General features: G+C 62.0%; 46 protein-coding genes and 2 pseudogenes (1 of these 48 running past the window's edge). 32 read left to right on the top strand and 16 right to left on the bottom strand.

Features of this window, described 5'->3' with window-relative positions; genetic code table 11:
• Positions 1–688, bottom strand: the start of a protein-coding gene (locus FHX14_RS28575) for a HAMP domain-containing methyl-accepting chemotaxis protein (protein WP_184380254.1). The gene continues 1,190 nt to the left of window position 1, outside the view; only the first 688 of its 1,878 coding nucleotides appear in the window; the start codon lies at positions 686–688; its stop codon lies off the left edge, out of view.
• A 279-nt stretch (positions 689–967) separates the two neighbouring features.
• On the opposite strand from FHX14_RS28575, the gene FHX14_RS28570 reads away from it, so the two are divergent.
• Positions 968–1,684, top strand: coding sequence for a 4'-phosphopantetheinyl transferase superfamily protein (locus FHX14_RS28570; RefSeq protein ID WP_184380252.1), 717 nt, complete (start codon positions 968–970; stop codon positions 1,682–1,684).
• On the opposite strand, the gene FHX14_RS28565 is transcribed toward FHX14_RS28570, so the two are convergent.
• From FHX14_RS28565 to FHX14_RS28555, 3 genes are read right to left on the bottom strand one after another with little or no spacing between them, the layout of a single operon-like run.
• Positions 1,657–3,015: a SidA/IucD/PvdA family monooxygenase gene (locus FHX14_RS28565; RefSeq protein ID WP_184380250.1), complete on the bottom strand. Its 1,359-nt coding sequence runs from the start codon at positions 3,013–3,015 to the stop codon at positions 1,657–1,659. The genes FHX14_RS28570 and FHX14_RS28565 overlap by 28 nt on opposite strands.
• Positions 3,012–7,001, bottom strand: a complete 3,990-nt coding sequence (locus tag FHX14_RS28560; protein WP_184380248.1) for a non-ribosomal peptide synthetase — start codon at positions 6,999–7,001, stop codon at positions 3,012–3,014. The genes FHX14_RS28565 and FHX14_RS28560 overlap by 4 nt, the downstream gene beginning before the upstream one ends.
• A 20-nt stretch (positions 7,002–7,021) precedes the next feature.
• Positions 7,022–7,240 carry an MbtH family NRPS accessory protein gene (locus FHX14_RS28555; protein ID WP_184380246.1) on the bottom strand — a complete coding sequence of 73 codons (219 nt, stop codon included), beginning with the start codon at positions 7,238–7,240 and terminating at the stop codon, positions 7,022–7,024.
• 194 nt (positions 7,241–7,434) lie between these two features.
• Between FHX14_RS28555 and FHX14_RS28550 the strand changes: the two genes are divergently transcribed.
• The 3 genes from FHX14_RS28550 to FHX14_RS28540 are packed head-to-tail and all read left to right on the top strand — an operon-like array spanning position 7,435 to position 11,037.
• Positions 7,435–8,424 carry a GNAT family N-acetyltransferase gene (locus FHX14_RS28550; RefSeq protein WP_184380470.1) on the top strand — a complete coding sequence of 330 codons (990 nt, stop codon included), beginning with the start codon at positions 7,435–7,437 and terminating at the stop codon, positions 8,422–8,424.
• Positions 8,421–9,839 (top strand): MATE family efflux transporter, encoded by a 1,419-nt coding sequence (locus FHX14_RS28545; RefSeq protein WP_184380244.1) that lies wholly within the window; start codon positions 8,421–8,423, stop codon positions 9,837–9,839. The genes FHX14_RS28550 and FHX14_RS28545 overlap by 4 nt, the downstream gene beginning before the upstream one ends.
• 10 nt (positions 9,840–9,849) lie before the next feature.
• Complete coding sequence (locus FHX14_RS28540) at positions 9,850–11,037, top strand: PLP-dependent transferase (protein WP_184380242.1); 1,188 nt, start codon at positions 9,850–9,852, stop codon at positions 11,035–11,037.
• Here the strand turns inward: FHX14_RS28540 and FHX14_RS28535 are convergent.
• Positions 10,928–11,587 carry a sigma-70 family RNA polymerase sigma factor gene (locus FHX14_RS28535; protein WP_184380240.1) on the bottom strand — a complete coding sequence of 220 codons (660 nt, stop codon included), beginning with the start codon at positions 11,585–11,587 and terminating at the stop codon, positions 10,928–10,930. The genes FHX14_RS28540 and FHX14_RS28535 overlap by 110 nt on opposite strands.
• A gap of 162 nt (positions 11,588–11,749) precedes the next feature.
• Here FHX14_RS28535 and FHX14_RS28530 point away from each other — a divergent pair, with 162 nt between their 5' ends.
• From FHX14_RS28530 to fhuB, 3 genes are read left to right on the top strand one after another with little or no spacing between them, the layout of a single operon-like run.
• Entirely contained in the window at positions 11,750–12,241 is a 492-nt protein-coding gene (locus FHX14_RS28530) for a GNAT family N-acetyltransferase (protein WP_184380238.1), read from the top strand.
• A gap of 32 nt (positions 12,242–12,273) precedes the next feature.
• The gene (locus tag FHX14_RS28525; protein WP_184380236.1) at positions 12,274–13,107 is read left to right on the top strand and encodes an iron-siderophore ABC transporter substrate-binding protein; all 834 of its coding nucleotides are present in this window, start codon (positions 12,274–12,276) and stop codon (positions 13,105–13,107) included.
• Positions 13,104–15,071 carry a Fe(3+)-hydroxamate ABC transporter permease FhuB gene (gene fhuB / locus FHX14_RS28520; RefSeq protein ID WP_184380234.1) on the top strand — a complete coding sequence of 656 codons (1,968 nt, stop codon included), beginning with the start codon at positions 13,104–13,106 and terminating at the stop codon, positions 15,069–15,071. The genes FHX14_RS28525 and fhuB overlap by 4 nt, the downstream gene beginning before the upstream one ends.
• A 258-nt stretch (positions 15,072–15,329) precedes the next feature.
• On the opposite strand, the pseudogene FHX14_RS33215 reads toward fhuB, so the two are convergent.
• Together FHX14_RS33215 and FHX14_RS28515 are read right to left on the bottom strand one after the other, a co-directional pair.
• Positions 15,330–15,660: pseudogene (locus tag FHX14_RS33215) on the bottom strand (hypothetical protein).
• Positions 15,661–15,705: 45 nt separating this feature from the next.
• On the bottom strand, positions 15,706–17,886 hold the full coding sequence (locus tag FHX14_RS28515; protein WP_184380232.1) for a TonB-dependent siderophore receptor: 2,181 nt from the start codon (positions 17,884–17,886) through the stop codon (positions 15,706–15,708).
• 352 nt (positions 17,887–18,238) lie between these two features.
• On the opposite strand from FHX14_RS28515, the gene FHX14_RS28510 reads away from it, so the two are divergent.
• The 10 genes from FHX14_RS28510 to FHX14_RS28465 all read left to right on the top strand — a co-directional run bounded on the left by FHX14_RS28510 (position 18,239) and on the right by FHX14_RS28465 (position 27,755).
• A complete protein-coding gene (locus tag FHX14_RS28510) occupies positions 18,239–18,982 on the top strand; it encodes a FadR/GntR family transcriptional regulator (RefSeq protein WP_184380229.1) in 744 nt (247 codons plus the stop codon).
• A complete protein-coding gene (locus FHX14_RS28505; protein ID WP_184380227.1) occupies positions 18,966–20,564 on the top strand; it encodes an ABC transporter substrate-binding protein in 1,599 nt (532 codons plus the stop codon). Before FHX14_RS28510 ends, FHX14_RS28505 begins: the two co-directional genes overlap by 17 nt.
• Before the next feature lie 82 nt (positions 20,565–20,646).
• Positions 20,647–21,606, top strand: coding sequence for an ABC transporter permease (locus FHX14_RS28500; RefSeq protein ID WP_184380225.1), 960 nt, complete (start codon positions 20,647–20,649; stop codon positions 21,604–21,606).
• Positions 21,607–21,608: 2 nt separating this feature from the next.
• A complete protein-coding gene (locus FHX14_RS28495) occupies positions 21,609–22,487 on the top strand; it encodes an ABC transporter permease (protein ID WP_184380223.1) in 879 nt (292 codons plus the stop codon).
• Between the two features lie 18 nt (positions 22,488–22,505).
• A complete protein-coding gene (locus FHX14_RS28490) occupies positions 22,506–23,423 on the top strand; it encodes a dihydrodipicolinate synthase family protein (RefSeq protein WP_184380221.1) in 918 nt (305 codons plus the stop codon).
• 8 nt (positions 23,424–23,431) lie between these two features.
• The gene (locus FHX14_RS28485) at positions 23,432–24,448 is read left to right on the top strand and encodes an ABC transporter ATP-binding protein (RefSeq protein ID WP_184380219.1); all 1,017 of its coding nucleotides are present in this window, start codon (positions 23,432–23,434) and stop codon (positions 24,446–24,448) included.
• Positions 24,449–25,402: an oligopeptide/dipeptide ABC transporter ATP-binding protein gene (locus FHX14_RS28480; RefSeq protein WP_184380218.1), complete on the top strand. Its 954-nt coding sequence runs from the start codon at positions 24,449–24,451 to the stop codon at positions 25,400–25,402.
• 24 nt (positions 25,403–25,426) lie between these two features.
• Complete coding sequence (locus tag FHX14_RS28475) at positions 25,427–26,362, top strand: dihydrodipicolinate synthase family protein (RefSeq protein WP_184380216.1); 936 nt, start codon at positions 25,427–25,429, stop codon at positions 26,360–26,362.
• 167 nt (positions 26,363–26,529) lie between these two features.
• On the top strand, positions 26,530–27,204 hold the full coding sequence (locus FHX14_RS28470; protein ID WP_003592183.1) for a L,D-transpeptidase: 675 nt from the start codon (positions 26,530–26,532) through the stop codon (positions 27,202–27,204).
• Positions 27,205–27,218: 14 nt separating this feature from the next.
• Positions 27,219–27,755: an OmpA family protein gene (locus FHX14_RS28465; RefSeq protein WP_003592182.1), complete on the top strand. Its 537-nt coding sequence runs from the start codon at positions 27,219–27,221 to the stop codon at positions 27,753–27,755.
• Between the two features lie 34 nt (positions 27,756–27,789).
• Here FHX14_RS28465 and FHX14_RS28460 read toward each other — a convergent pair whose 3' ends face one another.
• Positions 27,790–30,252 (bottom strand): beta-glucosidase, encoded by a 2,463-nt coding sequence (locus FHX14_RS28460; protein ID WP_184380214.1) that lies wholly within the window; start codon positions 30,250–30,252, stop codon positions 27,790–27,792.
• A gap of 147 nt (positions 30,253–30,399) precedes the next feature.
• On the opposite strand from FHX14_RS28460, the gene FHX14_RS28455 reads away from it, so the two are divergent.
• A complete protein-coding gene (locus tag FHX14_RS28455) occupies positions 30,400–31,035 on the top strand; it encodes a TetR/AcrR family transcriptional regulator (RefSeq protein WP_179612509.1) in 636 nt (211 codons plus the stop codon).
• Here the strand turns inward: FHX14_RS28455 and FHX14_RS33210 are convergent.
• Positions 30,993–31,181, bottom strand: a pseudogene (locus FHX14_RS33210) (alpha/beta hydrolase); the annotation flags it as partial. The gene FHX14_RS28455 and the pseudogene FHX14_RS33210 overlap by 43 nt on opposite strands.
• 52 nt (positions 31,182–31,233) lie before the next feature.
• Positions 31,234–34,260 (bottom strand): glycoside hydrolase family 38 C-terminal domain-containing protein, encoded by a 3,027-nt coding sequence (locus FHX14_RS28450; RefSeq protein WP_184380209.1) that lies wholly within the window; start codon positions 34,258–34,260, stop codon positions 31,234–31,236.
• Between the two features lie 329 nt (positions 34,261–34,589).
• On the opposite strand from FHX14_RS28450, the gene FHX14_RS33205 reads away from it, so the two are divergent.
• On the top strand, positions 34,590–34,775 hold the full coding sequence (locus FHX14_RS33205) for a hypothetical protein (protein WP_246713484.1): 186 nt from the start codon (positions 34,590–34,592) through the stop codon (positions 34,773–34,775).
• 62 nt (positions 34,776–34,837) lie between these two features.
• Here FHX14_RS33205 and FHX14_RS28445 read toward each other — a convergent pair whose 3' ends face one another.
• Complete coding sequence (locus tag FHX14_RS28445) at positions 34,838–35,380, bottom strand: hypothetical protein (RefSeq protein ID WP_184380207.1); 543 nt, start codon at positions 35,378–35,380, stop codon at positions 34,838–34,840.
• 149 nt (positions 35,381–35,529) lie between these two features.
• Between FHX14_RS28445 and FHX14_RS28440 the strand changes: the two genes are divergently transcribed.
• A complete protein-coding gene (locus FHX14_RS28440; RefSeq protein ID WP_184380205.1) occupies positions 35,530–36,669 on the top strand; it encodes an ROK family transcriptional regulator in 1,140 nt (379 codons plus the stop codon).
• A 3-nt stretch (positions 36,670–36,672) separates the two neighbouring features.
• On the opposite strand, the gene FHX14_RS28435 is transcribed toward FHX14_RS28440, so the two are convergent.
• Positions 36,673–37,719, bottom strand: coding sequence for a Gfo/Idh/MocA family oxidoreductase (locus tag FHX14_RS28435; RefSeq protein ID WP_184380203.1), 1,047 nt, complete (start codon positions 37,717–37,719; stop codon positions 36,673–36,675).
• Between the two features lie 364 nt (positions 37,720–38,083).
• On the opposite strand from FHX14_RS28435, the gene FHX14_RS28430 reads away from it, so the two are divergent.
• From FHX14_RS28430 to repC, 9 genes are all read left to right on the top strand, one after another.
• A complete protein-coding gene (locus FHX14_RS28430) occupies positions 38,084–39,382 on the top strand; it encodes an ABC transporter substrate-binding protein (protein WP_184380201.1) in 1,299 nt (432 codons plus the stop codon).
• Positions 39,383–39,627: 245 nt separating this feature from the next.
• Positions 39,628–40,557, top strand: coding sequence for a sugar ABC transporter permease (locus FHX14_RS28425; protein WP_012555709.1), 930 nt, complete (start codon positions 39,628–39,630; stop codon positions 40,555–40,557).
• Complete coding sequence (locus FHX14_RS28420) at positions 40,554–41,396, top strand: carbohydrate ABC transporter permease (protein WP_003592064.1); 843 nt, start codon at positions 40,554–40,556, stop codon at positions 41,394–41,396. Before FHX14_RS28425 ends, FHX14_RS28420 begins: the two co-directional genes overlap by 4 nt.
• Before the next feature lie 41 nt (positions 41,397–41,437).
• On the top strand, positions 41,438–42,676 hold the full coding sequence (locus FHX14_RS28415) for an ROK family transcriptional regulator (RefSeq protein ID WP_184380199.1): 1,239 nt from the start codon (positions 41,438–41,440) through the stop codon (positions 42,674–42,676).
• A gap of 47 nt (positions 42,677–42,723) precedes the next feature.
• On the top strand, positions 42,724–43,578 hold the full coding sequence (locus FHX14_RS28410) for a sugar phosphate isomerase/epimerase (RefSeq protein ID WP_184380197.1): 855 nt from the start codon (positions 42,724–42,726) through the stop codon (positions 43,576–43,578).
• 22 nt (positions 43,579–43,600) lie between these two features.
• Positions 43,601–44,662: a sn-glycerol-3-phosphate ABC transporter ATP-binding protein UgpC gene (gene ugpC / locus FHX14_RS28405; RefSeq protein WP_184380195.1), complete on the top strand. Its 1,062-nt coding sequence runs from the start codon at positions 43,601–43,603 to the stop codon at positions 44,660–44,662.
• 243 nt (positions 44,663–44,905) lie between these two features.
• Positions 44,906–46,114, top strand: coding sequence for a plasmid partitioning protein RepA (repA, locus tag FHX14_RS28400; RefSeq protein WP_184380193.1), 1,209 nt, complete (start codon positions 44,906–44,908; stop codon positions 46,112–46,114).
• A gap of 69 nt (positions 46,115–46,183) precedes the next feature.
• Positions 46,184–47,152: a plasmid partitioning protein RepB gene (gene repB, locus FHX14_RS28395; protein WP_184380191.1), complete on the top strand. Its 969-nt coding sequence runs from the start codon at positions 46,184–46,186 to the stop codon at positions 47,150–47,152.
• Positions 47,153–47,373: 221 nt separating this feature from the next.
• On the top strand, positions 47,374–48,702 hold the full coding sequence (repC, locus tag FHX14_RS28390) for a plasmid replication protein RepC (RefSeq protein ID WP_184380189.1): 1,329 nt from the start codon (positions 47,374–47,376) through the stop codon (positions 48,700–48,702).
• Here the strand turns inward: repC and FHX14_RS28385 are convergent.
• The 3 genes from FHX14_RS28385 to FHX14_RS28375 all read right to left on the bottom strand — a co-directional run bounded on the left by FHX14_RS28385 (position 48,684) and on the right by FHX14_RS28375 (position 52,154).
• Positions 48,684–50,489 carry a methyl-accepting chemotaxis protein gene (locus FHX14_RS28385; protein ID WP_184380187.1) on the bottom strand — a complete coding sequence of 602 codons (1,806 nt, stop codon included), beginning with the start codon at positions 50,487–50,489 and terminating at the stop codon, positions 48,684–48,686. The genes repC and FHX14_RS28385 overlap by 19 nt on opposite strands.
• Before the next feature lie 10 nt (positions 50,490–50,499).
• Positions 50,500–51,486, bottom strand: a complete 987-nt coding sequence (locus tag FHX14_RS28380; RefSeq protein ID WP_184380185.1) for a cytochrome c peroxidase — start codon at positions 51,484–51,486, stop codon at positions 50,500–50,502.
• Positions 51,487–51,674: 188 nt separating this feature from the next.
• Positions 51,675–52,154: a ProQ/FINO family protein gene (locus FHX14_RS28375; protein WP_184380183.1), complete on the bottom strand. Its 480-nt coding sequence runs from the start codon at positions 52,152–52,154 to the stop codon at positions 51,675–51,677.
• A gap of 233 nt (positions 52,155–52,387) precedes the next feature.
• On the opposite strand from FHX14_RS28375, the gene panC reads away from it, so the two are divergent.
• On the top strand, positions 52,388–53,290 hold the full coding sequence (panC, locus tag FHX14_RS28370; RefSeq protein WP_184380181.1) for a pantoate--beta-alanine ligase: 903 nt from the start codon (positions 52,388–52,390) through the stop codon (positions 53,288–53,290).
• Positions 53,287–54,108 (top strand): 3-methyl-2-oxobutanoate hydroxymethyltransferase, encoded by an 822-nt coding sequence (gene panB / locus FHX14_RS28365; protein ID WP_184380179.1) that lies wholly within the window; start codon positions 53,287–53,289, stop codon positions 54,106–54,108. Before panC ends, panB begins: the two co-directional genes overlap by 4 nt.
• 21 nt (positions 54,109–54,129) lie before the next feature.
• On the opposite strand, the gene FHX14_RS28360 is transcribed toward panB, so the two are convergent.
• Positions 54,130–55,044, bottom strand: a complete 915-nt coding sequence (locus FHX14_RS28360; protein WP_184380177.1) for a hydrogen peroxide-inducible genes activator — start codon at positions 55,042–55,044, stop codon at positions 54,130–54,132.
• 141 nt (positions 55,045–55,185) lie between these two features.
• Here FHX14_RS28360 and katG point away from each other — a divergent pair, with 141 nt between their 5' ends.
• Positions 55,186–57,372 carry a catalase/peroxidase HPI gene (katG, locus tag FHX14_RS28355; RefSeq protein WP_184380175.1) on the top strand — a complete coding sequence of 729 codons (2,187 nt, stop codon included), beginning with the start codon at positions 55,186–55,188 and terminating at the stop codon, positions 57,370–57,372.
• Positions 57,373–57,671 lie beyond the last annotated feature (299 nt).

The following is a 57,671-nucleotide window of genomic DNA, read 5'->3' as shown; positions in this document are numbered from 1 at the left end:
CACCGTCCGACAAACGCCTCATGGCCGATGCGATGCTTCGGATCGGGTTGGCGATGCCGAATACTGCAAATGCGATGCCGGCCATCGCGATGAGCACGGCCAGCGCTGCGATTGCGGCCGTCAATATGAAAGCGGACGTCGCGGAACCGTCGCTCGCGGCAACAAAGCCTTCGGCCTGACCGAGAATGAAGGCAACCAGATCGCCGACGCCCTTATCCACCAGCGCGGATTGCGGTTCCATATTTTCCTTGAAGAGGCGAGCCGCGTCGGATGCTTTGTCACTATTTTGTAGCGCAATCATCTGCTCTGCCAACGCGCGATACTTGTCCAGTTCAGGCTTGATCTGATTGATCAGTTCGCGCCCGCGTTCGGTGCGGATACCTTTTTCGTATTCTGCAACAACTTTCTCAACCGCGGCCCGAGCCGTATCGATTTTCTGTTGTCCGGCCTTCCGTTCCTCCGCCGTATCCTCCAGGAGATACTGAGCGTAGACCAGTTTCAGATCGAGGAAGTTATCCTTGATCTCGCGCGCGGTCACAAGCCGGTGCATCCAGAAGGTCCCGATCTGCTCGGTATTGGCACGAAGCGTAGAAATCGTGCTCAGTGAGATATAGGAGAGACAAACCATGAAAAGGCTGATGATCGACAGCTTCACGATCAGGGCTTGCTTGATGCTCGGGCGTTTCATGCGGGTCTCCTCGAAGATAGCTGGGACGACCGGCTTGCCGGTTGATGCAAAATCTCGCACCAGATTCAATAATTTAGTATTAACTAAACAATGGACCCTGTTCGGTTTGCGGAAATCTTTTGCGCAGACATTTACTTCCGCGTTCAATTCACGACGTCACGACCTCAAGTTACTGGAATCCTGCGGAAAAACAGCCATCGCGAGCGAAAATAATCCATGCTGAACCTCTCGATACGATCGGGTGCTTGCGACGCGGTGTTGAGGATAGATAATGGACCTATGCAGCAATCGGACAATCACCCTGCCGGAATTGAAATCGCGCTCTGGCAATATTCCAGCAACAAACGCCGCTGGAATCGCTGGATGGAGTCGCTTTCACAGGAGGAACGGGATCGGGCGGCGACCTACCGGTTTGAAGGCGATCGAGCCTCGTTCATGGCCGGCCGCTACCTCCTGCGGCGGCTTTTGAGCTTGTCTATCGGGACAGCGCCAGACAAGCTGGCCTTGTCTCCGGACAAGGACGGAAAGCTGCGGCTCGAGGGGCGTGATGTGCCGCAATTCAGCCTCGCCAATGCTGACGGGCTGGTGACGGTCGCTGTCGCTTCAGGATGTGATCACGTCGGAATAGACTGCGAACGCATCGACGTCGAGATCGAAGAGGCGGCAGTGGCGAGCTATTGCAGCAGAGACGAACAGCGCTGGCTCGCGGAATTGCCTGCCGGCGAACGCGCGCAAGCGGCTGTCGCGCTCTGGACGCTCAAGGAGAGCCATCTGAAGGCGCTGGGCGTCGGGCTGCGTGAGGATCCTCGCAACATCGCTTTTGCCTGGAAGGATGGCGTCCCCGTTATGGTCGGCGGCGATCGCGATCGGCGATGGCACCACCGTCTCATCGAAAGCGGCGGCCAGCACGTCGTCGCGCTGGCTGCCTGCTGCCAATCCGGGCTCCCCCCCATTTCGACACGGCTATTTCAGGACGACAGCATGCCGTCCGAATAGCTGGCCCGGAGCTGATGCGGCATTGCCGACGCCGTCTCCGTCGCCCAGGCCAGTTGCGCGTTGTCCGGTTCTGCGTCGAAATGCTGCCGGCCGAGAAGCGTATTGACGATCGTCGCGCTGCGCCAGGCCATCAGGCTGAGCTGAGAGTCGGCGATACCATGCGAGTATCGACCGGCATTCTGCGCCAGCAGCCGGTTTGCCCTCGGGCCTGTCCATTGCATGGTGTAATCGTCATTGAGCATCGGATAGCCGTTTCTGTCGAGCACTATCCGTTCACCCAGCGAGGCGAGCGCATCCGGCAATTGGAATCGGTAGCCGGTTGCGAGCACCACCGCATCCGCGTGAAGCACCTCGATCCCGCCATCGAATTGGTTCCGAACGATCAGCCGGTAGGCATGGCCGTTCCGCTCCATCTGGATCACGTCGCGATTTGGCGCCAGAGCTGCATTGAGTATGCCCGGCTCGAGGTAGCGCAACGCATAGAGACGGCGGTAGATCGCGTGAATCGTCGAAATCGACAGGCCGTCGCTGGTCAGGATCGAGTTCTTCAAGGCGGCCTGCTTCTGCTCGCCGCCGAGCTTTAGATAGGCCTGCACATATTCCGGCGAAAAGACCTGGTTTGAAAACGGCGTGTCGTTGATCGGCTCGAAATTGTGCCGCCGGCTGATCCAAGTCAGCTCTTTCATCGAGCCGGGATCGGCAAGCAAGGCTTCGACGACCTCGCCGCCGCTTTGACCGCCGCCGACCACGACGATGCGGCCGGCGCCGAGATCGCGCAGACGCGATTTGGCCTCGCTGTTATGAAAGCAATCGGCGCCCAGAAACGGTTTTGCCCAGTCGGGTACGAAGGGCGAGGAACCCGTGCCGATCACCAGGTTGCGCGCTTCCTCCTGGCCGTTGTCGAAGCGCAGGACGAAGCGGTCGTCGCGGTGCTCGACGTCGCGGATCTCCGTCGCGAAGCGCAAACCTGCCACACCCTCGGCGACCCAGGCGAGGTAACGTGCGAATTCCTGCCGGGGAACGGCGTCGTAATTGGCATTCAGGAAGGCATACAGTCTCTTATGCGCCACCAGATAGGAGACGAAGGACCAGCGGCTGGTCGGCAGGACCGGGGTGACGAGGTCTTTCAGAAAAGACGACTGCAGCTCGACGCCGGGCATCATCATGCCGGGATGCCAGTCGAACGAGTCTCGCCGCTCGAAGAAGCGGCTGCGGACCTCCGGCACCGATTCCAGCAGGCAGGCGAGGCTCAGATTGGAGGGGCCGATGCCGATGCCGGCAACATCCAGCGGCTCGTTGAGGGCGTCCCTGCGGGCAAAAGCGACGGTCATGCGAAATCCTTCTCTGTTTCCTTGAGACGCAGGGCAAGCCTTGAATGGAAGGCGGGAGACCCGATCATGTGCAGATGGTTGGTGCCGGTGATGATTTCGGCCGCATGCGCCCGCGGCGACAGCCGGCGCCAATCGATCAGGTTGAGGCCGCGGTTAAGGCTGTCGTCGGCTGCCCAGGGATAGATCGGCACATCGTGAGGGACGAGCCGGTGCTTGCGGAAGATCAGGGCATTGTCGATCAGCACCCAGAACGTATGCTCGCGGCTGCTGATATCCGGCCCGTCGGTCGGAAGCGGGTCTTTCTCGTCGCCGACGAAGCGCAGGAACTGATCGTAGGTATCGGCATCCATCGTCGACAGCAGCCGATCCCATTCGGGACGCATCTCCGTCTTTTGCAGCCATCCCTCGACGTCCCGGTGAAGCGCATCGCGCTCGCCCGGCCGAAACCGCGGCTTGGCGCCGATCGCAAATTCCGAGCCGAGATCGCAAACGTCGACCATCGCCATCATCCTGACGTCGACCTCGTTGCCGAGCGTGCGGGCCGCTTCATAGGCCAAAAGCCCGCCCCAGGACCAGCCGAGGAAGGTGCAGGGTGCGCCCTTGCTATGGGTCCTGATATGATCGACATAGCTCTCGATGATCTCTTCGATCGGGGCGCCCACTTCCTTCTTCTCGGACAGCGAATGGCAAATGAAGCCGGTCGCCGGCTGGTCGGCGCCGAGATAATCGACGAGCTTCACATATTCGCGGGTGCTGACGAGAAGCCCCGGGAAACAATAGAGCCGCGGCTTAGCGCCGGACGCGCGCAGCACGATCACCTCCGACAGATCCCGTTCGGCGCCCTGCTCCATCACGCCGGCGAAGGCGCGGATAGTCGGGTTGTTGAAGATATCGGCAACAATGAGCGGCGTTTTCGGCCGGCGCTGCCGGAGCTGCGAAAGGATGCGGATCGCGCCCAGCGAATTGCCGCCGATCGCGAAGAAATTATCCTCGACGCTGATCGCTTCCAGTTTGAGAACCTGGCGCCAGACATCCAGCACCTCCTCTTCGAGCGTGGTCGCCGGCTCGACGATTTCGCGCCGGACCGGCTTTGGTGCGGGCAGCGCGAAGCGGTCGAGCTTGCTGTTCGGATTGGTCGGCATCTTTTCCAGTTCGACCACCGCCGCCGGCACCATATAGGAGGGCAGGCTGCGTTCGAGGCCGGCGCGGACGGTCTCGACGTTCAACGTCTCGTCCTTCTTCGGAACGACATAGGCGACCAGCGCCTTCTCGCCGGCATCGTCATCGCGCAACACGACCAGCGCTTCACCGACACCGGGCTGCTGGAGAAGGGCTGCTTCGATCTCGCCGAGCTCGATACGGTATCCGCGCAGCTTCACCTGGTGGTCGACGCGGCCAACGAATTCGACGGTTCCGTCCTCACGCCAACGCGTCAGGTCGCCGGAGCGATAAAGCCGGCCGCCCTCCTTGGAGAACGGGTCGGGAATAAAGCGATCGGCCGTCGTATCCGGCTTGCCGAGATAGCCGCGCGCGATGCCCTCGCCGCCGATGTAGAGTTCGCCGGTGACGCCGATCGGGCAAAGATTGAGATCGGGATCGAGCACATAGACGCGCCGCAGCCCGACGGCACGGCCGAGCGGGGCATAGACGCCCTGGAACTTCGTGCCGGCCCTCACCTTCCAGACCATCGGCGTCATGATGGTTTCCGTCGGTCCGTAACCGTTGATCAGCCATTCCGATTTCAGCGCCCGCGACAGAAGATCGAAGGTCGGTTGTGCAAGCCCTTCGCCGCCGAAGGAGTAAAGCCGCATCGGCGGCGCACCGTCGGTAATGTCAGCCCATTCCGCCAGTTGCTGCAGATAGGTTGTGGGAATGCTGGCATTGTTGGCGCCATGCTTGCGCATCGCCGTCAATGTCTCTTCCGGCGTCCAGAGCGGCTGATCGGGAAGGATGATGCTGCCGCCTTCCATCAGCGGGTTCATCCACCGCTCATGGCCGCCATCCGAGCTGAAGGGCAGGAACGGCAGCTCGCGGGATTCCGAGCTCATGCCATAGACACGCGAGGTGTTTTGCAGATGGTGGGTCAGCGGCCCGTGTTCGACGGCGACGCCCTTCGGCAATCCGGTCGAGCCCGACGTGTACATGACATAGGCGAGCTGATCCTTGTGCGTGGGAATATAGAGCGGCATATCCGGCTCTCCGTCGAGGTCGATCTTGTCGAGTTCGAGGATAATGGCGTCGAGTTCTTCCGGCAGGCGATGACGCAGCCAGCTGTGGGTCAGGACGATTTTGACGCCGCCGTCGCGCAGGATGTGGTGGTTGCGCACCGGCGGATGGTCGGGCTCGACGGGAATATAGGCGCCGCCGGCTTTCAGCGTCGCGAGAATGCCGACGATCGCCTCCGGCGAGCGCTTGATGAAGATGGCGACCGTCACTTCGGCGCGGACGCCAAGCTGCCGCAGCCGATGTCCGAGGCGGTTGGTGCTCGCCTCCAGCCAGCCATGGCTCCATTCCTCGTTACCGTAGACGATCGCGGTCTTCTCAGGCGTGCGGCGCGAATGGGCTGCGATCAGCTCATGCACCGGCCTGTCGTCGTTGACGACATCATCCTCGTAAGGCGCCGACAACCAGTCGAGCTCTTCGCTGCCCACCAGCTCGATATCCTTGATCCGCACATTCGGCTGTGCGGCCATCTGTTCGAGCACGAGGCCGAAATGCCTGGCGATGCGCGCAACCAAGGCGCCGTCATAGAGGTCCTGCGCGTAGTCGATCAGCGCGAATACACCAGCCGAATGCGCCTCGACCACCAGCGAAAGCTCGCTGTCGGCCCGGGCACCCGGCGGCTCCAGATTTGTGGACTGGCTGGGTAGCGCATAGGGTCTGCGGAATTCGAACAGCGCCTTGACCACGGCTTCCTGGGCGGCGGCCTCGTCGACGACCAGTTCCTGGGTGATGCGTTCCAGCGGCAGGAGCCGGCGCTGCCCCTCTTCGCTCGCCGACGAGATCGCCGCGATGACATCGTCGAGGGCATGTTTCGAGGTCAGCGACAAAATAAGCGGGAGCACCTGCTCGGCACGGCCGCGGCTGGCGAAATGCTCCTTATAGGGCCGCGCGACGAGAAGGCCGGTCAGCAAAACGTAGTTGCCGCTGTAGCGTGCCAACAGCGCGCAGAAGGCAGCGTGAAGCACGCGCTCGACCGGTACGCCCTTCCCCCCCGCATGCCGTTCGAGTTTGCTCCAGAGGTCAGGCTCGAGCGAAAATCGATGCTGCGCGCGCGCCACGCCTGCCAGCCCGCCGCTGTTGAACCGGGTGGGAAAGGTCGAGGCCGCATAGTCGAGACCGATGGTGTCGCGCCAATAGGCAAGCGCTTCCCGCGCCTCGTCCGTCTCCAGCCAATCCGCCTCCCGCGTCCCGGCCGAGATTTCCACCGGATGCATGTCGCTAACGGGCTCGCCATCGAGAATTCGCGCCAGCGACCCGGCAAGAACGGATTTTTCGTGCTCGTCGCAGACGATCGGATGCAGCACGATCGTCAGCAGCCACTGCCTCTGGGCAAGCAGGATGATCTGGATGCGCGCGCCAGGCCCCTCCAGCAGATCGAAGCGCTTGTCGCGGAAGGCTTTCCTTGCAGCCAGGGCATCCGGCTCTGAAAGAGCTATGCCGTCTTTGCCGAGGATTTCGATCGGCACGGCGTTCGATGCGCCGCGATATTGCTCGATGCGGCCGCCGGCCAGCCGGCGGAAGCGGTTGGCAAGCGACGGATTTTGCGCCACGAGCGCCCGGCAGGCCGCAGCAAGCGTCTCGACGTCGACCGCAGGGCTCAATCGCAGCCCGATGATCTGGTCGGGGAAGACGGTGTAATTGCCGATCTGTTCCAGCGACCAGATGCGCTTCTGCGCGATCGTCAGCGGAAAGCTCTCGAAGACCGCATCCATTGCAGCATCGGTCGGGGAAGCATCGGCGAAATTGGTGATTTGCTTGTTCATCTTGGGGATCCGGACGTTATTCAGAGACGCGCATCGCCTGACATTGCCGAGCGCAGCGAGAGGGGCCGCGGGTCCGTCCAGACGCCGCGGATATGGGCCAGGCATTCCTGGCGCGAACCGGCAAAGCCGACCGGCTCCCAGCCCGTGGGAATCTGCTTGTCCTGCGGCCAGACCGAGTAGTGACGCTCGGTGTCGATGACGGCGATCCAGAGATCGTCGCGAGGCTCAAGATTGTCCATTCGAAGCTCCTGCAGAGATGGATGTCATGCGCAAATGACGGATCCCGATGGCTGCGGTTTAGAAAATTGCTGAGAATTTTTTTCTTCTCCCAACCCTAAATCGGGCCGGAGATGGATCGTCATTCTACCAAAACAGCACAAGAGCGGGCTTCATGCTCGCCACATCAAAAGCCCTGTCGGTCAAGGAGAACATCATGGATTTCGACGCCGCCAAACAAAGGCGCGTTCTGCAGTCGCGCAGCTACATCAGCCTCGCACCCAATCTCATCCATCTGAAGACCGCCCACGGGCACCACGAGGCCGCATTCGAGGTCGAGGCCGGCACCGCGACGCTGACCTTCTACCACGGCGATCCCGCGCGGTCGGCCGAGCTTCTGATGGCGGCCGCCGAAGCCGTGACGGCGGAAGATCGCTCGATCAGATCGATCGTCTTCGAGGGGCATCAGGCGAGCCTCCCGCCGCATATTTCGGGCGTCGGCGGCAGGCTGGATGCAGAGATCCTCTGGCAATGGCCGTCGCTCTGGCTGCCGCAGCTCACCTATCCGCTGCCGCCCGTGCAGGAGATGACCGCGGGCCGCTATCATCCGCGCCGGCCGGCAAAGCCGAAGGGCACGGTCTATCAGCGCTTCATCCCCTGGCTGGAACGCGATATCAGCTTCCGGGTCGCCGACCCCGAGACCGATCTTGCCATCTTTCACCGCTGGATGAACGACGAACAGGTCAACACGATCTGGGAGGATGCGGGCTCGCTCGACAAGCACCGGGAGATCCTGGAGGAGCGGATCGCCGATCCGCATGTCCTGCCGCTGATCGGCAGTTTCGCCGACATTCCCTTCGGTTATTTCGAAGTCTACTGGGCCAAGGAAAACCGGCTCGGTCCCTTCTACGATGCCGACGACTATGACCGAGGCTGGCATGTGGCGATCGGCGAGCCCGATTATCGCGGCAAGAAATGGATCAGCGCATGGCTTCCCTCGCTGATGCATTTCATTTTCCTCGACGATCCGCGCACGAAGCGCATCGTCGGCGAGCCGCGCGCCAGTCACGAGCAGCAGATCCGCAACCTCGATCGCTCCGGCTTTGCCAAGGTCAAGCATTTCAATTTTCCGCACAAGCGGGCGCTGCTCGTCATGCTGACCCGCGAGCGCTTCTTCGGCGACCATCTCTGGGTACCCGCATCATGAACGACATGAGCGAGATGAGTGGCAGCCTGCGGAAACGGCGGCTTGCGCCTGAGGATCTTGCCAGCCCGCACCTGTTCAGGCTGCTGCTGCGGCTCGGGCTGCCGGCCATGTTCGGCCTGTCGATCAATGCCGCCCATCACACGATCAACATGATCTTCGTCGGCATGATCGGCGAAGACCAGATCGCCGCGATCATGATCGTCCTGCCGATCCTGATGCTGATTGCCGCTTTCGGCGAAGGCATCGGCGTCGGCGTCGCAACCGAGGTCGGGCGGCTGCTCGGAGCCGGCAACCGGCCACAGGCCGGAACTATTGCTTCGATCAGCCTTGCTGCCGGTATCGCCTTCGGCGCGTTAAGCACTATCGCACTCCTTGCATTTCCGGATCTGCTGCTGTTCGGCGCCACGCCTGCCCTTCAGCCGCTCGCACAGCATTATCTCATGATCATCGCGCTCTCGGTGCCGCTGACGATGGCGCAGATCATTCTCGATTTCCTGGCGATCGCGGAGGGTAACGCCCGCTTCAGCATGTGGACGCTGGTCGCCTGCTTTGCCCTGAACATGATCCTCGACCCGATCATGATCTTCGGCTTCGGTCTCGGCCTGCAGGGCGTGGCAATCGCCACCATCCTGTCCCAGCTCGTCGCGCTCTCCATCTATGGCGCTTACCACGCCAGGCGGCTTGGAATCGTCCGGCTGACGCTTGATTGGCGGCTGGCAGATATCCGCTATCTCAGGCCTGTCCTTGCAATTGGCGCGCCGACGACGCTGACCAGCCTTACTACGGCAGGCGCCATTGCGATCCTGGTATCGCTTGCCGGCGCCTATCACGGAGAAGCGGGCATTACCGGCATCGGAATTGCCTTGCGCCTGCTTGCCGTCGGAACACTTCCCGTTATCGGTCTCTCGCTTGGCGCCCAATCCATCTTAAGTTTTGCCTGGGGCGGCGGCGATATGGCGAGAGTGCTGTCGGCAACCCGCATCCTGACAGCGGTCACCAGTGCGGTGAGCGGCGCCTACGGGCTGATCGCGCTGGTCTTCTCCCAAAAGCTTGCCTCGTTCTTCACCGACGATGCGGCCGTGATTGGGATCGCAGGGCAGGCGATCATCGCGACCCATCTTCCCCTCCTGCTGTTCGGCCTGCGGCAGACCGTGCTGATCCTCTTCCAGGCGCAGGGCAGACCGAAAGCAGCGGTTGCCATTGGCCTGGCGCAGAACGGCTATCTGCTGTTTCCGCTGCTTGCGCTCCTGCCGCCCTTCTTCGGTTTTTCGGGCCTGCTGGCCGCGATGTTCCTCGCCTCCACCCTGACCGGCCTGCTGTCGGCCGTCTGCCTGCTGAGGTCGCTCGGTGCACTCCGGCAGCGCACCGCCGGCCATCCGACCTCCATCCGTCCCTATCGCAGCTTTTGTCCATGAGAGGATGACCATGAACCAGTCGATCAACCCGCACGATCTCGGCGCCCACGCGGTCGCCGACGATCTCTTCACCCCTGTCGATCCGGCGGCATTCAACGCCGTGTCGCCGCCGATCTTCCAGACCTCGCTCTTCACCTATGACAGTTTCGAGGCGATGGAGGATGTTTTCGCAGGCCGTACGCGCAACTACATCTATTCGCGCGGCGACAATCCGACCGTCCGCGAATTCGAACTGCTGGTCGCCCGCCTCGAGGGCGCGGAGGATGGACGCGCCTTCTCCAGCGGGACGGCCGCCATCACCTCGACAATTCTGAGCCTCGTAGAGGCCGGCGACCGGGTCGTTGCGGTCCGCCATCTCTACAATGATGTCTACCGTCTTCTGGTCAAGCTGCTCGGCCGGCTCGGCGTCGGCGTGGATTTCGTCGATCCCGCCGATCACGACGAGGTCCGCAAGGCGCTGTCAGGCGCCAAGCTGCTCTATCTCGAAAACCCGACATCCTTCGTCTTCGAGCTGCAGGACATTGCGGCGCTGTCGGCCATGGCGAAGGAGGCGGGCGTTACCACCATCATCGACAATTCCTGGGCAACACCGCTTTTTCAGAAACCGATCCAGCATGGCGTCGATATCGTCATTCACGCCGCCTCGAAATATCTCGGCGGCCACAGCGATACGGTCGCCGGTGTCGTCGTCGGCTCGAAGGAGGCCATCGCCAGGATCAACTCGACCTCATATCCCTATGTCGGCGCCAAGCTTGCTCCGTTCGAGGCCTGGCTGCTACTGCGCGGCATGCGCACTTTGCGTGTGCGGCTCAAGGAGCATGAACGCAGCGGGCTTCTGCTGGCCGATCGGCTGAAACAGCATCAGGCGATCGCGCGCGTGCGCCACCCGGCCTTTCAAGATCATCCCGGGCGGGCGACGCTATCGGGTTATGCCGGGCTGTTCGCCTTCGACCTCAATCCCGACATCGATGTCGCACGTTTTGTGAATAGCCTTCGCGACATCCGCCTCGGCGTCAGCTGGGGGGGACCGGAAACGCTGGTGGTCCCCGCCAAGGTGGCGCTGCAAATCCCAGACCGGATGACCTCTTTCATCCGGTTCGGCGTGAGCGAGCAGACGGTTCGTTTCGCCGTTGGCCTGGAAGAGCCGGAATTGCTGTGGAACGATTTGCAGCAGGCGCTGCACGCGGCGAGACGCTAACAACCTGCCGGTGCGCATGATCGGGGCGCAGGAGGGGTTCGGCCATCGCCAGATGGCAATGCTCCTCCGCCGCCTTGATCATGAAGTTGACGAGGGTCCTTGAGACGCCGAGTTCGGCGGCAATATCCTTCTGCGGCACACCGTTGAGGCGGTGGCGAATGAAGGCATCGTTGGTGCGCTTCGGCAGCGCCTCGAGCGAGGCAAGCACATCGCGCAAGGTCTCGGCAGCGACAAGCTGGTCGAGCACGGTGGGGATGGGAGCCGTGATCTCCTGCACCTGGTCGATCGACCTATAGTTGTTCATCTGCTGCCGGCGGCGGCGGTTTTCGTCGAGTGCGAGATTATAGACCATCCGAAAGGCGTAACCGATCGGGCAACGAATACCATCGGTTTTGACCCCGTAAGCTTTAATAACACCATCCTGAAAGATATCCTCGGAATATGACCTTGATTTGACAACACTTTCAATCGTCTTAAGGAGCTTATCCTTGTTTTCGATCATGGCGTTGACAACGGCATTTCCATTCACATCGCGATGCAATGCTTGCATTGTCCCGTACCCTTTTTACAAATGGAAAATCAGGCTTGTCGTTACTGGTCGACGCAGTCGTGGCGCTCCTTTTTGCAGGAAAAGTACACGATTTGATTGCAGTGTCTAATTTAAGGTGATAACAGGAGTCAAGTTTAAATCGACGGAGTAAAAGCGAGAAAAATGGGAAGGACAGTTGAGATCCTGACGGGCAAGGCGGAGCTCTGCCGATCGATCATGGGGGCTTTGACCGACTGGTTTTCAGAACCAGAAGTCATCGAGGCGAGCGCCCAGGCGATCGAAGAGCTGCCGGTCTTCGGCTATATCGAAGCGGATGTCGTCACCGCGCTGATGGCCTTGAAGCCGCACCTGCCTGATGCCGTCGAAATCGCACTGATCGCGACACGCCCCGAACATCACGGCCGCGGCGCCGGACGTCATCTCATCGACGAAGCCGAGCGCTTCAGCCATGAAGCCGGTGCCCGGTTGCTGACGGTCAAGACGCTCGCCCCGCGCAACCGCGAGGAACCGCAATTCGAGGCGACGCGGCGCTTTTATGACCGCAACGGCTTTATCAGGGCGGAGGTCTTCGCAAAGCTATGGCACGAGGATCACCCGTGCCTGTTCATGGTCAAGCCGCTTGCCGGTGTCCAGGCAGGTGAGACGACGCTTTGAGACGACGAGACTTTCTGCTTGGTGCACTGGCAATGACCGGCGCACCCGCAATCGTGCGTGCCGGAGACGGCGGGATCGTTTCGCTCGACTACGGGCTGGCGTCGACAATGCTTGCGCTCGGCCGGACGCCGCGTGCCGTCGTTTCCTTAAGAAACTGGGGGGAATGGGTGGTCGCGCCGACGATGCCGGCCGGCGTCGTCGATCTCGGCACCACGTCGGAGATCAATCTCGAGGTCCTCACCAGCATCCGGCCGTCGCTCATTCTGAGCACCCCTTTCCTTGCGGCACTGGACGATAAACTGTCGCAGATCGCGCCGGTGGAGCGGTTCACCATTTACGCCGAACACAACGAGGCGCTCGACTGTTCCTACGCCGAAACGCTGCGGCTCGGCGCGATGATCGGACGGGCAGAGCAAGCAAAGGCATTTCTGTCTCATGCCGACGCCACTTTCGATCGGTTACGCGACCGGACGAAAAACCTGTCTGCGCCTCCGGTTGCCGTCATCAACTTCATCGACAACAGACATGCACGCATCTATGGCGGCCCGGGGCTTTTCAGCGGCGCCATGAAGCGCGTCGGCCTTGAGAATGCCTGGAAGGGCGAGGCCAGTTACTGGGGATTTCAAACGGTCGGCCTGGAACAGCTCGCCGAACTCGACCAGGAAGCGCATCTGATCGTCGTTTCGCCGCTGCTTCCACCCGACGTGCTGACGCAGCTTTCCGAGAGTCCGCTCTGGACCAGCCTTCCCTTCGTCAAGCGGAAACGGATCTCGGTCATCCCGGGCGTTCTGATGTTCGGAATGGTGCAGGAGGCGTTGCGGTTTTCGACCCTGGCCGTCGATACGCTGGAGACCTCAGCCCGATGAAGGCCAGATTTTCTCACTTCGGGGCGCCCGCACTTGCGGGCCTGCTGCTCTATTCCGGATTGGCCCTTGCCGTGCTGGAGGTTTGGACGGCGCTGCCCCATCTCAAGGCGGCGACCGGCGGTTATGATGCCGAGCGTCTTTTGCTCCTCTATTCGACACTGCCGCGCATGGCGACAGCCCTGATCGCCGGCGCAGCGCTCGCACTCTCCGGCACGATCCTGCAACAGGTGCTGCGCAATCCGCTGGCCTCGCCGACAACGCTCGGCATTTCCACCGGCGCCAATCTGGCGCTGGTGTCGGTCATGCTCGCTGTTCCCTCACTGGCGGGATGGGGCCGGGACGCGGTCGCGCTTGCCGGAAGTGCCGCGGCTGCCTTCGCCATCTTTTCGATCAGCGCCCGGCACGGCTTTTCGCCTTTTTCTCTCATCCTGTCCGGCATGATCGTCGGCCTCTGGTGCGGGGCGGCGGCGGCCATCTTGGTGCTGATGAACGATCAATATCTCTCGGGGATCTTCATCTGGGGCGCCGGATCGCTGTCGCAGCAAAGCTGGGCGATCCCGATGTCGCTGCTGCCAAAAGTAGCGCTGCTCACCGCTCTTGCCCTTCTCGCCACAAGACCGTTGACGCTGAGCCAGATCGGCGATGCCGGTGCGACAAGCCTTGGCTTGCCGATCAAATGGGCACGGAGTGTGATGCTGGCGATTGCCATCGCGCTCAGCGCGCTCGTCACCAGCGCCGTCGGCGTCATCGGCTTCATCGGGCTGGTCGCTCCGCAGATCGTGCGGCTTGCCGGCGCCAGGCGCATCCTCAGCCAGCTGATCTGGTCGCCCATTACAGGCGCCGGCCTTCTGCTCCTGACGGATCAGGCGATCAAGCTTGTTGCTCCAGGCGACTTCGTGCCGACGGGGGCGGTGACGGCACTGCTCGGCGGCCCGATTCTGATTGCTCTTCTCCCACGCCTCGCCACAGCCTCGCGCGCGCTGCCCGGCGTGGCGTCACCCCAACATGCAATCAACAACAAAACGGCACCCTTCGCTGCTCTGCTCATCCTGGTAATCGCCTTGGCGATCGCCGCAATCTTCTTCGGCCGCGCACCCGACGGCGCCTGGACATGGCTGCCGGCCGCCGCGTGGGACGAGATCCTTCCCCTTCGGCTGCCGCGGGTCGCCGCCGCGTTCGGCGCAGGCACCGTGCTCGGCGTGACGGGCCTCATTCTGCAACGGCTGACCGGAAACGAAATGGCAAGCCCCGAGGTGCTTGGGGTATCGGCAGGCGCAACGCTCGGCGTTGCGGCCGCCATGTTCGCCTTTGCGGCACCCGGCCTGACGATCCAGCTTGCCTTTGCCGGCGGCGGCGCCCTTGTTGTACTGACCCTGATCTTCCTGTTGAGCGCGCGTTCCGGCTTCGGCCCGAACCGTGTGCTGCTGGCGGGAATCGCCCTCGGCGCGATACTCGACGCCGGGATCGGCGTCCTTGCCGCGAGCGGCGATCCGCGCGGCCTGGCGCTCATTCGCTGGATGGCGGGCTCGACCTATTTCGTCGACAATGCGGTGGCGGCAAGCGCCCTGCTGATTGCGCTTGGTTGCCTGGCCGTAGCCTTTCTCGCCAGCCGCTGGCTTGCTCTCCTGCAGCTCGGACCCGAGACGGCAAGCGAACTCGGCCTCAGAATCCTTCCCGCACGCGCGGTGCTGTTCGGTCTCTCGGCGATCATGACGGCGGCGGCAACGCTGGTCGTCGGCCCCTTGAGTTTCGTCGGCTTGATGGCGCCGCACCTCGCCCACGGGCTCGGCCTTCGCCGGCCCGCCGCCCAGCTCCTCGCCTCCGCCCTCATCGGCGCGGCCCTGCTCGTCATCGCCGACTGGATGGGCCGCATGATCGCTTTTCCCTATCAGATCCCCGCCGGATTGATCTCGGCTCTTGTTGGAGCCCCGATGCTGCTGATCGTTCTGCGCCGGCGGGCATGAAAGATGGTCGATAATCGGCGTCGCAAGCGGGCTTACGTTCAGCCGTTTGACTGATGCCGATGGCTGCCCCTCACCCTAACCGACCGGGGTCGAGCCACTCGTCTCGACCCGTCTTTCGGACCCCCGTTCTGACGGGGCGAGGGACGTGCCTTGCGAGACGTTGGCGAGAGACGGAGAGGCCGCGGCATATCCTCTTCGCCCCGTCAGAACGGGGGAGGCGGCGGCAGCCGGATGAGAGGCAGACCAAGGTCGGGAAGTTTAATGGCGCCCGTCCGGCAGGTTATAGCGCAGACAGTAGACTTCCGCCGGCGAATTCGAGGCCGCATTGCTGCCGCGGCGTGATCATGCCGAATATCGGGTTGGGCCGGCCGCACGGCCATGCGGCGGCATCAAGCAGCGTCAGGCCGCTTCGACGAGATCCCGTTGGTGGCTATGGGCGATCTACTTGAGAATCCACGAGAGATAGGCTGCCGACGATGCCCATCTGCGGTGGGGCACCGAGCAGCTTGCCTCGGCAATAGGAGAACGGACCATCACCCACCAGACCGTCAAGGTCGACGACCGGGTGGGCGGCGGGATGATCGGCAATCGAAGTCGGGCGCCGAGACGCCCTATTCGGCTCTGCAGCCTTACCTTACCACCGATACTTCAGCGTCCCCGTCATGTTGCGGCCCTGGCCGAGATAGCAGTAGCCTTCGTTGCAGACGGTGTCGCGCTCGTCGGCGATGTTGCGGATATTGAAGGCCGCCGTCAGGCCTTCGTATTTCTTGTCGACCGCGCCGAAATCATATGAGGTGGATGCGTCGATGTAGAAGCTCGAGGGGTTCTTCGACGTATTGGCTGTATCCGTCCAGTTCTCGCTGACGTAGCGCACACCGGCGCCGATCGACAGACCGTTGAAGGGATTGGTTTCCTGGAACGTATAGTTGGCCCAGAGGCTTGCGACATGTGAGGGTGTCACGGCCGGCGTGTTGCCCTCGTTGTCGCCCCCGGTCACCTCGGAGTGATTGTAGGTGTAGGCCGCAATGATATCGAGACCATCGGCAACTTCCGCACGCGCTTCAAGCTCGATGCCCTTTCCCGTTACCTCACCGAGAGAGTCGTAGGCAAGTGTCAGCGCATTGACCAGCACTGGTTTGTTCTTTTCGACGATGTGATAGGCGACCGCCGACAGCAGGATATCGGTACCGGGCGGCTGGTACTTCACGCCGAGCTCGTATTGCTCACCCTCTGTCGGCTCAAGGATTTTGCCCGATGTCGACCGGTTGGTCACCGGATCGAACGAAGTCGAATAGGAGACGAAGGGCGCAATGCCGTTGTCGAAGAGGTAGAGCGCGCCGGTCTGCCAGGAGAAGGCATTCTTGTTGACATCTTCCGATTGGCTCAACCCGAAAGACGGATAGGTCGTATCACGCGTCTGATTGACCCAGGTCTGGCGGCCGCCGAGATTGAAGCGCCAATTGCCGGCCTCGATCTGGTCCATGGCGTAAACACCGACCTGCCGCATGTCGGCATCGGCAACGATGAAGTTGTAGTCGGGCGTGGCGCCCGAGACGCCATAGGTCGGATTGGCGATATCGAAATCGAATGCCGAGTTGACGGCGCCGATGCCGTAGCCCCAGTTCGACTGCAGATTGGTATAGTCGAGACCGAACAGCATCGTGTGGGCAAGCGGGCCTGTATCGAACTTCGCTTCGAGCTGGTTGTCGACCTGGAAGACATTCATCTCGTCCCGGATCGAGCTTGCGTTGCGATGCGCGACGGTCCCGGTCCAGCTGGAGATTCCAAGGTAGCGGGCGCGAAGATCGAGATGCGAATAACGCAGATTCTGCCGGAACGTCAGGCCGTTGTCGAACTCGTGCTCGAACTGATACCCGATCTGTTGCTGCTTGACCTTCTGGTAGTCGTAGTCGGGATCGCTCTGCCTGATCTTGAGAATTTTTCCGGCTTCGGTTGTGACTGCGCCGACATTGGCATCGGTCTCGTCGGACTGCGCCAGGCCGTAAATCGTCAAGGTCGTGCCTTCGTCAGGCTTCCAGGTGAAGGACGGCGCCAGGAAATAGCGGTCGTCGGCAATGTCGAAATTGGTGTCGCCGCGGCGGGCAAGGCCGACGATGCGATAGAGGAAATCGTCGTTGTCTTCGCTGATCGGCCCGCCGAAATCGAACATCCCCTGCACCCGGTCCTTGGTGCCGTAGGTAATGCCGACTTCGCGGATCGGCTCCTCGGTCGGAAGCTTCGATATCTTGTTGACGAGGCCGCCTGGCGAACCCGAACCATAGAGAACGGAGACCGGCCCCTTGATCACCTCGACGCGCTGCAGCTGATAGGGATCGGTGCGGAACATGCCGTAATTGATGAAGGGCTGGCGCAAGCTGTCGCGATAGTCGCCGACCGTCGTGACGTTGAAGCCGCGAATGAAGATCTGATCGAAACGCGGGTCGAAGCCGTTCGGCCCCGTGGTCACGCCGGACGAATATCGCACTGCCTCGATGATGCTTTGGGCGCCGCGCTGCTCGATTTCCTTCTCGGTGGTGACCGAGATGGAACGCGGCGTTTCGACGAGCGGCGTGCTGATCTTGGTCGCGCCCGAGCTGTTCTTGGCCGTAACAGACGTCCGGTCCGTCTTGCTATCAGAGGCTGCACCTTGAATGACGATCGGCTTCAATGCCGTCGCGGTGTCACCTGTCGACGCGCTCTGGGCGGCAGCCGGCGAGGCTGCAATGCCGATCGCGACCAATGCTGTCGTGGCAAACAGGCTATTTCTGTAAACTTGCGATACAATATTAGAAACGTTCAAAAAAACACGCGCCATTCTTGGTCCCTACCTCACGGATGCGGGCGGAACCTATGGAGCAGAGGGGCCGTTGTCAACATAAGATGATTCTTTTAGTCACCTTTTAATCGATGAAATTCACGGCTTTCGGCATTCCCGAACAGGTTGTGCGCATTAACGGGCGCAGCACCGCGCCCTGGCTTGTGTTTCAACCGCCCAATCCAGACATCGAAGCGGAAATTGCTTTCGCCGGGACGCTGTTTTCAGAAGCCTTGCCGGCTGCAACGCCGGCGCCCGACTCGCGACGATCGGCCTGACCAATTGACAGATATCCTACAAGTATATATGTAGCAGACATCCTTTATCGGCGATGCGAGAAAGCGACCCCGGCATGACATTGAAATCGATGAAGCCGCTGACGCGCGCACCGCTGCTGCATGTCTCCGTGCAGGAAAGCCTGCGCGCCTATATCGACGACAATGGCCTTGCGCCCGGAACCCTGCTTCCGGCGGAAGGAGAGCTTGCCACCCAGCTCGGCGTCAGCCGCAATTCGCTGAGGGAAGGCATCAAGGCGCTGGAATCGCTCGGCGTGCTGGAGACGCGGCGCGGTGTCGGCATCTTCGTCAAGGCCTTTTCCTTCGAGCCGCTTCTCGACAACCTCGCTTACGGTCTCGGCGGCGCCCTGCGGCAGATCGAGGAGGTGCTCGAAATCCGGCGCACGCTGGAAGTGGGATTGATCGGCAAGACGATCGATGTGATCGGCGAGGCGGACATCACCGAATTGCGCGCCACCGTCGATCGAATGCGCGCCCATGCCGAGCGCGGTGAAACCTTCGCGGCAGACGACCAGCTGTTCCACCGGCTGCTGTTTCGCTGCCAGGACAATGAAACGCTTGTACGGCTGATCGATGTCTTCTGGCTCGCCTTCTACAAGGCATCCGACTTCGTCAATCTTGAAAATACCGATCCGATGGCGACGTGGCGCGATCACGCGGCGATCGTCGATGCGATCGAGGCAAAGGATCTGGAGGAGGCGCGCCGGCGCCTGGATCGTCACTACGAGGGAATTGCCCGGGTAATTGCCAACAACAAGACAAGTTCAAACATGGGAGGAACGCATGAAAAGACTGTCTAGATTATCCGCCATCGCGTTTGGCGCTCTGCTGTCGACGGCCGCCGTTCCGGCTCTTGTCGTTTCCGGCGCGGCAATCCAGGCTCAGGCAGCCACGCTGTCCGGCGGCTTCGATGTCGGCCCGGGAGGCTTCCAGGGCAACTTCAATCCGCTGGCGGCGACCGCCGGCTTCACCTGGCTCAGCATCTACTACGAACCGCTGATCACCTATGACGAGAAGCTGCAGAAGGTCGTCGGCGCACTGGCGAATTCCTACGAAGTCAGCCCGGATCAACTGGCCTACACGTTCAAGCTGGCTGACGCCAAATGGCATGACGGCAAGCCCTTCACCGCCAAGGATGCGAAATTCACTATAGGCCTTGCGATGGATGCGAAGACCGGCTCGGTGCTCGCTGCCCGGCTGAAGGGCATAGCGTCCGTCGAGACGCCGGACGATCACACCGTCGTCATCAAGCTCAGCGCACCCAGCAGCAGTTTTCTCGACACGATGACCAAGGTGATGATGCTGCCCGAGCATGCGCTCGCCTCGATACCGGCCGACCAGCTGGCAAAGAACACGTGGTGGTCCACCGCGCCGATCGGCACCGGCCCGTTCAAATTCACCAAATACGTCTCCGATCAATATGTCGAGCTTGCCGCAAACACCGATTATCGCGGTGGCAAACCGGCACTGGAACGCGTCATCAACCGCTATTTCGCCAATCCGGCCGCGGCGATTGCGGCGCTCCGATCCGGCGAAATCCAGTTCACCTATGTCGATTCCAACGACGTGCCGACCTTCAAGGACAACAAGGACTTCAAGGTCATCGAAGGCAACTCTTTCGTCGTCAACTATCTGGGCTTCAACCATGATTCCCCGATCTGGAAGGATGTGCGCGTCCGCCAGGCGGTGATGTATGCGATCAATCGCGATGCCATCATCCAGAGCCTCTATGGTGGCGCGGCCAAGCCGGCCAACTGCGCCTATGTCGCCGAACAGCTGATACCCCAGGGCATCGACACCTACGCCTACGATCCCGAAAAGGCCAAGAAACTGCTCAAGGAAGCCGGCTGGGATCAGATCAACGGCGGCAAGCCGATCACGCTTCTGACCTATTACACCACGCCGCTTGCCACCAACGTCCTTGCCGCAGTCCAGGCGATGCTTGCCCAGGTCGGCATCAACATCGTGCCGCGCGCCGTCGATGCGCCGACCTATAACAGCATCGTGCTCAATGCGACGCCGGATATCGCCCAGTTCCAGATGGTCTACGCCGGGCTGCAGAACGGGCCGGATGCGGGAAGCATCAATGTCGGCCTCAACGAGAAGCAGATCCCTCCGGCCGGACCGAACGTCGCCAGAGTTCGCATGCCCGATCTCACCAAGGCGCTAGATAGCGCGCTTGCCGAGCCCGACAGCGCCAAGCGGGATGCGGCCTACCAGAATGTCTGCAAGGTGATGAACACGAACCTGCCCTGGGCGACGCTCTGGGTGGCAAACCGCTACGGCATCGTCTCGACCAAGGCGAAGGATTTTGTCTGGACGCCGGCGCCGGGCGGCGGCCCCTACCAGGCCGACCCGCAGAAATGGTCGATCGCCGAATAGCATTTTCCGCAAAGGCTCAAGGGTGGCTTCGGCCACCCTGACAGGACGGCCTGACAAGACGGCCCGACAAAACGGATTGACGATGCTCCGATACAGTCTTAGACGCCTGATCATAGGGGTAGGCATGCTCGTCGCCCTGAGCATGCTGATCTTCCTGCTGCTGCGCCTGACACCCGGCGATCCGATCGATGCCTATATCGATCCGAACCTGCCGATGTCGCCGTCGGATCTTGCCGATCTGCGCAGAAGCCTTGGCCTCGACCAGCCCCTGCCCGTTCAGTATCTGGGCTGGCTGCAGCAGGCGCTGACCGGCAATCTTGGCTATTCGATCAAGCGTCTCGACCAGCCGGTTCTCAGCCTGGTGCTGTCGCGGATCGGGCCGACGGTCCTGTTGATGGGCACCGCACTTGCCTTCGCCGTCGTCGCCGGCATCGCCTGCGGGGTGATCGGCGCCGTCCGCCGCAATTCGCTTGCCGACCTCTCCCTGTCGGTGGTTGCGCTTGCCGGCATTTCGAGCCCGGCATTCCTCAGCGCGCTGATCGGCCTTTATATCTTCTCCGTCCGCCTGCACTGGATGCCATCGGGCGGCATGCTGACCCCCGGCGAAGAATTCTCGCTGGGCGATCTCCTTCATCATCTGATCCTGCCGGCCGCCCTTCTGTCCGTCGCTCAAGCCGCATTGATCATGCGTTACATGCGCGCTTCTCTGCTCGAGGTCTTGAACCAGGATTACGTGCGCACGGCCCGTGCCAAGGGCGTCATCGAGTTCTGGGTCATCACCAAACATGCGTTGCGCAATGCGCTTCTTCCGATCGTCACGCTGATCGGCTCCACCATCGGGCTTGCGATCGGCGGCGCGATCTTCATCGAGAGCGTCTTCAACTGGCCGGGCATGGGTCTCTTGCTCGTCGATGCCGTACAGACCCGCGACTATCCGGTCATCATGGGCGCGACGCTCGTCATCGGCACTTGCGTTATGGTCGTCAATCTTCTGACCGACATCACCTATGCGGTCGTCGATCCGCGCATCAAGGTGGGCTGATCATGCTGGCACGCTCCCCCCAAACCCGCAGCCCGGGGCCGCTTGCCCGCGCCTTCAGCCGTTTCCTGCTCAACCGCGCAGCCGTTGCCGGCGTCTGCATCGCCGTGCCGATGCTGCTGCTGATCCTCTCCTATCCGCTGTGGTGGGCTTTCCAGCCGAACGACATCGATCTTCTGGCGATGAACAGCGGTCCGAGCGCAACCCACTGGTTCGGAACCGACGGCGTTGGCCGCGATGTCTTTGCGCGTGTGCTCGAAGGCGGCCGGATTTCGCTGCTGGTCGCCGTCGCATCGACTGCCCTTTCCGCAATCATCGGCTTTCTGTTCGGAGCCATATCGGCGCTTGCGGGACGTTGGACGGACGCCGTCTCGATGCGCTTTGTCGATCTGGTGATGACCCTGCCGCCCGTCATCTTCCTGCTTGTGCTCGCCTCGATTGCCGGTACCGGCATCTGGCCGACGGTGCTGGTCATCTCGCTGCTCTCCTGGCCGCTGCTTGCGCGCATGATCCGCTCCCGGCTGCTGGAATTGCGCGAGCGCGACTTCGTCCTGGCCGCCCGCGGCATGGGTGCCGGCATCGGACATCTGCTCTTCCGCCACGGCCTGCCGAACTCGATCGATATTATCGTGGTCTACGCGACGCTGCAGATCGCCAATGCAATCCTGCTCGAGGCGGGCCTCTCCTTCCTCGGTCTCGGCATCGCGCCGCCGGCGGCAAGCTGGGGCAACATGCTGAATGCGGCCCGCTCCACCGCCGTGCTCGAACAATATCCGTGGCAATGGCTTTTCCCCGGCGGCGCGCTGATCCTTGCCGTGCTTGCCATCAATTTCATCGGCGATGGCCTCAGGGATGCCTTCGACCCGCGTGCCGAACTGAACTGACAATCGAAAGAAGCGAAAATGACCAAATTCAAGGGTGTCATCCCCCCCGTCGTAACACCGCTCAATCCGGATCTCACCGTCGACTACCCCTCCTATACCCGCGTGCTCGATCATCTGATCGATGCCGGCTGCCACGGCGTATTCGTGCTCGGCTCGACGAGCGAAGTCATCTTCCACGACGAAAAGACCCGCCGCGAAATCATCGAGCATTCTGCCAAGGTGGTGAATGGCCGCGTGCCGCTGATCGTCGGCGTCATCGATCCGACCACGGATCGGGTCATCGTCCATTCAAAGGTCGCAAAGGCGGCCGGCGCCGACGCCGTGGTGGTCACGGCACCCTTCTACACGGTCACCAGCCAGTCCGAGATCCTCGATCATTTCCGTTATATCCACGACGCCGTGGACGTTCCGCTGGTCGCCTATGACATTCCTGTCTGCGTTCACGTCAAGCTGCAGCGCCAGACCGTGGTCACACTTGCCAAGGAAGGCAGCATTATCGGCCTCAAGGATTCCAGCGGCGACGACGGCAACTTCCGTTATGCGCTTCTCGACCTTGCCGAACACAAGGACGTCTTCCTGATGACCGGCTCCGAGATCGTCGTCGACAACGCCCTGCTGATGGGCGCTCACGGTGTTGTTCCCGGTATCGCCAATGTCGATCCGCACGGTTATATCAGGCTTTGGGATGCCGCCCAGCGCGGCGACTGGGCCGCAGCTAGGAAGGAGCAGGAGCGCCTCTGCCGCCTCTTCGAAATCGTCTGGGTCGCCCAGGGCCGGGTCAGCGGAGGCGCATCGGGCATCGGCGCGTTCAAGACCGCCATGCAGCGCCTCGGCATTATCGACACCGCCGTCATGCCGCGGCCGCGCGCCTCGCTCAATGACGCGGAAACCGCACGGATCGACGAGATCCTGCGCGCAACCGGCCTGCTGAACTGAGCGAGCCGATGGAACAGGCGGCTGAACCGGTACTCGACATCAGGGGATTGCGAACGATCTTCCGCATCCGCGGCGGCGAGATCGCGGCGGTCAACGATATCGACCTGACCGTTGCCGCCGGCGAGACGCTGGCGCTCGTCGGCGAATCCGGCTCCGGCAAGTCGGTCACCAGCCTGTCGGTCATGCGGCTGCTCACCCGCAACATCGGCGTGATCGCCGCCGGCAGCATCCGCCTGACGACGCGCTCCGGCGCGGTCCGGGATCTTGTTTCCCTTGATGAAGAGAGCATGCGCCGGATCAGGGGCGACGACATCGGCATGGTGTTTCAGGAGCCGATGTCGAGCCTCAATCCCGTTTTCACGATCGGCGACCAGATCGCCGAGCCGATCCGCATCCATCGCGGTGCAAACCGCAAGGCGGCGATGGACGCAGCCGTCACGCTGCTTGAAAGCGTCGGCATACCGGACGCCCGGCGCCGCGCCGGCCAATACCCGTACGAATTGTCGGGCGGCATGCGCCAGCGCGCCACCATCGCCATGGCGCTCGCCTGCGATCCGGCGCTGCTGATCGCCGATGAGCCGACCACGGCGCTCGACGTGACGATCCAGGCGCAGATCCTCGATCTGCTGCTCAAGCTGCAGCGCGAACGCGGCATGGCCATGCTGTTCGTCACCCACAATCTCGGCGTGGTCGCCGAAATCGCCCATCGCGTCGCGGTCATGTATGCAGGAAGGATTGTCGAAGAAGGGCCGGTCGGCGAGGTTTTCCGCAATCCGAAGCATCCCTACACGATGGGTCTTCTTGCCTCCATGCCGCGCCTCGGCGACGCATCGCGGATGAAACAGGCAGGTGAAAAACTCTCCGCCATTCCCGGCATGGTCCCGAGCCTGATGAACATGCCGAGCGGCTGCGCCTTTTCCCCGCGCTGCAAATTCGCGATCGATGCCTGCCGCGCCGCAATCCCCGTGCTCGAACAGGTCAATCCGCAGCATGCCAGCCGCTGCATCAGATGGCAGGAGATCTAGATGAGCGCACCGCTGCTCTCCGTCCGCGACCTATCGAAACATTATACGTCCCACGGCACGCGGCTGAACATTCTTGAGGGTATCTCCTTCGACATCGGCAAGGGGGAAGTTGTCGGGCTTGTCGGCGAATCCGGCAGCGGAAAGACCACGATCGGGCGTTCCGTCCTCCGGCTTGTCGAACCCTCCACAGGCAGTGTCCGTTTCGACGGACAGGAACTCACCGGACTCTCCGGTTCGGCGCTCCGACGGCAACGGCCGCGCATGCAGTATATTTTCCAGGACCCTTTCGCCAGTCTGTCGCCACGCATGACGATCGGCGAAATCCTGACGGAGGGCCTGAAGATCCAAGGGATCGGATCGGCACGCGACAGGCTCGAACGGGCGCAAACCGCCTTGGCCCAGGTCGATCTGCCTGAAGATGCGATCAATCGATATGCGCATGAATTTTCCGGCGGGCAGCGCCAGCGCATCGGCATCGCCCGGGCATTGACCTTGTCGCCGGAATTCATTGTTGCCGACGAGCCGGTCTCGGCACTCGACGTGTCGATCCAGGCGCAGGTGATCAACCTGCTGCGCGAGTTGCAACAGCGGCTTGGCCTTACCATGCTGTTCATTTCGCATGACCTCGCCGTCGTCGAATATATCTGCGACCGGGTGATCGTGCTTTATCTCGGCCGCATCATGGAGATCGCTCCGAGCGCCGATCTCTACGCGCGACCCCAGCATCCCTATACGCGCGCGCTTCTCTCGGCGATTCCATCGCCCGATCCGGATGCCCGCCGTGACCGGCAGATCCTGAAAGGCGATATTCCAAGCCCGGCCAATCCGCCGAGCGGCTGCGTCTTTCGCACACGCTGTCCGAGTGCGCTCGATGCGTGCGCCGGCGCGGTTCCGCCATTGCGGGAAATCGCGCCCGGCCATTTCAAGGCCTGCATCCGCGACGACCTCAACTGATCCGCCATCCACCGGAGAAAACAGATGAACGTCAAGACGCCGCATCCGGCCATCGGCGGAAACTGGGCGAGCCTGCTTCTGCCGATCGCAGCCGATGACAGTATTGAATTCGACAAGCTCGGCGAAGAGATCGACATCCTGATCGATGCCGGCGTCGACGGCATCTATTCGAACGGCACCGCCGGCGAATTCCACAATCAAACCGAGGAGGAATTCGACAGGATCCAGGCGATGCTGGCCGAACGCTGCAAGGCTTCCTCCATGCCCTTCGTGATCGGCGCCTGCCAGCCCGACCCGCTGATCATGCTCAATCGCATCAGCCGCGCCGCCGCGCTTAATCCTCGCGCCATTCAGGTCATCTTGCCGGACTGGTGGCCGCTCACCGATGCCGAAGCGGTCGACTTCCTGAAACGGGCGGCCGAGGCCGCCGAGGGAATTCCGCTCATCCTCTACAATCCGCCGCATGCCAAACGGGTGCTGGCGCCCAAGGAACTGGGCATGGTCTGCGCGGCAGCGCCTGCGGTGATCGGCATCAAGCTCGCCGATGGCGGCGCGTCCTGGTATGCCGAAGCCCGCCGGCATCTATCGGGACTTTCGCTCTTCGTCCCCGGCCATCGTCTCGCAACCGGCATCAAGGAGGGCGTTGCGACAGGCTCCTTTTCCAACGTGGCCTGTCTCAGTCCACGCGGTGCTCAGGCCTGGACGGTGTCGATGCGAGACGAACTTGACGCCGCTCTCGATCTGGAGAGACGCATCTGCACGTTTATGGACGCGCATATCGTCCCATTTCGCCAGGAATTCGGCTATTCGAACGCCGCTCTCGACAAACTTCTAAGCGCCATCGGCAATTGGGGACCCGTGGGCACGCGTTTACGGTTTCCGTATCGGTCGATTGACATGGCGGAAGCGGTCAGGTTGCGGCGCATCGCCCTCTCCGAACTTCCCGATCTTTTCCCCTGAGGTTGCCCTGGGCGAACGGTCCCCTGGAGTAATGAGCGGAGCAATACAGATCATGAGACCGCAGACGCGATCCCGGTCTTGAAGGAAGAGAAGAATTTTCTGTTGTCGCAAATGAAAAATCTGATTTACTGACATTCGCTGCTTTGGCTTTAAGGGGGATATTGCCGATGGTGGGGACCCGCAGGGATATTTTGCTTGGTGGTTTGGCGTTACTTGGCGCCGGCGCAGTCGGCAAATCGGCCTTCGCCGCGGCGTCTTCCTTTTTTGACGGCACCACCGTCGACAATGGCGTGACGTTCCGAAGGACCAACTTCGCCAAGATCGACAGACGGTGGCAACGCCAGGTCGTCAAATATTTCAGCAGCGAGCCGATCGGCACCGTCGTCGTCGATACGAGGCACCATTTCCTCTACGTGATCATGGAGAACAAGACCGCCATCCGCTACGGCGTCGGCGTCGGCCGCGAAGGGTTCAAATGGTTCGGCCGCGCCACGATCGACGCCAAATCGCTTTGGCCGCGCTGGACGCCGCCGCCGGAGATGCGCAAGCGCCATCCCGAATTGCCCGAATTCGTGGCGGGAGGCTCACCGAAAAACCCGCTCGGACCCCGCGCCATGTACCTGCATCGCGACGGCGTCGACACGGGCTATCGCTTCCATGGCACGCTTGAGCCCTGGAGCATCGGCAAGGATGCCTCCAGCGGCTGTATCCGCATGTTCAACGAGGATGCCATCGACCTTTACCAGCGCTGCCCGATCGGTACGGCTGTGCAGGTTCTGCCGCATATCGCCGACCAGGCCGAAAGCACCACGCAGGTCAGCCAAACAACCCCGGTCGAATGAGGAAAATAACTCTGATGTCTGCTACGACCGGATATACGAGGCGCCTTCTCGCTGCGGCCATGCTCCTGGCGCTGGCCGGCTGCTCCACCACCGAGGTCGCCTCCCTGGAAGAACCCACCGCAGCGCCGATGACCGGCCAGACCAACGATCCCGCGCCCGGCTTCGAAAACGTCGCGGCGGGCAGCGAAGAGGATTTTATCCTCAATGTCGGCCGGCGGATCTACTTCAAGCAGGACTCGGCCGCGCTCGATTCCGTCGCCATGGCAACCTTGGACAACCAGGCCAATTGGCTCAACAGGAACCCGACCTGGCTGCTCAAGCTGCAGGGATTTGCCGACGATTCCGGTTCCGCGTCGAAGATGGAGACGCTGTCGCAGAAGCGCGCCGATGCGGCGATGGCCTATCTCGCCTCGAAGGGCGTGGACACCAAGCGCATGTGGGCCAAGGGCTACGGCAACGATCGCGAAGTCCGCGACTGCACCGAGCGCTCCTGCAAAGTGCAGAACCGGCGGGTCGTCACCAATCTCCGCACCCAGCCCGACGCGGTCTGACCGCAGATCGAGCGACGGGCCTCAGCATTCTCCGCTAATGCGAAGGCGACAGCACGTGGGTGAGTGGTGAGGACAGATCAATGACAAACCTGATATCCGCCGCATTCGCCGCCACGACCAGCTGATAGTTGCCGGGTTCGGCGCGGAAGGCGCCGGTCTCGACATCGAAATAAGCGAGATCCCGCGGCAGGATCTTCAGCACCGCCGTGCCGGTCTCGCCGGGCTGCAGCGAAAGCTTTGCGAAGGCGCGCAGTTCCTTGTCGGGCCGCTCCACCTTGGTCTCCGGCGACCGCACATAGAGCTGCACCAGTTCCGAGCCCGCCCGGTCGCCGATATTGGTCAGGTCGACGCTCACGGTGATCCCTTCAGATCCCATTTCGCCGGCCGACAGCCGCGGCTCAGCCCAGCTGAAGCGCGTATAACCAAGACCGAAGCCAAAGGGAAACAGCGGCTCGACGGCGTGAGTATCGTGATGACGGTAGCCGACGAAGACGCCTTCGGCGTAGCGCACATGCCCATCCTTGCCGGGATAGACGGCGGGATCGCCTGTGATGGCGGAATTGTCGGTGAGCGCCTTCGGGAAGGTCTGCGGCAGGCGGCCGCCCGGCTCGACATCACCGAACAGCACGTCGGCGACGGCATTACCCAGCTCCTGCCCCGGATACCAGATCTGCAGCACGGCGCGGACCTTGCCGAGCCAGGGCATTTCCACCGGGCCGCCGGTCTGCAGCACGACGACGGTGTTGGCATTGGCGGCGGCCACCCGCTCGATCAGTTCCTCCTGCCGGCCCGGAAGCCGCATGTCGGGCAGATCAAGACCTTCCGTATCCCATTCGCCGTCACGGCCGACGAAGAGAAGCGCCAGATCGGCATTGCGGGCCGTCTCGACGGCTGCCTCGATATCGGCCTCGCCGAGCGGCTTTTCCACGCCGAAACGGACGGCGATCAGGTTGATGCCCTCCCCGCTCGCGGTGGACGGCTCATATTCGACGGTAATCGCATAGGCCCGGCCGGCCTCGAGCGCCACGGTGCCGCGCTGCTCGTCATTGGCCGTGCCGAAATAGTTTTCGCCGCGCGTCCAGCCATCATGGCCGTCCACCGTCAGCGCACCGTCGACAAAGAGCCGCGCCAGGCCGGCATTGGTCATGCCGAAAACATGATCGCCACTCTCCTCCGGCACGAATTGCATGGTCATCCTGGCCGAAAAATCGGCAGGGTCGAGTTCGCCCGACGGCAGCTCGAACCAGAAGAATTCGCCCTTGTCGACGGTCTCCACATGCAGCGGATTGCCCTTGCAGCCGCGGCCCTTGAAATATTCGACCGTGATCTTTCCCTTGAATACGTCGATCAGACGGTTATGCCGGCAGCCGACCGCATGGCTGATGCTGTTGGCATTGGCAAGGGCGGCGCGAATGCCTTCGAGCGGGCTCACCGTATAATGCGCCGCAATCTGTGCGCTGCCGCCGCCCATGACGCGCGCGCTTGCCGCATTGGGGCCGATGACGGCGATGCGGTCCAGCGAGGTTTTCGCCAGCGGCAGGATGCCGTCATTCTTGAGGAGCACCGCGCCTTCCGCGCCGAGGCGCCGGATCAGCGCCCGGTCTTCCGGCAGGTCGACCGCCCGCTCTGTCAGATCGGGTTTGCTCTCGAAGGCGCCGACCCGCTCGAGCAGAAGCAGCATCCGCCGCGCCGCAGCCCGTACCGTCGCCGCCTCGACCTTGCCCTCGCGCACGGCCGCAACCAGCTTCTCGCCGCGATCGCGCGCCGGACCCGGCATTTCAAGATCTAGACCGGCATTGATCGTCTCTTCAGTCGAATGCGAGCCGAACCAGTCGGACATGACGATACCTTGGAAACCCCATTCCTCGCGCAGCACCTTGGTCAGCAGCCAGTGATGCTCGCTCGTATAGGTGCCGTTTAGGCGATTATAGGAGGACATGACCGCCATCACACCGGCGCGGCGCACGGCCTGTTCGAAGGGCGGCAGGTAGATTTCGCGCAGCGACCGCTCGTCGATATCGGACGACATGGTCTGCCGCTCGATCTCGGACTCGTTGCCGGCAAAGTGCTTGATCGTCGCGGCGATCCCCTCGCCCTGCACGCCGCCGATATAGGCGACGGCCAGCTCGGCAGTCAGCATCGGATCTTCCGAATAACATTCGAAATTGCGGCCGTTGAGCCCGGAACGATGGATATTCACCGTGGGCGCCAGCAGCACCGCGGCACCCTTGCTCTTTGCCTGACGCGCAAGGGCTTTGCCCATCTGCGAGACGAGTTCGGGATTCCATGTGGCGCCGAGCGCGATGCCGACGGGAAAGCAGGTGGCCTTGACGCCGGCGACCAGGGAACCCGCGCCGCGCGCACCATTCGGGCCGTCCGTCACCTTGATCTTCGGCACGCCGAGGCGCTCGACGGGGACGGTCGTCCAGAAATCGGCGCCGGATAACAGCGAGACCTGCTCCTCGGGTGTCATCTGGTCGAGAATGGAATCGATCATGCAAACCTCCCACGGAAATCCTTAAACCTACCGATTACTCGGTATTTTTAAGATGTCAATCGGACAAGCCTGATGTATGGATGGAAAGCATGGGAGAAATCGGCCGAGGACCGGCCGACCGCCGCTCCAAGAGGCAGACAAGAGACGATGGCAGAATTGTCGGAACATCAGGCCGGAGAGGAAAAACGACAGCGCCGATCCCGCAAGGGAGAAACACGCCGCGCGGAAATCCTGACGGCGGCGATGCGGCGCTTTGCCGAGGACGGCTACCAGAATGCCGCGATCGGCGACATCGCCCGGGATGTCGGCCTGTCGCTGCCCGGCTTGCTGCACCACTTTCCTACAAAGGTCGATCTGCTACTGGCGATCCTCGCGCAACGCGACCTCGAAAGTGCTGATTTCATCGAGCACTATTGCTCCGATCTCAGCGGCCTGCTCAAGGGCATGGTTGCCATCTTCCGCCGCAACGCCGAAATGATCGAGGTCGTCAGGGCCTTCGCCATCTTGAATGCGGAGAGCCTGATGAAGGACCACCCCGCCAAAGCATGGTTTCTCGGCCGCGCCACCCAGATGCAGAAGGATGTCGCCGCGACCTTCGAACGGGCGATTGCCGACGGCACGATTGACGCCAAGACCGACAGTAGGGCAATGGCCGCCGAACTGATCGCGGTGATGGACGGGCTGCAGATGCTCTGGCTGCGCGATCCCGACCGCTTCGACATGGTCGGCGGCTTGGAGGCCTATGTCGGCCGGCTGCTGGCAAGCCTCGGCTTGAAGGACTGATCGCGTATACCTCCAGCGAAGCCGGCCAACCAGTTCACGATGCCGCTTACGGCTTCGCGATACCTCTGCCCGACCAGCCAACCCGTATGTCTCGTACCCCAAAGACTTTTACGCGCGCCGATGTGCCGCGCTGTCGCCCGGCCTCGTCCTCACCGCCGCATCGGAGCCACAGTGAGGGGCTCTCTCAAGAATGAACCGTCAGGCCTTCTGCAGCTTCCAGGTTCGAATCTCAAACGGCATGATGTCGGCGGGGCCTTTCCGCTCCATCGGCTCTTCGAGAATATTGAGCGGCTGCGACGCCCTCCATCCGGACGGCAGGGCAAGCGAGAGGCGGCCGCGCCGGCCGGCGGGTTCGTAGAGGCGCAGGATCAGGCCGTCGCCCGCTTCCGCCGGTTTCAGACCGGAAAAGGCGACGGGAGTGCCGGCGACCGCAAGCGGCGCGAACGTGCCGACGGAGAGGCCCTTGGCCTCCGCGACGACGAGCGGCTGGTTGAGATCGAGCGCCTCGTCGAGCACGCCGCCTTCATGCCAGGCGCCGTCATGCGGCAGCAGCGCATAGGTGAAGCTCTGCTCGCCTTCATCGGCCAGCGGATCCGGATAGATCGGCCCGCGCACCAGGCTCATGCCGATCACATTGCCGCGGGCGCTGTGACCATATTTGGCATTGTTGAGCAGTGCGACGCCGAAACCCGGCTCACTGATATCGACGAAGCGATGGGCGACGGCCTCGAACATTGCCTGCTCCCAGGAAGTGTTCGTGTGGGTCGCCCGCTCGACGATGCCGAAGGCGCATTCGAACGTTGCCTTCCGGGCCTTTACATCGACCGGGTTGAGGGTGCGCAGCAAGGTGCGGCGGTCGTGCCAGTCGATCGTCGTTTCGATATCGAGCCGCTTGGAATTGGCGGTCAGCACATAAGTCTGGGTAACGCTCGAATTCCGGTAGCGATGAACGACGCGGATTGCCGCGCGGTGCGGGCCGCTTTCGACGAGCGAGATGCTCTCCGGCGCCTCGAGACGGACGGCCTTTTCGGCATAATCCGCATCGATATCCCAGGCGTCCCAATTGCGCGGCTTGTCATCCGGATAGATCCAGAGCTGGTTGGCCGAACCATCGACCGCTTCCCGGCCACTCGCCTTGTGGATGAGGCTTGAAACCGCCCCGTCCTTGCCGATGACGACGGCGAGATGATCGTTTTCGAGACGATCGGAACTTGCTTTCAGCCTGCCGGCCGGCTGCAGGGACTGCCTGTCGAAGACCGCCACGGACAGAGGAGCGACGATATCGCCGGCCGAGATGACCGTTCCGTCGGCAAGCGTGGCGCTCACCGGCCGCGGCGCAAGCGACGGATTGACGACGACGAGCGCATCGCCAACCCCACCCTTCGGCAGATGGGCCGAGAGCGCCTGCAAGGCCTTTGCCTGCTCGGACTTGGCATTGTCGATGACGCCGCCGAGTTCCTGCTCCGCATCCTGATAGACCTCGCGGATGCTCGATCCCGGCAGGATATCGTGAAACTCGTTCTTCAGCACCACGCGCCAATCCGCTTCGAGGCTTTTCGGCTTGTCGGCACCCAGCATATGGGCAAGTGAAGCGAGCGTTTCAGCGGTGATCAGCGCCCGTTCGGCCTGGCGATGCTTGCGCTTGACGCCGCTTTGGCTCGTCAGCGTTGCGCGGTGCAGTTCGAGATAGATTTCACCGTCCCAGACCGGAAGGTTCTTTTCCCCCGCGGTGCGGTGCGCCTTCTCATAGAAGCTTTTGACGGTGCCCCAGCGCGCCTGCGGGATGGCGGGGAAATCGCGCAGCTGCACTTCGCGTTCCACCATTTCGGGCGTCACGCCGCCGCCGCCGTCGCCATAGCCGACCGCCAGAAGCGAAGTATCGTGCTGGACCTTGCCGCGGAAATTCTTCCATGTCGGCACATAACAATCGGCCTGCACGAAGCCGTTATATCCCTGCATCGGATTGTCGAAAGTGTGGGTCAGCACCTGGCTTCCGTCGAGGCCCTTCCACCAGAAGAGGTCGGAAGGGATATGGTTGGTCTCGCTCCAGTTGACCTTGATGGTGAAGAAGCTGTCGATGCCGCCCTGCCTCAGGATCTGCGGCAGCGCACCGGAAAAACCGAAGCAATCCGGAAGCCAGCACACCGTATGGCGCGTGCCGAAGGTCTTTTCGAAATAACGCTGGCCGTAGAGAACCTGGCGGACAAGGCTTTCGCCTGTGGGCATATTGGTATCGGGCTCGACCCACATGCCGCCGACTGTTTCCCACTTTCCTTCCGCGACCTTCTCCTTGATGCGTTCGAGAAGCTCCGGGTCTTCCTCTTCCATCTGTGCGTAATAATGGGCGGTCGACTGGTTGAAACGGAAATCGTCGGAGCGCTCCATCAGCGACAGCGCCGTATTGAAGGTGCGCCGCATCTTCCGCCGCGTCTCGCGATAGGGCCAAAGCCAGGCGAGATCGATATGCGCATGTCCGGTCAGCAGCAGCTCGCCATTCGGCGGAAAGCGCTTCTGCAGTTCCTTCAACCGCGCCGTCAAAACCTCGAAGGCAGAGGCCGCCGAGGCGCTCTGTTCGTCGCTCAGGCCTGACGGATTTGCCACAAGCTCCGGCAGCTCCCAGATCTTCTGCTGCATCACGGCATCGGCGGTGCGGGAGATGTAAGCCGCCGTATCCGACGGCCAGTCGAGGCTGCGCAGGGCCTGTTCGGCGGCATCCATCAGATGCGGCACGACTTCATGCTCGCCGAGCACATCGATCGCCTCGGAAACCTGCTTCAACAGAAGATGCAGGCGATGAGCCGGGCCGTCGAGCCAGATGAACCGGGCCTTGTTCAGCCGCGGGGCCCGGTTCGGCTCGCCGAACGGAAAGCGCGCGACGCTTTCCGTCGCAATCGAGAAACGGCGGCCCTTCACCAGGAATTCCGGATGATAGGGATCGAGACCGAATGTTTCGCTTTTGCCATCGGGATAGCTCAGAGTGATCAGGCTCTCGCCGCCGAGATCGAGCTGCAGACGGATATCTTCAAGCGGCCAGCCCTCCGGCGCTTCAGCACTTGCGGCAAAATGCACGACACCCTGGCGATGCGGCCAATCCTGCTGATGGCCGATCGGCTTACCCTCGAATGACCAGCCGTCGATAGGGCTACTCTGCCGATCCCGCCAATGCGCCAGCTCGGCGATACGGACTTTCAGGCGGTCGAGGCGTTGGGCAATGGTCAGAGGCATGGCTTATCCTGTTGAAAAATCGGCGGCGAACGATCCGGAATCATGACTTTGGGAGATGAAGATGGTGCGACAGAGATCGCAATCGCCGGCCCCTCCTCCCAGCGGGTCCTGCCGGTCCTTAGATTAAGTAACTTTGATTTGCCGTCAAGTGCGGACGAGGGTCATTGTGAAGCGAGCCCATTGTTTCGGTATCGGACCGGCTGCCGGACTTTCAAGGAATAACGCAATCTTGATCGACGGCAGGAGTTTACCGAGAAGGGTATCGGCCTATTTGCCTGGAAATCACACTATGGATGCTGGCCCTCGGCCAGCGATGGGAGGGTTGGGGGATGCTCCAAATTCGCAAATTACTGACTGCAATGGCAGCCGTCGTCGCGGTCGCCGTCTCGTCTTCCTGCACGACGAGTTCCACCGACTCGGTGCAAACCGGCTCAGTTGGATACAGCAGCGTCGACTATGGACTCAGACCTGCCTGCCGGGACGGCTTCGGCAACGATCGCCCCTGCAGCTACTAAATCGTAGGGCCGGTCGAAGCGACATCAGGGACGAGCCGCCTGAAGCAGATATTCACCCCACTTCAGCTTTGTCGTGAGCGTTCAAAGTAGCGATTCACGATGTCCTTGACTTCGCTTGAACTGAACCCCGGCACCCATCTGTGCGGTATCGCGACGGTCCTTTCAAGAGGCTGCCGCTTGCGCAGCACTTCAAGTATCTCCGGATCAGCGTCTTTCCGAACAGTCAGATGGATGAATTCCGCCCACCAGGCCTGAGGGATATCAACACGTTCGATCATTCGCCAAGGAATGAGCTTCGGTAGCCTTTGACCAGCGATGCCGTCGGGCCCGATCACCATTATGGGCTTCGCGAAGTCTACCTGCCGAGCCTTTACCGCAACATAAACGATGAGGGCGAGGAACACGATCGCAAACAGGCCCTCTCCGACACCGCTCGTGCGTCTGCTCATTTCGATCTGCCCAAGGGCGATAAGTGAGAGGTAGACGAAAAAGAGCGCCATGACACCAAGGATCATGAAGAGGTATCTGACGCTCCCTCGCAAGACGAGAATTGGCTGGGTGGCGTTTGTGTCGCGGTCGGTGGCGGGAGAGTGTTCATCGGTCATCGGTTGAATTCAACTCTCCATGCAAGTAATTCCGAGCACACCTTAACTGTGCAGAGCCGCAGCCCTTCATTACAACCATCTACTTGAAAATCGTTACGAACACCTGCAAGCGTGATACACACCGAGATGTTGCTCTAGGAAAGACGGTCATGCGGTATCTTCGGTCAGGGCCGCGTCGGCTTCACACCCAGGAGATGGGCGTTCCGCGCGCCAAAACGGTGGGTCTGAGGTCGGGCGAAATCGCCGACCGGAATATTCGTGTCATCCTGGAAGCGATCCGCCGGCATGGGCCGCTGACGCGCACCGAGCTTGGCCGGCATAGCGGGCTGACCGGCCCCGGCATTACCAATATTCTGCGGCGGCTGGCGGAAGAAAAACTCGTCACGTCAAACCGCCGCAATGGCCTCGGCGGCGGCGCAACCGCCACCGAATTTGCGCTGCGGCCGGAGGGCGCCTTCTCCGTCGGCGTCAAGCTACGCCAGAGGCGTGGCGAGGTCGTGCTCATCGACTTGAGCGGCCAGGTGCATGATCGGGTCTATTTCGACGTGGATCCTGCCGACAGGGTCGGCGCGGTGCATGCCGTCGCCAGGGATATGGTCGATCGCCACGCTGCCTTGCCGATCATCGGGCTCGGCATTGCCGCCAAAGACTGGACGGAGGATGAGAGCGACGCGATCGCCGCGATGTCGACGGTCGCGAGACCCTATGTCGAGAACGAATGCACGGCAAGCCTGCTCGCCGAACGCACCATCGGCAGCGCCATGCCCGAGGGCTGCCTGGCGATGATCATCATCGACGACGACGTCCAGGCCGGTTTTCTCGTTCGCGGCGTTCCCTATTCCGGCGTTCATGGCCGGGCGGGCAGCATCGGCGAAATGCTGACCGGCCCCGACAATGTCCAGCTCAACACCGTTGTCGGGTTCCATTCCCTGCGCTCACGCATCGGCGACGAGGACTTCGCCCGCCTGCTCGAGGGCGAGGAATTCTCCTGCCCCCTGCTGTTGCAATGGATACGCGAGGCCGCCGGCCACCTGCTCGATCCGATCATCGCCATGGCCGGATTCCTTGCCCCGAGCGTCGTGATGATTGGCGGCGATCTGCCGCAAGGCGTGATCGAAGCGCTGATCCATCAGCTTTCCATCGAGCGGCGCGACACCTCGACGAGGCCGCTGCTGACACCCTGGATCTCGCCGATGAAACCGGCGAGCTTCAGCGGCGGCGGCGTGGCACTCGGGGCTGCCCTCCTACCCTTCCTCAACACGCTGCTGTTGCCGCCGGCTTCGGCCTGATGCTCAGGTCAGCGCTTCATCGGCGTGGCTGAGATCGGAAGCCAGCGCCTTGTCGAGAACCTTCTGGATATTGGCGGCGCGGCGGAAGGACGGTTCCTGCGTCTTGCCGGCCCGCACGGCCTGGACGAAACGCTGGTAATTGGTCTCGACGGGATCGAAGGGCACGTCGCGCCAGGTCGCGGTGTGCACGTCTTCGCCAAGACAGGCGCGCAGCGTCGATTGTCCGGTGTCGTAGATCATCTCGATCGAGCCGGTTTCGCCATAGACCCTGAGGCGCAGCTGATCCATCTGGCCGGCGGCGGTGCGCGTCGCCTGGATGGTGCCGATCGCGCCATTGGCGAAATCGACATTCATCGTGAAGCTGTCATTGGCGTCGAGATCATACTCGCCGATTTTATGATCAGGCGCCTTGTCGAAGGTCTTCAGCCGCGCGAACACATGAGCGACGTCGAGGCCGGAACCATAGGAGGCGAAATCGACGATATGGATGCCGATATCGCCGAGCGCGCCGTTCGATCCATGTTTTTTGCTCAGCCGCCACAGCCATTTGCTTTCGCTCTTCCAATCACCCCAGTGACGGCCGACCAGCCAGCTTTGCAGATGGGACGCCTCGACATGGCGCACAGCGCCGATTTCGCCGGCGAGCACCATCTGCCGGCCTTTCTGCAGGGCGGGCGAATTGCGATAGGTGAAATTGACCATGCCGACCTTGCCCGAGCGTTCGATCGCCTCGGTCATCTCCATCGCCTTCACCGCATCGGTGGCGAGCGGCTTTTCACAGAAGACGTGTTTGCCGGCAGCGATCGCCTGAAGTGTCGTCGGGTGGTGGATGCTGTCGGGCGTGACATTGGCAACCGCGTCGAATTCGCCCCAGGCGAGAGCTTCTTCGAGCGAGGTGAAATGGTTGGCGATGCCATGTTCGCTGCAGAAGGCGGCGAGCCTTTCCGGCACGACATCGACGCCGCCGACGACGCTGACGCCTTCGATCGCCTTGAACCTCGCGGCATGCTGGTTGGCCATGCCGCCGGTACCGAGAATGAGTAAACGCATCTTGTCCTCCATGAGTTCGCTGCCAGCTGCCGCGCAGCCGCGCAAAAACCGCACTTGCCATCGCGGTCGTCCGCGATCGCCTCATGCTTCTTCAGGAAAATTGCGGTGGATGCGCCACGCGTCCAAAGGGCGCTCCGTCACGTCGATGGCGCAGATCCTTTTCGAAAAATCGATCTCGATTTTCCGGAATTCTGCGCTAGCTGCTGTTGATTGTCGCCAGCATCTCAACCTCCCGGCTCTGGCCTCTCAAGCTGTGGCTTGACATCAAATCAAAGTAACTTAATCTAATTAATGCAGCACGGAAATGAGGAGAGGTCAACTGACCGCCAGGCTGTATTCGTTCAAAATGGGGAGGAGACCCATCATGAAGAGCGCCACCGTCAGCGCATTTGCGCTGAGCACAATGTTATTTTCAGCATCCGTTTCATTTGCCCAGGAACTTGCCACCAAGGACAGGATCGGCCTTGCCGATGCGCCAAAATCTCTCGTCGTCCGTCTGACCAACGACAGCCCGAACAATGCCGATCCGGCGATCGCCGAGGGCTATCAAAAGCTCTTCGTCGACTTCATCAAGAAGCATCCCGACTGGAAACTGCAGATGCAGTTCATGTCGTCTGATATCGGCACCGAACAGGCCAAGATGCTGGAGCAGGCCAAGGCCGGCAATGCGCCGGATTGCGCCGCCGTCGACTCCTTCGTCCTCTCGCAGTTCATGGTCAATCATGTGCTGGCGGACTTCACACCCTATTTCTCGAAGGAAGAAGTGGACGATCTCTTCCCCTTCATCCGCAGCGGCATCACCGACAAGGACCAGACGGTGCGCGCCTGGTGGTGGGATACCGACCTTCGTGTGCTCTACCGCAACAAGTCTGTGGTCGCAGATGCGCCTGCGACCTGGGACGATCTGAAAAAGGCCGCCCTTGCCTCCACCAAGGAGGGCATGGAAGGCGTGCTCTTCAACGGCGGGCGCTGGGAAGGCACGACCTTCGACTGGCTGGCGAACTACTGGGCGCTCGGCGGCAAGCTCGTCGACGACTCAGGCAAGCCGGTCTTCGGCGAAGGCGAGAACAAGGAGAAATTTCTGAAGGCGCTGAATTATTTCAAGGATCTCGTCGATTCCGGCGCAGCTCCCAAACGCGTCAGCACGATCGCCAATTACGACGATATGAATGCCGCGGCAGCGGCGGCGACGACTGCCCTCTTCATCGGCGGCAACTGGCAATATGCCCAGCTGAAGTCCACGCTCGACGAAGACGAGTTCAAGAACTGGACCTTCTCGCCGATCCCCGGTCCGACGGCCGATCAGCGCTCGACGGGCACCGGTGGCTGGACGATCGCCTCCTTCAGCAAGGACAAGGACAAGGTCGAGATGTGCGCCAACCTCGCACGCGAGGTCTATATGGGGCCGGCAAACGCACTGCAGCAGCAGTTGCCGACCCGCAAATCGCTGTTCGACAAGTATGAAGTCTTCTCGACCGAAGCCAACAAGACCTTCGCCAAGGCTCTGGTCGACGGGCAGGCGCGCCCCGGCGTGCCGATCTATCCGGAAATATCCAACCAGATCCAGATCATGATGGGTGACGTGCTTTCGGGCACGAAGAAACCGGAAGAAGCGCTGGATGCCGCCTTCAATGCGGCGATGGAGGCTTACAAGCGTCTGTGATGCTGCGGTTAAGCTCAGGAGGTTGGCGAGAGCAGCCCCTCATCCGGCTGCCGCCACCTTCTCCCCGTAAACGGGGCGAAGGGACAAGCCGCAACCTCTCGACCTCCCACTAGCCTCTCGCAGGGCACGTCCCCTCGCCCCGTTTACGGGGAGAGGGTTAGGGTGAGGGGCAGTCATCCGCACGACAACGACGGCGCCGGTCTGACAGGCGCCGCCGACATTGCCAAACCCGGACAGGGAAGCCAATGAGCCCTATTGCCATCGAGGTTGACAGCCCGCCTCAAAGCAGAACGTTCATGCGCCGTTTCGCCGGGGCGCCCCTGCCCTGGATCATGCCGGTGATCGTCGTTATCGGCATATTCTACCTCTACCCCGTCATCGACGTTTTCCGGCTTTCCTTCACCAATGCGACGCTGATCGGCGACACTCAGGACTACACGCTGGGCTCGATCGTCAATGCTTTGAGTTCGCCGCAGCTGCCCGACATTCTATGGGCGACCCTGATCTTCGTCGGCGGCAGCGTCATCGGCCAGCAGATCCTCGGCCTTGCGGTCGCCGTCACCGTCATCCGCGGCGAAAAGCGCGGCCTGTTCGGCACCACCATCCTGAGAACAACGGCGCTCATCGCCTGGGTCGTGCCGGGCATTGCCGGCGGCATCATCTGGCAGATGCTGTTTTCCGAAGCGCCCTACGGCGCGCTGAACAGCATTCTCAGGCTGATGCATATGCCGACCGTCGCCTGGCTTTCCGATCCCGCCATGGCGCCATGGTCGACGCTGATCTCCAACATATGGCGCGGCACGGCCTTTTCGATGGTGGTGATGTATGCGGCGCTAAAGGCGATCGATCCCTCGCTCTATGAAGCCGCCGAAGTCGATGGCGCAACGGCCTCGCAGCAGTTCTTCTTCGTCACCCTGCCGCAGCTGCGCGCCGCCATCCTCGTCAACATGATCCTGATTACCATCCAGACGGTGAATACCTTCGACGCGATCATCACATTGACGGGCGGCGGCCCTGGCCGCGCGACCGAGGTGATCTCGCTCTACGTCTTCAACATCGTCTTCAGAAACTACGATCTCTCCGGCGGCAGCGTGCTCTCCGTGCTGATGCTGATCATCAGCCTCGGTCTTGCCTTCGTCTATGCCTCCTTCCTGCCGAAGGAGGAAGAGCAATGAGCGGACGGACCGGAACGCGGCTCGGCGATGCCTTGAGCTATCTCTTCATGCTGGCGATGTTCGTCTTCTTCGCCGGCCCCCTCACCTATCTCCTGTCGATGGCGATGCGTGATAAGCGCGAGATCTATCGCGGTGCGGCGCGCTATATTCCCCAGAACCCGACCATCGACAATTTCATCACCGTACTGAACAACAGCTATTTTCCGATCTATCTCTGGAACGGCCTCAAGCTTGCGGCCCTGAGCGGGATCGGCGTGCTGATCGTTGCACTGCCCGCGGCTTACGCCTTTTCCCGCTTTCAGTTCCGCGGCAAGGGCCTGTCGATGATGGGACTGCTGCTCTTCCAGATGATCTCGCCGCTTGTCATCATGGTGCCGCTCTACCGCTACATGAACCGGCTCGGCATGCTGGACACCCATTTTGCCGTCGTCATGGTCTATATCGCGCTCGGCGTTCCGCTGGCGACCTGGCTCCTGAAGAGCACCGTCGACGGCATCCCGCGCAGTCTCGACGAAGCCGCGATGATCGACGGCTGCAACCGCTTCTCGGTCTTCTGGCGCATCATCCTTCCCTTGTCGGCGCCGGGCATCGCGTCGGTCTTCATCATCACGGTGATTGCCGGCTGGTCGCAATTCCTGGTGCCTTTTCTGCTGCTCACCAAAAATGACCTGATGCCGATCGGCGTCGGAATCTTTAACTTCCGCGGCATGCAGACCGACTCGTCCATCCAGCTGCTTGCCGCCGCCTGCCTGATCTCGGTCGTTCCGGCGATCGTGGCCTTCCTGTCGCTCCAGAGGTTGATCCTCGGCGCGATGACCAGCGGCGCGGTGAAGGGATGAGGGTCGGTTCAGTCTCGATGATTGATGAAGGATTCGACCCTATGAACCAGACACTCGGCGCCAGGCCGTCCCCTGATCTGACCGGCGCCAATGTCGAGGATGCCGGCGAGCACAACAGGGCGGTCGTCCTGCGCTGCATTCACCGCCAGGCGCCGATTTCACGCGCCGAAATCGCCAGGCGGACGGGTTTTACCAAACCAGCGATCGCCCGCATCGTCGACCGGCTGCTGGACGAGGGTCTGATCATGGAAGCCCGCCGGCGGCATGGGCTGCGGGGTCAGCCGGCGATCGAGCTCGAAATCAATCCGGACGCCTGTTTTGCGATCGGCATCAACATCGACCGCGACCATCTGACGATCCTGGCGGTCGATGCCGTCGGCAATGTCCGCGCCCGCGTGCATCACGAAAAGCGCTTCATCCTGCCGGCGGAATTCCTGCAGCTGACATCGGATGCGATTTCGCATTTCCAGCGCAGCCGGCTGATCGACGATGCGCGGCTCGCCGGCATCGGCCTGGCGATGCCGGATTGGCTTGGGGAGATTTCGCTGCTCGGCAAGCCCGAGGCCTATCAGGAATGGACGGCATTCGATGTGCGCGCAGCACTCGAAAATCTGACGCAGCATCCAGTCTTCATCGAAAACGAAGCCAATGCCGCAGCCCTTGCCGAGCTCGATTACGGCCTCGGCGCCGAGAGCAGCAGCTTCTTCTACATCGCCATCAATGCCTGCCCGGGCGGCGGCCTCGTGCTCGACGGCAACGGTCACCGCGGTGCCATGGGCCTCAGCGGCGAAATCGGCTGGCTTCCCATTGCCGACGGTCGAGACGAGAAAGCCCATAAGGTCCAGCTTCTCGGCGAAATATTCTCCCTGTTTTCGCTTTATGATTTTCTTGCCCGCCACGCGGTCGAGGTGAGCGTTCCGCATGATCTGCTCTCGCTGGATGCGCATGGCAGGCGCCTGGTTTCGCAGTGGCTGAAGGAAATGAGCGCGCATCTGGCCGTCGCGGTCAAGCATATCGGCTTGATCGTCGATCCCGACGCGGTCCTCGTCGGCGGCCGGCTGCCGATCCGCATCGTCGACGAGTTGCTGCGTTATGTGCACGAACATCTCGACGCCGAGGACACGAGCCTGCCCTCGCTCCATCGCGCCTCGCTCGGCGAAGATGCCTCCGCAATGGGCGCGGCAGCCATGCCGATGGCGGCAGCCCTGATGCTCGCATCGGCCGACGCTGCCCAACGCACACGTTCGCCGCTCAAAAACATGGATCGCCTCAACAGCTGAAACGGCCGGCCAGGCCCCACGGATTTTGGTGAAGATGGGAGGATTTGGTGCAGATCGGTTTTTACACCTCGACATTCAATGACCGCCCGCTTGAAGAAGTGGTGGACTTCGCCGCCTCGGCGGGTTTCGACGCCATCGAAATCGATGTCGGCGGCCATATCAAAACGCCCGACCAGGTGGAAGCCGCCGTCGCGCTCGCCCGCAGCCGCGGCCTCTTCGTCTCGTCGATCACCTATTTCGGCAATCAGCTCGATGCCGACCGCGACAAACGCCGGCAGCTCAGGGCAAGAACCGCCGAGTTTGCCAAGGCGATCGGCGAGGCCGGCGTTCCTATCTTCGTGATCTTTCCGGGCCGCGACGATAGCGCCGGCGAAGACGCCAATTATGACGACTTCGCCGACTTCGCGAACGGGCTGATCGCAGAAACGCGATCAACCGGCCTCACCTTCGCGATCGAAAACTGGCCGGGGCCGAGAGATAATTTCATCGGAACGACGCCGCAGGGATGGCAGGAGCTTTTCCGCCGGATCGAGGATCGCCGTTTCGGCCTGGAATTCGATCCCTCGCACCTCATCCGCATCGGCGTCGATCCCTATCTGGCGATGGAGGCGGTTAAGGATCGCATCGCCATCCTGCATGCCAAGGACACGGCAATCGATGCAGAAGCCCTGCAGGCCGTCGGCTACCACGGCAAAGGCTGGTGGCAATACAAGCTGCCGGGGTTCGGCCTTCTCGATTGGTCGAGATTCCTGCGCCAGGCGCGCGCATCCGGCTTTGACGGCACGCTGTCGATCGAGCACGAGGACGCCGCCTATGGCTGGCCTAGCAAGGATCTCGCTGCACGCAAGGAGGGCGAGCGTCTCGGCCTCGATTATCTCAAAACGGTCCTGAGTGGACTTTGACGGCGATTTCGGGAGGACTGTTATGGCTCATGTTTCGGTCAACAATGCGCGCAAGGATTACGGCGCGTTCAAAGCCATCAAAGGCGTATCCGTCGATATTGGCGACGGCGAGTTCGTCGTCCTGGTCGGCCCGTCGGGCTGCGGGAAATCCACCCTGCTCAGGATGATCGCCGGCCTGGAGGGCATCACTTCGGGGAAGATCCAGATCGGCAAGCATGTCGTCAACGAGCTTGCGCCCAAGGATCGCGACATCGCCATGGTGTTCCAGAACTATGCGCTCTACCCGCACATGACCGTCGCCAAAAATATGGGTTTTTCCCTGCGGTTGAAACGCATGCCGAGGACGGAAATCGACCAGCGGGTCGGCAATGCCGCCAAGATCCTCGGTCTCGAGACCCTTCTCGAAAGGTACCCGAAGCAATTGTCGGGCGGCCAGAGGCAGCGCGTCGCCATGGGGCGGGCGATCGTGCGCGATCCGGCCGTCTTCCTGTTCGACGAGCCTCTGTCGAACCTCGACGCCAAGCTCCGGGTGCAGATGCGCTCGGAGATCAAGGAACTGCATCAACGGCTGCAGACGACGACCATCTACGTCACGCACGACCAGATCGAGGCCATGACCATGGCCGACAAGATCGTCGTCATGAAGGACGGGCTGATCGAGCAGTCGGGCTCGCCGCTGGAATTGTACGACCGGCCGAACAATCTGTTCGTAGCCGGTTTCATCGGCTCGCCGGCAATGAATTTCATCCATGGCAGCATGGGAGAAGACGGGTTCAAAACCGCCGACGGCCTGCTGCTGCCGAGCGAGCGCCGCCCGCGCGATGCCGTGACCTATGGCATTCGCCCCGAGCATATCAGGCTCGACCCCGGCGGCATCGAGGTGACCACAGTGGTGGTAGAGCCTACGGGTTCGGAAACGCTCGTCATCGTCCGGCTGGGCACACAGACACTCACCTGCGTCTTCCGGGAGCGGATCAGGGCCGCCCCCGGCGACGTTCTGAAGATCGCGCCGATCCATGATGCCGTTCACCTGTTTGCCGCCGACGAGCAGCGGATCACGTCAGGCGAAGCACCGCTTGAGTAAGCCCGCCGAATGCCCCCTCCCCTTCGGCCGGGTGGTGGTCGGGGGCGCGTTTTCCGCGCCCCCGACCCCGAAGCTTTCGGTCCCGCCCGCCTTTCATGCAGCATCGGCCAAGTGCCTGAACGAGCACCGAAAAGGTTAATATGCGTTAACCTTAAAATTCTTGGCCGGCATCGGAGAATCGCGGATAATAACGGTTAGAAGGGCTTTTGATCCCGAAAATCGTTATCCGAAAGATTGCTGCCGATGAACGCTAATTTGACTGCCTTGAACAAGGCGCCGTTGCATTTCGAGGATATGATCCTCGAACAGGGCGACGTGATTTCAAAGAAGCTCCATCTGCTCAGCGTGCAGCGCTTTCCACCGAATGCGAAGAAGACGCTGCGCAACTTCTCGCTGGCGGAGGTCGCCAATTACGTCGGCGCCTCGCAAAGCACGCTGAAGAAACTGCATCTCGAAGGCAAGGGCCCCTGCCCGCAGACATCGCCCTCCGGGCGGCGCTCCTATACCGCCGAGCAGATGCTGGAGCTGAGACGCTATCTCGATGCCCACGGCCGCTCCGAGAGCCGCATGTATGTCCCGCAGCGCCGTGGCCACGAAAAGCTGCAGGTCATCGCGGTCGTCAATTTCAAGGGCGGCTCCGGCAAGACGACGACGGCGGCCCATCTTGCCCAGCATCTGGCGCTGACCGGCCACCGCGTGCTTGCCGTCGATCTCGATCCGCAGGCATCGCTGTCCTCACTGCACGGCTTCCAGCCGGAATTCGACCAGGCCTCGTCCCTTTATGAAGCGATCCGCTACGACGGCGAGAAGAAGCCGCTCTCTTCCATCATCCATAAGACGAATTTTCCCGGCCTCGATATCGTGCCGGCCAATCTCGACCTGCAGGAATATGAATACGATACGCCGCTTGCCATGGCCGACAAATCGACCAATGACGGCAAGACCTTCTTCACCCGCATTTCGCGGGCGCTCGCCGAGGTCGAAGACCGCTACGATGTCGTCGTCATCGATTGCCCGCCGCAGCTCGGCTACCTCACGCTGACGGCGCTGACGGCAGCGACCAGCGTGCTGATCACCATCCATCCACAGATGCTCGACGTCATGTCGATGGGTCAGTTCCTGCTGATGCTCGGCGGCATCCTGAAGCCGATCCGCGCGGCAGGCGCCGAAGTGAACCTCTCCTGGTATCGCTATCTCATTACCCGCTACGAACCGACGGACGTGCCGCAGGCGCAGATGGTCGGCTTCATGTCGACCATGTTCCATGAGTTCATGCTCAGAAACCAGATGGTCAAATCGACGGCGATCTCGGATGCCGGAATCACCAAGCAGACGCTCTACGAAGTCGAGCGTTCGTCGATGAACCGGGGAACCTATGACCGGGCGCTGGAGGCGATGGACGCCGTCAACGCGGAGATCGCAGAGCTTATTCATCAGGCATGGGGGCGGTGAATTTGTCGGCTGACAAATTCACGGTTTCATCAAGCCGAATCAATTGATTGACCGACATCGGAGGAAGCGATGGCACGAAAGAATCTCCTGGAAGGGCTGGCCGACATGCCCGACGAGAATGCAGGCGCGCCGAACTATCCGATGCGCGGGGCAGGCCGCTCGCTCGTCCGCTCGCTGGATGAGCTTGCCAAGCAGGCCGAGAAATTCCTGGAAGGCGAAGCGGTGGTCGACCTCGATCCCGATGTCGTCGAGGCTTCCTTCGTCAAGGACCGCCTGACGGAAGATGACGAGGAATTCCGCGCGCTGGTCGAGGCAATCCGTGCACGCGGGCAGGACACACCCATTCTGGTGCGCCCCCACACCAAGATCGACGGCCGTTATCAGGTGGTCTTCGGCCATCGGCGGCTGCGTGCAGCCCGCGAGCTCGGCCGCAATGTCAGGGCCGTCGTCAAGTCGATCGACGACCGCACCCATGTCATTGCCCAGGGCCAGGAGAATTCGGCCCGGGCCGATCTCACCTTCATCGAGCGGGCGCTCTTCGCCGGGCGGCTGGAAGAACTCGGCTACGACAGGGAGGTCATCGCGACCGCCCTTGCCGCCAATGCGGCGTCGATCTCGAAGATGATTTCGGTCATGGATCGCATCTCGCCGGAGGTCGTCCAGGCGATCGGCCCCGCACCCGGCATCGGCCGTCAACGCTGGGTGGAGCTTTCGCTGCTTGCCGGCAAGGCCTCCAATGCAGCGGATATCGCCAAGGTCATGGACGAGGACGAGTTTCCTCGCCTGCCGTCCGACAAACGTTTCGAAGCGCTCTACACGGCGCTGAACAAGAGCGCCCGGCCGGTGCGCAAGACGCAGGCAGCGGCAGGGAAGGTCAAATGGCAGCCGCGGGACAAAGCCGTCCAGGCGGAAATGAAGAGTGACGGCAAGGCGTTCTCGCTCTCGATGAAAGCGAAGAATGCCGGCCGCTTCGGGGAATTTCTCTCCAGCAGGCTGGATGCGCTCTATGAGCAATTCCTCGCCGAGGAGAGCAAATAAGGAGCTGAAACCGCAAAAGAAAAAGGCCCCCAAACGACCTGAGTCGTGGAAGCCCTTCTCCTATCCTTAAGCAAGACAGAGAATCGCATTTTCACGAATCCCAGTCAAGAGTCCTGCAGCGCTACTCGTGTCTTTTCAGACGCGTAAAAGACGCTCCAGCGCTCTTATCCTCGCATCGTTTCGGTGAGCGGATTTCTTTTGCCTGATGAGAGGTGAAGGAAATGGAGAGTGAATCTGTAACGACGCCCTTCGGGCGGCGACCGATGTCGCTTGCCATGCTGCTGAAACAGCGGCGCGGCGAAGCGACCGCGGCCGGCACCACACGCAACAAATGGAGGCTGTTCCGATCGGTCTGCGAAGCCCGGGCAGGGCTCGACGTGACCGACCGGGCGTTGACGGTGCTCGATGCGCTGCTGAGTTTTTATCCGGAGGACGAACTCTCCAGCGAACGCGGGCTGGTGGTCTTTCCCTCGAACATGCAGCTTTCGCTGAGAGCCCGCGGCATGGCCGCCGCGACGTTGCGCCGGCACCTCGCCGTGCTCGTAGAGGCCGGCCTCATCTCCCGCAAGGACAGCCCGAACGGCAAGCGCTATATCAGGCGGAACAGGGAAGGCGGCATCGGCGAGGCCTACGGCTTCAGCCTGGCGCCGCTGCTTGCCCGCGCCGCCGAGATCGAAGCGATCGCCGCACGCATTGCCGCCGACCGGCAGGTGCTGCGGGGGATGAAGGAGCGGCTGACCATCTGCCGGCGCGACATCGCCAAGCTCGTTGCCGCGGCCATCGAGGAAGCGATCCCCGGCGACTGGGAGCGCATCTCTTCCACGTTCCAGGTGCTGCTGCAGCGCATCCCGAAAGCGGCGACGCTCGAAAGCATCGCGCCGATCCTCGAAGAACTCGAGACGATCCGCCTCGAAATCATCAACGCATTGGAATTACAAGAGAAAATTCAGATAGAGAGCACCAATGAATCCCAGATTGAGCGCCACATACAGAATTCGAATCCCGAATCCACAGCTGAATCTGAACCGGGCTTGGAAACCGGGCAGGAGTGGAACCGGGATCCCCAGCCGAGGGCAGCGCCGGAAAGGCGCGAACCGGGAATGGCCGGCAAGGACGGGGAGGGATCGCGGGCCATTGTCCGGACGAATGCCGGGAAATTGAAATCCTTCCCGCTAGGCATGATCCTCCAGGCCTGCCCTGATATCGTCGACTACGGGCCGGGCGGCACGATCGCCAGCTGGCGCGATCTGATGATGGCGGCGGTCGTCGTGCGCTCGATGCTGGGCGTCAGCCCTTCCGCCTATGAGGAAGCAGCCTCGGTGATGGGACCGGAGACCGCCGCCACCGTCATGGCCTGCATCCTGCAGAGGGCAGGGCACATCAACTCCGCCGGCGGCTACCTCAGGGACCTCACCCAGCGCGCCGAACGCAGCGAATTCGCGCTCGGCCCGATGCTGATGGCGCTGTTGCGGACAAAGGACCGGTTTTCAGACGGGCCGGCGCATAGGCCGGAGATGGGAACAGATCTCGTTCAGGCCGCGTCGCGATAGTGTCGCGTGCCGGGCTCGGCCCTGCCCAGTTCGAACTGGGTGACCAGTTCGCGCAGGCGCTCGGCCTCGCCGGCGAGCGTGACGCTGGCGGCGGTGGTTTCCTCCACCATTGCGGCGTTCTGCTGGGTCACCTGGTCGAGCTGGTGCATGGCCGAATTGACTTCCGACAGGCTGGTGGCCTGTTCGCGCGCCGAGCCCGCCAGCGCTTCCATGCGCTGGTTGATATCGACGATGAAGCGGCCGATGTCGCCAAGCGCTGCGCCGGTCTGGTTGACCAGCTCCACGCCGCCGGCGACCTTGGCGGATGCCCGCCCGATCAGCTCCTTGATCTCCTTGGCGGCCTGGGCCGAACGCTGCGCCAGTTCACGCACTTCCTGGGCGACGACGGCAAAACCCTTGCCGGCCTCGCCGGCGCGGGCAGCCTCGACGCCGGCATTCAGCGCCAGCAGGTTGGTCTGGAAGGCGATCTGGTCGATGACGGCAATGATATTGTTGATCTGCCTGGAGGATTCCTCGATCTGGCCCATGGCGTCGACCGTCTGGGCCACAACCTTGCCCGATGCCAGGGCGCTCCGATTGGCGTCGTCGGCGACCCCGCGGGCCTCTTCGGCAATCTCGAAGGCTTCGGTGACCTTGGCGGTGACGGCGTTCAGCGCCGCAGCGGTCTGTTCCAGCGTCGCCGCCTGCCGCTCGGTGCGGCCGGAGAGCTCGTTGGAGCCGTTACTGATCTCGCGGGTGCCGGAATTGATGATCGACACGCTTTCGGAGACGGAAAGCAGCGTGCCGCCGAGCTGCTCGACGGAAGCGTTGAAGTCATGCCTCAGCGGTTCGAACTCCGGCGCGAACCGCTCCGAGAGCTTGAAGGCGAGATCGCCCGCCGCGAGCCGCTTCAGCCCGGCCGCCAGCCCCGATGTGGCGACCGTCAGCCGCTCGGCCGCGCTGCGTTCGGCCTGCTCCTGATCGACCAGCCGGTTTGCTTCCGCCAGCCGCCGGTTTTCTTCGGCCTCGCTTTCGAGACGGGTGCGGGCGATGGCATTCTGGCGGAAGACTTCCACGGACCCCGCCATCAGGCCAATCTCGTCGCGGCGTCCGGCATAGGGGATTGCCTTGTCGGTTTCGCCGCTCGCGAGCGCCTGCATGGATTGGGTGATGCGCTGGATCGGGCGCGACACATGCCGGGCGATGGCGATCAGAATGCCGAGGCCGATAATGGCGGCGAGGCCCGCCAGGGCCAATTCGATTTCGATTTTCGTCTCCAGCGCACTGCCGGCTTCGGCGACGCTCTCGGTGGCGATCTTATCGACGATGGCGTTGACGGCGGCAATCCCGGTCAGGATCGCCTGCTGCGAGCGCGCCAGCTTCTCGGTGGTCGGCACTTCGTCCGCCGGCTGCAGGCCGAGGCTGACCTTGACGTCTTTTTCCCAGACATCATGCGCCTGGCGCAGCGAGCGCACGCCCTCGGTCAGCGAAGTCGCAAGATCGATGCCGCCGAGCTCGTCGAGCGATTGCGTCAGCGCGCCGTTGCTCTCGTCGAATTCGGTCTTGACCTCAGCCGCAGAGACGAAATTGGTCATCGACAGCACCCGGTCGACGACCGATGTCGCTTGCCTGAACTGCTGTTCGATATGGGCGGAAGCCAGCTTGGCGTTCACCGCCTCCTGCACCACCGCGGCAACCCGGGTCTGGCCGGTGACCGATTGGTAGCCGATCAGGAATGCGCTGCCGAAGCCGACGACGATGGTCGCCACCATGGGCACGAGAATCTGCATGCGTATGGAGAGTGTCATCGCCTGCACCTCAGTTCGGCAGCGTCGGAAGGGGGATGTCCTGCTTCTCGGCGGTCAAGGTTCCGAGAAAAGCGATCAGATCGCTGCGCTCCTGATCCGTCAGCAGAAAGGCCGACATGTCGGGATCGAGCGACGGGCGGCTGACGCCGCCGCTTTCATAATGGGTGATCACCTCGTCCATGCTCTTCAGGCTGCCGTCATGCATATAGGGACCACGGTAGAGCGTGTTGCGCAGGCCGGGCGTCTTGAAGGCATATTTATTGCCGGGGCTGCTCGGATCGATCTTGTAGCGGCCGATATCGTCGCTCGGCAGGCCGATGTCATGGAACTTGTTGTCGGTGAAATTCCAGCCGGAATGGCAGGCGGAACAGCCGGCCGTGCCGGTAAACAGCTCGAAGCCCCGCTTGGCGCTGTCGGAGACCGCCTTCTCGTCGCCATCAACCCAGCGGTCGAAGGGCGACCAGTTGGAAACCACCGTCCGCTCATAGGTAGCGATCGCCGTCAGCAATGTCTCCTTGCTGATCCCCTTGTCCGGGAAGACCTCGCCGAACCAGTTTTTGTAATCGGGTATATCCTGCATTTCGGTGACGGCGTCGTCGAGCTTGCCGTTCATTTCGGCGGCAGCGGTGATCGGGCCCGCCGCCTGCTGCTCCAGGTTCGGCGCGCGGCCGTCCCAGAAGAAGGGCGAGACCCAGGCAACGTTCAGAACCGTCGGTGCCTGGCGCCCGAGCGCGGTATTGGCCGCGCCGATCGGCGTCTTCACAGGCGTCTCGAAGCCGAAGGACGGGTTATGACAGCTGGCGCAGGTCATATTCTTATTGCCGGAAAGCCTGGGATCGAAGAACAGCATCTTGCCGAGCGTCGCCAGTTGAGGGGAATAAGCCGTCACCCCTTCGAAAGGCACGGTCAGCGGCCGTTTATAGGCGGAAAGATCGGCGGCCGCGCCGGACTGGACTGCGGCCAATGCGAAGAGGGAAGCTGCAATCAGGAGACGCATCGTTCTAGCAAGTCCGGAGGAAGTTTCTGGCTGATGCTAAATTTAGCGCAATTGCATTAATGGTATGTAAAGCAAAATATACTTGAGACAGACGCGAAGGTTTTGCCGACTGGAGTTGTATCGCAGATATTTGTCCCTGCAAAATAATAGCAGGTTACTATTCCTCCATTGCAAATGGAGACGACGCCTCATCCCGCTCTGGCTGACGAACTCTTCCTATTAAGAAGGGCTGCGCGAATCTGTTCGTTCTTGCTCAACAGGGGAGGGGGAACCGGCGCAGGCTGCTCGGGAGCTTCGGCCTTGCCGGTATTCTGCTTGAGGCTGAGGAAGCGTTTTTGCGCGACCAGCCGGTCTTCCGACGACAGCGGCTCGACGGGTTCGCCGTCCACGCCATGACGCATGGAATCGGGCTGGGCGCTGGCGAAATAGTAGCGCCGGCAATGGACATAAGCGGCCGTCGCGCGTCTCAGCGTCGTCACGCCCGCGTCGGGCTTCAGGAGCGGGCGCAATTCGTTGAAGAGGCCGACGGCAAAAGGGAGGATCGGATCTCCGGGCTTGGTCGGAAGCACGCCGGCCGGCCGGATCAACAGCGTGTTGATCGCGTTTGCCTTCTCGAGGTCGAGCTCGGTTGCCGCAATCGGCCCGCGGCTGGTCTTCCAGGGTTCCATGCATTCTCCAATAGCGACCGACTGTGATGGTATCTTGACGGATAGGGCAATAGCGTTGCGGCTCGCATATTGCCAGCCCCGCTGCAAGCTGTCATTTCCGGGCGGATATAGGCCGGCCTTATCGGCTGGCCATTGCATCTAATCGTTTTTATCGCGGAATATGCATTGACCTCCAGCATCGATTACACTTCTTATCCGCGCCCAAGATGAGTGACCGGCCGCGGGGAGGATATATGCGGGTTTTCTCGAGCATTGACGAGCTGCGCCACACGCTCGATGCGCTGAAGCGCCAGGGACGAACCGTCGGCCTGGTGCCGACGATGGGCTATCTCCACGCCGGTCATATGGAGCTCGTCTCGCGCGCCCGGGCCGAGAACGATCTCGTCGTCGTCTCGATCTTCGTCAATCCGCTGCAGTTCGGCCCGGCCGAAGATCTCAGCAAATATCCGCGCGATTTGGAGCGCGATTCGGCCATGCTCAAGCAGGCCGGCGTCAATTTCCTGTTCGCTCCCGGCGTCGCGGACATGTATGCGCGCCCGATGAAAACCGTGGTCGACGTCCCCGATCTCGGCCGCGAACTCGAAGGCGCGGTTAGGCCCGGGCATTTCGCCGGCGTCGCCACCGTCGTCTCCAAGCTCTTCAATATCGTGCAGCCGCAAACCGCCTATTTCGGAGATAAGGATTACCAGCAGGTCGTCATCATCAAACGCATGGTGGATGATCTGGCGGTGCCGGTGCGGGTAATATCGGTGCCGACCGTCAGAGATGCCGACGGCCTCGCATTATCGTCGCGCAATGTCTATCTCAGTCCCGAGGAGCGTCGTGCCGCAGCAATCGTTCCGCAGACCCTCGACGAAGGGGAGCGCCTGATTGCCGACGGCCTCACGGATGCCAAGGTATTGGAAGCAAAGCTCACAGAATTTCTCGGTCGCGAGCCTCTGGCAGAGCCCGAAGTCGTCGCCGTCAGAGATGCCTCGACCCTGGAGCCGGTCGGCTCGATCGAAGAGCCTGTCGTCGTGGCGCTTTTTGTTCGGTTCGGCTCAACGCGGCTCCTCGACAATCGGGTCGTGCGCGACAACCGGGTCGACCGAGTTATCGGCGGGAAGGGCAAGCCGGGAAAGGGAGTGACGAAATGAGCGCCATCGGATCTCAAAAGCGCCTGACACCGACCCGCATCTCAGCCATGAAGGGCGGTAAGCCGATCGTCTGCCTGACCGCCTATACGACGCCGATGGCGCGCCTGCTCGATGAGCATTGCGACCTGCTGCTGGTCGGAGATTCGCTCGGCATGGTGCTCTACGGCATGGAGGCCACCCTCGGCGTTACGCTCGACATGATGATTGCCCATGGCAAGGCGGTGATGCGCGGCGTCGCCAAAGCCTGCGTCGTCGTCGACATGCCGTTCGGCAGTTATCAGGAATCGAAGGAGGTGGCCTTCCGCAATGCGGTGCGCATCCTGCAGGAAACCGGCTGCGATGCCGTCAAGCTTGAAGGCGGCGAGGAGATGGCCGAGACCATCGCTTTTCTGACGAAGCGAGGCATCCCGGTCATGGGGCATATCGGCTTGATGCCGCAGCAGGTCCAAACCGCGGGAGGCTATCGCTCCGTCGGCCATACTGAACACGAGACTTCAAAGATCCGGCGCGACGCGCATGCCATCGGCGGCTCGGGTGCCTTTGCCGTCGTCGTCGAAGGCACGGTGGAGCCGCTCGCCCGGGAGGTGACGTCAGCCATCCACATACCGACCATCGGCATCGGCGCATCCTCCGCTTGTGACGGCCAGGTTCTGGTATCCGACGACATTCTGGGGCTGTTCAATGATTTCACCCCGCGTTTCGTCAAACGCTACGACGAACTCGGCAAGAGGATTGCAGCGGCTGCCGCGGCCTATGCCGACGAGGTGCGATCGCGAAAATTTCCGGCAGCCGAGCATACGTTCAAGCGCCGCTCCTGAGGCAGAATATGATCAGGTCCATCACCGTGCGAGCTGCCGTTCGCGCATGATGTCGGCCGATCGCCGAACGGCCTCGGAAACCTGCAGCAGCTGTTTGGCCATGGGGGTCGAATTGCGCCAGACCATGCCGATCGTTCGCGACGGCTGCGGCGACTGGAAGCGGGAGATCGAAACATGCGCCGAGCGCGTTTCCACTGGAACGGCCATCTCCGGGATCAAGGTGATGCCGATCCCGGCGCTGACCATCTGGACCAGGGTGGAGAGCGAACTGCCTTCCATGACCTCGCGCGGGCGGGCCGAGCCTATCTTGCAGAACGACAAGGCTTGATCGCGGAAGCAATGGCCCTCCTCGAGCAGCAGCAACCGCATTTCGCGCAGCGCCTCGCGTTCGGGCACCGGCTTGCCCTCCTCTTCGGGCCGCCGCACCAGCACGAATTCTTCCTTGAAGAGCTCAAGCTCGGTCAGCGACGGCTCCGACACGGGCAAGGCAACGATTGCCGTATCCAGCTGGCCTTGAGTCAGCTCCTGAACAAGTTTTGCCGTCTGCGTCTCGCGCACCTCGATCTGAATTCCGGCGAAAGTTTTGTTCAGATCGTTTATGATAATCGGCAGCAGATAAGGCGCGATGGTCGGTATGATGCCGATGCGCAGCCGCGTCAGGAAGGAGTGGCGCGCGGTGCGCGCCAGCTCCCCCAGTTCGTCCACGCCGCGGAGAATCTCGCGGACCTTGAGAGCGAAGGTCTGGCCGAAGGCGGTCAGTTTTACTTCACGCGCGCTGCGCTCGAAAAGCTCGCTGCCCAACTCCTGCTCAAGTTCTTTGATCTGCATTGAGAGTGCCGGCTGGGAGATGGCGCAAGCGTCGGCAGCGCGCCGGAAACGACCATCCCTGGCCAAGGCTTCAAAATAACGCAGCTGTTTCAGGGTCAGGTTCTTCATAAGATCAGCTTATCGCAGCAATCAGTAAATCCAACTTAAAATTATCATATGCTTCCGATATGAAGACAGCAAGGAAGAGCGGGGCGCCCACTCGGCTCAACGTTTGAACGGCAGACAGATCAAGCAATGAAGGAGACAATCATGGACAACCCCACTGACAGCACAGGCAAATGTCCTGTTGCACATCACAAGGCTCCAGCCGGCCGGTCGAACCGCGACTGGTGGCCGAACCAGCTGAACGTGCAGATTCTTCACCACAACTCCGGCCGCGCCGACCCGCTCGGCAAGGCCTTCGACTATGCCGAAGAGTTCAAGAAGCTCGATCTCGACGCGCTGAAACAGGATCTTCACGCGCTGATGACCGACTCGCAGGAGTGGTGGCCGGCCGACTTCGGCCATTACGGCGGCCTGTTCATCCGCATGGCCTGGCACAGCGCCGGCACCTACCGCATCACCGACGGCCGCGGCGGCGCCGGGCAGGGACAGCAGCGTTTTGCGCCGCTGAACAGCTGGCCTGACAACGCCAACCTCGACAAGGCCCGCCGCCTGCTGTGGCCGATCAAGCAGAAATACGGCAACCGCATCTCCTGGGCCGACCTGCTGATCCTCACCGGCAACGTCGCCCTGGAATCCATGGGCTTCAAGACCTTTGGCTTTGCCGGCGGCCGCGCCGATGTCTGGGAGCCGGAAGAGCTCTACTGGGGGCCTGAGGGAACCTGGCTCGGCGACGAGCGCTATAGCGGCGAACGCCAGCTGGCAGAACCGCTCGGCGCCGTACAGATGGGCCTCATCTACGTCAATCCGGAGGGCCCGGGCGGCAATTCCGATCCGATCGCTTCGGCGCGCGACATCCGCGAAACCTTTGCCCGCATGGCGATGAACGACGAAGAGACCGTGGCGCTGATCGCCGGCGGCCACACCTTCGGCAAGACCCATGGCGCCGGCGATCCGTCCCTCATCGGCGCTGAGCCGGAAGGCGGCGCGATCGAGGATCAGGGCCTCGGCTGGAAGAGCTCGTTCGGCACCGGCGTCGGCAAGGACGCAATCACGGCCGGCCTCGAAGTCACCTGGTCGCAGACGCCGACCAAGTGGAGCAACTACTTCTTCGAAAACCTCTTCGCTTTCGAATGGGAGCTGACGACGAGCCCGGCCGGCGCGAAACAGTGGCAGGCCAAGAATGCCGAAGCCTCCATTCCGGATGCCTATGATGCCGGCAAGAAGCACCTGCCGACCATGCTGACCAGCGACCTGGCGCTGCGTTTCGATCCGATCTACGAGAAGATCTCGCGCCGCTTCCTCGAAAATCCCGATCAGTTCGCCGACGCTTTCGCCCGCGCCTGGTTCAAGCTGACCCACCGCGACATGGGACCGAAGGTGCGTTACCTCGGCCCCGAAGTGCCGGCAGAAGACCTGATCTGGCAGGATGTGATCCCGGCAGTCGATCATCCGCTCGTCGACGACAAGGACATCGCCGAGTTGAAGGCAAAGGTACTGGCAACCGGCCTTGGCGTGCAGGAACTGGTCTCCACAGCCTGGGCTTCCGCCTCGACCTTCCGCGGCTCGGACAAGCGCGGCGGCGCCAACGGCGCGCGCATCCGCCTCGCCCCGCAGAAGGACTGGGAAGCCAACCAGCCGGCCCAGCTCGCTAAGGTGCTTGGCGTTCTCGAAGGCATCCGGACGGACTTCAACGCCGCTCAGACCGGCGGCAAGAAGATCTCGCTGGCCGATCTGATCGTTCTTGCCGGTGCAGCCGGCGTCGAGAAAGCGGCAGCGGCCGGCGGTCAGTCCGTCAGCGTGCCGTTTACGCCGGGCCGCACGGACGCCTCCGAGGCACAGACCGACGCGCATTCCTTCGCAGCACTGGAGCCGCGCGTCGACGGCTTCCGCAACTATGTGAACGGCAAGCGCCATCAGTTCATGAAGCCGGAAGAAGCGCTCGTCGACCGCGCCCAACTGCTGACGCTGACCGGACCCGAGATGACCGTCCTCGTCGGCGGCCTGCGCGTGATGAAGGCAGGCAGCCCCGAGCACGGCGTCTTCACCTCGCGTCCCGAGACACTGACGAACGATTTCTTCGTCAACCTGCTCGACATGGATACGCAGTGGGCTCCGGCCGCCGGCAAGGAAGGCGTCTATGAAGGCCGCGACCGCAAGACGGGCGCCGCCAAGTGGACCGGCACCCGCGTCGACCTGATCTTCGGCTCGCACTCGCAGCTTCGCGCCTTTGCCGAAGTCTACGGCCAGGCCGACGCCAAGGAGAAGTTCGTCAAGGACTTCGTCGCCGCCTGGAACAAGGTCATGAACGCCGACCGCTTCGACCTCGTCTGATCGGCAAGCATTCGCCCGGGCGCAGTTTCCACTGCGCCCGGGCTTTTTCTTTTTGAATGCTCCTTTACCGCCGTGCGGATTTTCCCTGCAATGAGCGCATCCTCGGCAGTGAGATAGCTGGGGCGGCATCCCCCGACGCCCCTCATCCTTGTACGTTGCCGTTGCTGTATAATGCGGCTGTGCGGCGGGGACGCGTGTCATCCTAGGGTTTTGAACTCGCGCCTCAGCGAGCATCTCCGTCGCCATGTCTTCGCTCGAACGGTTGGTTGGGCCTTGAGCCCGCGTTGCAAGGAGGAGCA

It is taken from the genome of Rhizobium sp. BK619 (assembly GCF_014195245.1).
GTDB classification, from domain to species: Bacteria; Pseudomonadota; Alphaproteobacteria; order Rhizobiales; family Rhizobiaceae; genus Rhizobium; species Rhizobium acidisoli.
This window is presented reverse-complemented; position numbering and strand designations above follow the sequence as displayed.

Bases quoted from the DNA above. Each gene is read 5' to 3' on its own strand.
- FHX14_RS28570 (WP_184380252.1), top strand. From the start codon at position 968: ATGCAGCAATCGGACAATCACCCTGCCGGAATTGAAATCGCGCTCTGG.
- FHX14_RS28565 (WP_184380250.1), bottom strand. From the start codon at position 3,015: ATGACCGTCGCTTTTGCCCGCAGGGACGCCCTCAACGAGCCGCTGGAT.
- FHX14_RS28560 (WP_184380248.1), bottom strand. From the start codon at position 7,001: ATGAACAAGCAAATCACCAATTTCGCCGATGCTTCCCCGACCGATGCT.
- FHX14_RS28555 (WP_184380246.1), bottom strand. From the start codon at position 7,240: ATGGACAATCTTGAGCCTCGCGACGATCTCTGGATCGCCGTCATCGAC.
- FHX14_RS28550 (WP_184380470.1), top strand. From the start codon at position 7,435: ATGGATTTCGACGCCGCCAAACAAAGGCGCGTTCTGCAGTCGCGCAGC.
- FHX14_RS28545 (WP_184380244.1), top strand. From the start codon at position 8,421: ATGAACGACATGAGCGAGATGAGTGGCAGCCTGCGGAAACGGCGGCTT.
- FHX14_RS28540 (WP_184380242.1), top strand. From the start codon at position 9,850: ATGAACCAGTCGATCAACCCGCACGATCTCGGCGCCCACGCGGTCGCC.
- FHX14_RS28535 (WP_184380240.1), bottom strand. From the start codon at position 11,587: ATGCAAGCATTGCATCGCGATGTGAATGGAAATGCCGTTGTCAACGCC.
- FHX14_RS28530 (WP_184380238.1), top strand. From the start codon at position 11,750: ATGGGAAGGACAGTTGAGATCCTGACGGGCAAGGCGGAGCTCTGCCGA.
- FHX14_RS28525 (WP_184380236.1), top strand. From the start codon at position 12,274: ATGACCGGCGCACCCGCAATCGTGCGTGCCGGAGACGGCGGGATCGTT.
- fhuB (WP_184380234.1), top strand. From the start codon at position 13,104: ATGAAGGCCAGATTTTCTCACTTCGGGGCGCCCGCACTTGCGGGCCTG.
- FHX14_RS28515 (WP_184380232.1), bottom strand. From the start codon at position 17,886: ATGGCGCGTGTTTTTTTGAACGTTTCTAATATTGTATCGCAAGTTTAC.
- FHX14_RS28510 (WP_184380229.1), top strand. From the start codon at position 18,239: ATGACATTGAAATCGATGAAGCCGCTGACGCGCGCACCGCTGCTGCAT.
- FHX14_RS28505 (WP_184380227.1), top strand. From the start codon at position 18,966: ATGAAAAGACTGTCTAGATTATCCGCCATCGCGTTTGGCGCTCTGCTG.
- FHX14_RS28500 (WP_184380225.1), top strand. From the start codon at position 20,647: ATGCTCCGATACAGTCTTAGACGCCTGATCATAGGGGTAGGCATGCTC.
- FHX14_RS28495 (WP_184380223.1), top strand. From the start codon at position 21,609: ATGCTGGCACGCTCCCCCCAAACCCGCAGCCCGGGGCCGCTTGCCCGC.
- FHX14_RS28490 (WP_184380221.1), top strand. From the start codon at position 22,506: ATGACCAAATTCAAGGGTGTCATCCCCCCCGTCGTAACACCGCTCAAT.
- FHX14_RS28485 (WP_184380219.1), top strand. From the start codon at position 23,432: ATGGAACAGGCGGCTGAACCGGTACTCGACATCAGGGGATTGCGAACG.
- FHX14_RS28480 (WP_184380218.1), top strand. From the start codon at position 24,449: ATGAGCGCACCGCTGCTCTCCGTCCGCGACCTATCGAAACATTATACG.
- FHX14_RS28475 (WP_184380216.1), top strand. From the start codon at position 25,427: ATGAACGTCAAGACGCCGCATCCGGCCATCGGCGGAAACTGGGCGAGC.
- FHX14_RS28470 (WP_003592183.1), top strand. From the start codon at position 26,530: ATGGTGGGGACCCGCAGGGATATTTTGCTTGGTGGTTTGGCGTTACTT.
- FHX14_RS28465 (WP_003592182.1), top strand. From the start codon at position 27,219: ATGTCTGCTACGACCGGATATACGAGGCGCCTTCTCGCTGCGGCCATG.
- FHX14_RS28460 (WP_184380214.1), bottom strand. From the start codon at position 30,252: ATGATCGATTCCATTCTCGACCAGATGACACCCGAGGAGCAGGTCTCG.
- FHX14_RS28455 (WP_179612509.1), top strand. From the start codon at position 30,400: ATGGCAGAATTGTCGGAACATCAGGCCGGAGAGGAAAAACGACAGCGC.
- FHX14_RS28450 (WP_184380209.1), bottom strand. From the start codon at position 34,260: ATGCCTCTGACCATTGCCCAACGCCTCGACCGCCTGAAAGTCCGTATC.
- FHX14_RS33205 (WP_246713484.1), top strand. From the start codon at position 34,590: ATGCTCCAAATTCGCAAATTACTGACTGCAATGGCAGCCGTCGTCGCG.
- FHX14_RS28445 (WP_184380207.1), bottom strand. From the start codon at position 35,380: ATGACCGATGAACACTCTCCCGCCACCGACCGCGACACAAACGCCACC.
- FHX14_RS28440 (WP_184380205.1), top strand. From the start codon at position 35,530: ATGCGGTATCTTCGGTCAGGGCCGCGTCGGCTTCACACCCAGGAGATG.
- FHX14_RS28435 (WP_184380203.1), bottom strand. From the start codon at position 37,719: ATGCGTTTACTCATTCTCGGTACCGGCGGCATGGCCAACCAGCATGCC.
- FHX14_RS28430 (WP_184380201.1), top strand. From the start codon at position 38,084: ATGAAGAGCGCCACCGTCAGCGCATTTGCGCTGAGCACAATGTTATTT.
- FHX14_RS28425 (WP_012555709.1), top strand. From the start codon at position 39,628: ATGAGCCCTATTGCCATCGAGGTTGACAGCCCGCCTCAAAGCAGAACG.
- FHX14_RS28420 (WP_003592064.1), top strand. From the start codon at position 40,554: ATGAGCGGACGGACCGGAACGCGGCTCGGCGATGCCTTGAGCTATCTC.
- FHX14_RS28415 (WP_184380199.1), top strand. From the start codon at position 41,438: ATGAACCAGACACTCGGCGCCAGGCCGTCCCCTGATCTGACCGGCGCC.
- ugpC (WP_184380195.1), top strand. From the start codon at position 43,601: ATGGCTCATGTTTCGGTCAACAATGCGCGCAAGGATTACGGCGCGTTC.
- repA (WP_184380193.1), top strand. From the start codon at position 44,906: ATGAACGCTAATTTGACTGCCTTGAACAAGGCGCCGTTGCATTTCGAG.
- repB (WP_184380191.1), top strand. From the start codon at position 46,184: ATGGCACGAAAGAATCTCCTGGAAGGGCTGGCCGACATGCCCGACGAG.
- repC (WP_184380189.1), top strand. From the start codon at position 47,374: ATGGAGAGTGAATCTGTAACGACGCCCTTCGGGCGGCGACCGATGTCG.
- FHX14_RS28385 (WP_184380187.1), bottom strand. From the start codon at position 50,489: ATGACACTCTCCATACGCATGCAGATTCTCGTGCCCATGGTGGCGACC.
- FHX14_RS28380 (WP_184380185.1), bottom strand. From the start codon at position 51,486: ATGCGTCTCCTGATTGCAGCTTCCCTCTTCGCATTGGCCGCAGTCCAG.
- FHX14_RS28375 (WP_184380183.1), bottom strand. From the start codon at position 52,154: ATGGAACCCTGGAAGACCAGCCGCGGGCCGATTGCGGCAACCGAGCTC.
- panC (WP_184380181.1), top strand. From the start codon at position 52,388: ATGCGGGTTTTCTCGAGCATTGACGAGCTGCGCCACACGCTCGATGCG.
- panB (WP_184380179.1), top strand. From the start codon at position 53,287: ATGAGCGCCATCGGATCTCAAAAGCGCCTGACACCGACCCGCATCTCA.
- FHX14_RS28360 (WP_184380177.1), bottom strand. From the start codon at position 55,044: ATGAAGAACCTGACCCTGAAACAGCTGCGTTATTTTGAAGCCTTGGCC.
- katG (WP_184380175.1), top strand. From the start codon at position 55,186: ATGGACAACCCCACTGACAGCACAGGCAAATGTCCTGTTGCACATCAC.